The following is a 56,164-nucleotide window of genomic DNA, read 5'->3' as shown; positions in this document are numbered from 1 at the left end:
GCCGGATATCTGCTATCTCGGCGGCATCAGCCGGACGCTGCGCGTGGTGCGCATGGCCGAGGCCGCCGGAATTCCGGTGACGCCGCACGCCGCCAACCTTTCCATGGTGACGCTCTTCACTATGCACCTGCTGCGCGCCATCCCGAATGCCGGCAAATATCTCGAATTCTCCATCGAGGGCGAAGACTATTACCCCTGGCAGGACGGCCTCTTCCGCAAATCGCCCTATGCCATCGTCGACGGCAAGGCGACGGTGACGGAAGAGCCCGGCTGGGGCGTCGAAATCGATCCGGAGTGGCTGGCGCGCGCCGGCTACCAGATGAGCGAGGCGAATTGAGATGAGCACGAACACCCTCGTCGGCGAATATTTTGCGAACGGCACGCTTGCCGGCCTGCCCAAAGGCCATTTCATCGACGGCGCCTTCGTCGCCGCCTCCGGCGGGCGCACGATGGAGACGTTCGATCCCGGCTCCGCCCGCGCCTACCATGCCTTCGCCGCCGGTGACGGCAGCGACGTGGACCGCGCCGTCGCCGCCGCCCGCCGCGCCCAGCGCGCCTGGGGCCGCACCAAGGCGAGCGCCCGCGGCGCGATCCTGCTGCGCGCTGCCGAACTCATCCGGGCGGAGGCCGCGCGGCTTGCCGTGGTGGAAAGCCTCGACAGCGGCAAGGCGCTGCAGGAGGCGGAAGGCGACGTCTCGGGTGCGGCGCGCTGCTTCGAATATTATGCCGGCGCGGCCGACAAGATCCAGGGCGACACCTTTCCGCTCGGCACCGACTATATCGGCTATTCCATCGAGGAGCCGGTCGGCGTCACCGGCCATATCATCCCCTGGAACTACCCGCTCTCGACGGCCGCCCGCAGCATCGCCCCGGCGCTCGCCGCCGGCTGCACTGTCGTCGCCAAGCCGGCCGAACAGACGCCGCTGACGGCGCTGATGCTCGCCGATATTCTCTCCCGCGCCGGGCTTCCGGCCGGTGTCTGCAACGTCGTTACCGGCACCGGTGCGGAGGCCGGCGGGCCGCTGGTGTCGCATCCGGATGTGCGCCACGTCACCTTCACCGGCTCCGTGCCGACGGGCATCCGCGTGATGCAGTCGGCCGCCGCGAACGTCACGAGCGTCGTGCTCGAACTCGGTGGCAAGTCGCCGGTCATCGTCATGGCCGATGCGGACATGGACGCTGCCGTGGAAGGCGTGCTCGGCGCGATCTACGAGAATGCTGGGCAGATCTGCTCGGCGGGTTCGCGCCTCGTCGTCGAGCGCGGGGTGCATGCGGAACTCGTCGAACGCCTCGCCAGGCGCGCGACCGGTCTCAAGCTCGGCCATGGCCTTCGCCGCCCGCAGGTCGGAGCACTCAGCTCGCTTGCCCATCTCGACAAGGTTGCCGGCTATGTCGAGGGCGCGCGCGACCGCGGCGTCACCATCGCCGCCGGCGGCGAGCGGACGACGGACCCGGAAAGCGGCTCCGGCTGGTTCTTCAAACCGACGATCCTCGATGCGGTGCAGTCGGACGATCCCGTCATCCAGGAAGAGATTTTCGGACCGGTGCTCTCGGTACAGGTGGTTGAAAGCGAGGAGGAAGCTGTCGCTGTAGCGAACGGCACGGATTTCGGCCTCGTCGCTGGCATCTACACACGCGATTTCGGCCGCGCCCACCGCATGGCGCGCGATATCGACGCTGGCCAGGTCTACATCAACGAATATTTCGCCGGCGGCATCGAGGTGCCCTTCGGCGGCAACAAACTCTCCGGTTTCGGCCGAGAGAAGGGCTTTGCCGCGTTGCGCAGCTACACGCGCACGAAAAGCCTGACGGCGAAGATAAGCTGAGCGTCATAATGGTCTTACGGCAAGGAGATAATGGACCTTTCGGGCAAGCCAATCTCGTCCTTTGATGCCAGCGGCTCGAAATCGGGAATGAGAGCGTCATCGCCGGGAGTGAGATGGCCCTCAGCAGAAAAGAACGCCGGAAAAAGGCGATTTTCAACAGCCAAACGGAAGAGGAGAACAGCATGAAATCGACATTCGCGCTCGCCGCGACGACGGCGCTCGCCCTGTTCATGGCAGGCACCGCACAGGCCGAAACCCTGCGCCTGCTCACCTGGGGCGGTTATGCACCCGACAACGTCATCAAGCTCTTCGAGGAGGCGAACCCCGACATCACGGTCGAGGTGACGCTCTCCAACAACGAGGAGATGATCGCAAAGCTCCGGGCGACCGGCGGCGCCGGTTACGACCTTGCCCAGCCGAGCCATGACCGCATCTTCGCGGCCCAGCAGGAGTACAACATCTACAAGCCGCTCGACCTCTCGAAGATCGAGACGGCAAACCTTGCGCCCAACCTTCTTGAAGGCGTGAAGGCCAATGCCACCATCGACGGCCAGCTCTATGCCGTGCCGCACCAGTGGGGCACGTCCGGCATCGTTGCGGACGTTTCCAAGGCGCCTGGTGTCAAGGGCTGGGGCGACCTCTGCAATCCCGAATACAAGGGCCGCACCTCGATGCGCCTACGCCGCACGATCCTGCTTGGCACGGCCTTCTCGCTCGGCAAGGATCCGTTCGCGCTCTATGCCGACAAGGCCGCCTACCAGACGATGCTCGACGAGGTGACGGAAAAGCTGATCGCCTGCAAGGACAACGTCAAGACTTACTGGAACGGCGGCGACGACCTGTCGACGCTGCTTCTCTCGGGCGAAGTCGTCGTCTCGGAAGCCTGGGATTCCACGGCCTTCAAGCTCTTCGGCCAGAACAAGAACCTCGTCTACGTGCCGCCGGAAACCGGCGCGCTCGCCTGGATCGACACCTTCGTCATCCCGCGCAAGGGCGAGGCTGACGATGCCGCCTACAAGTGGATCAACTTCGTCATGAAGCCCGAGATCGTCAAGCTGATGTCGGATTCAACGGGCGCCATCGCCGCCGTCAGCAACGGCATCGATCTCCTGCCCGACGACAAGAAGGCCGCCGTCAACGCCGCCTTCGACGAGAAGGACCTCGCCAACCTCAAGTTCTTCGCCAATATCCCGGCGGGGCTCGAGGACATGGAAGGCAAGGCGCTGGAGCGCATCAAGGCCGCGACGTCCAACTGATCGCCTCCCAAGGCAAGTCTGGCCGGCCGGGGATGTCCTTGGCCGGCTGCTTTCCAGATGCCCGCGCACGCGCGCGGCGAGCAACGAGCCCTCCATGCACGATCTTCAATGCGAAAGCCTGGTGAAGCGCTTCGGCGCCTATACCGCCGTCAACAGCGTGTCCTTCAACGTCCCGCGCGGATCCTTCTTCTCGATCCTCGGCCCGTCGGGCTGCGGCAAGACCACGCTGATGCGCATGATCGCCGGCTTCGAGACGCCGACGAGCGGCGATATCCGCATCAAGGGGCAGTCCGTGCTTTCGACGCCGCCGAACAAGCGGCCCGTCAAGATGGTGTTCCAGCATCTCGCGCTCTTCCCGATGATGAATGTCGGCGAGAACATCGCCTACGGCCTGCGCTGCCGCGGCGAGAACAAGGCCGATATTACCCGCAAGGTGGCGGCGGTGCTCGATCGCGTCGGTCTGCCCGGCACGGCGGAAAAGCAGGTCTCCCAGCTCTCCGGCGGCCAGAAGCAGCGCATCGCGATTGCCCGCTGCATGGTGCTGGAGCCGGATGTGCTGCTGCTCGACGAACCGCTCGGCGCGCTCGACCTGAAACTGCGCGAGCGCATGAAGATAGAGCTGAAACAGCTCCAGCACCAGTTCGAGACGACCTTCCTCTACATCACCCACGACCAGTCGGAAGCGCTTTTGATGTCCGACAACGTCGCCGTCATGAACGCCGGCCAGTTCGAGCAGATCGGTGCGCCGCAGGAACTCTACAACAACCCGAAGAGCGGCTTCGTTGCGGGCTTTGTCGGCGACAGCAACCGCTGGCCCGGCCGCGCGCTTTCGCTCGCCGACGGCAAGGTGCGCGTGGCGATCGACGGTGGCGGCGAGGCGATCGCCTTTGCCGGTGACGCGCGCATTGCGGCCGGAAGCCCGGTCGAGCTTTTCGTGCGCCCGGAGGTGATTTCGATCGGCGCGGGCAGCGAGAACACGCTTCAAGGCACCGTCGAAAGCCTGCTCTTCAACGGTGCAAGCAGCCGCATCCTCGTGCGCATGGCGAACGGCCATCTGGTCGAGGTCGGCCAGGCGGTGATGGACGGCTCGGTCAAGGTCGCGCCGGGCGAAACGGTCGGGATCGGCTGGAGCCAGAACCACGGCCGCGCCTTTTCCGTTGCGAGGTGAGAGCAATGGCACGCACGGACATCGGAAAACTCTCCTTCATCCTGCTCTTTGCCCCCTTCGCGCTGTGGATCGCGCTTTTGATCATCCTGCCGCAGCTCGGCATCGGCTATATCTCGCTGCGTGAAAAGGTGGGGCCTGGCGAATACACGTTCGGCTTTGCGAACTACATCGCCTTCCTCTCGGAGCCGATCTACTGGAACACGCTGCTGCGCACGGCCTGGATGTCGATCCTCGTCACCGCCATGGCGCTCGCCGTCGGTTTTCCCGTCGCCTATTACATCGCAAAAATCGCCCAGCGCCGCTCGCGCGCCGCACTCTTCCTGATGTGCCTCATCCCGCTTTGGGTGAGCGACCTCGTGCGCGCCTTCGGCTGGATCGTCATCCTGCGCGAGACCGGCCTTGTCTCCAGCTTCCTGCAGAAGATCGGCCTCGTCAGCGGCCCGGTGGAACTGCTCTACAACGACGCCACCGTCGTCATGGGCCTCGTGTATACGGTCGTGCTCTTCATGATCGTGCCGCTCGTCTCGACGCTCGACGGCATGGACAATTCGCTGATCGAGGCGGGCTACAATCTCGGCGGCAGCCGCTTCACCGTCTTCCGCCGCATCGTCGTGCCCTATGCCATGCCGGGCATCGTCGCCGGCTGCATCATCGTCTTCATGCTGACGGCGGGCAGCTATCTCACGCCCATCCTGCTCGGCGGCAAGAACAGCATGTGGTTCACCGAGCAGATCTACGAACAGTTCGTGACGCGCTACAACTGGGAATCCGGCGCGACCTTCGGCGTGCTGCTGCTCGTCTTCACCTCGTTCGTCGTCTGGTTCGGCCTGCGGCTGACGGGCCAGAGCCTCGCCTCCACCGTCGCAAAGGACTGACCATGAACGTCGCGGCCCCGCAATCGCCCCTGCTGCAATGGCTCTATCGCGGCTACATGCTGGCGTTCCTCGCCTACCTCGCCGCGCCGCTCTTTGCCGCCGGCATGTTCGCCTTCAACGATTCTATGTTCCCAGCATTGCCCTGGAACGGTTTCACGCTCGACTGGTTCTTCAGCAGCACCGAGCCGAAGATCGGCATTTTCCACGACCGGCGCCTTTTGCGCGGTCTCGAAAACTCGCTCTATATCGGCGTGATCGTCTCCGCGCTCGCCGTCGCCGCCGGCACCTGCAACGCCTTCCTCTTCGAGAGAAAGCAGTTTCCGGCCAAGAATTTCTTCTACATCCTGATGATCGTGCCCCTGGTCATTCCCGGCGTCATCCTCGGCATCTCGATCCTCGTCTTCGCCAGCATGATCGCCAACGGCCTCGAAGAAACCTTTGGCATCGAGTGGGATTTTCTGCGCCCCGGCCTGTTCCTCGTCATCCTCGGCCAGTTCTCGTTCCTGACGACCATCACCTCGCTGGTCATCGCCGCGCGCCTTCGAAAATTCGACATCTCGCTGGAGGAAGCCGCGCTCAATCTCGGCGCGACGCGGCTGCGCGTGCTGATGACGGTGACGCTGCCCTATCTGATGCCCGCGCTGTTCTCCGCCTTCGTCGTCGCCTTCCTCGTCTCCTTCGAGAATTTCAACACGACGCTGATGCTGGTCGGCTCCGATGCGCCGCTGACCATCACCATGTACGACCGCATGGTGAAGGTCGGTTCGACGCCGGTGCTGAACGCCGTCTCGTTCTTCCTGATGGTGGGGTCGGGGGCGCTGGCGCTGCTGAGCGTCGTGGTGCAGCGCGGCAAGGCGTGATCCGCCTAACCGGGCAGATGCGCCTCTTGGACGAGCGCCTGCTTGAGCCGCGCGGTCTCCAGGCCGAGCTCGATGAAGCGGTGTGCATGGCGGGCGAGGGCGACATTGTCGTCCCACAGATTGCGCCAGATCGCCGTCTTCAGCGAAAGGTCCTTGTCGACGATCGTCGTGGAGAAGGATTCGAAGGTAACGGAGTCGTCCCAGCCGATGGCGGTGAGCGCATCGAAGATCGCCGTGAAGTCGATCGTGCCGGTGCCGAGATAGCCGCGATGGCTCTCGCCGATATGCAGGTAGCCGATCTTGTCCGCCGCGTGGCGGATGGCAAGGCCCACATCGGCTTCCTCGATGTTCATGTGGAACGTGTCGAGGTGCAGAAGGACATTCGAGGCGCCGGTATCGCGGATGTAGGCCATGCCCTGTGCGGCGGTGTTCAGCATGTTGCTCTCGAAGCGGTTGACGATTTCGAGATTGAGCGTGACGCCGGCTGCCTTGGCCCGCTCCGCTACCTTGGAGAGCGCGGCAACGCTCGTGTCCCAGCCCTTTCTCGATAGGCTGTGCTCCTGCTTGCCGTGGGCGGAGCTGAGGATGCCGGCGAGTTTCGTGCCGCCGAGGTCGCGCACCAGCGCAACGGCCCGGTCGAGGATATCGACGCCATGGGTGACGATTGCCGGATCGGCGCTCGAAATGTCGCCCTCCGGCGGCAGGCCCATGCTGATCGCGACGTCGAGACCGAGTTCCTCAAGCCGGCGGGACAGCCATTTCACGTCGACCTGGCGAGGGTTCAGATAGGAGAACTCGATGAGCTTGTAGCCGAGCTGATGGGTGTTCTCGAGCGCTTTCTCAAGCTCGCCCTGCGAAGAGCCAGCGCTCCAGACGAAGGAATGGACACCAATTTTCGACATAACGGGCCGCTCTCTGAAAGGAATGAAGCAAGGGGCGGCCGGGCACACCGCTTGCGCGAATGCGCCCGGCCTCTGGGAGGTGTGTTTAGCGAGCTGCGGTCCAGCCCTTGTAGTCCTTGATGTTGTCGGCCGTGATGAGCTGCGGGTCGAGCAGCACGACGGGTTCGGCCGGCTTGTTGCCCTTCAGCACCTCAACGCCGAGCTGCAGCGCCTGGCCAGCCATGACATAGGGATCCTGCGAGGCGGAGGCCTTGATCATGGAATTGCCGCTGGCAAGCGAGGTCTCGATGTCGGGCGCGCCGTCGACCGCGGTGAAGAAGAATTCGCTGCGGTTCAGCTGCTTGGCGGCGAGCTCGGCGCCGATCGCGGTCGGGTCGTTGATGGCGAAGACGGCGTCGATCTTGTCGAAGCGGGTCAGCAGCCCCTGCATCACTGCAAGGCCGCCGTCACGCGAGCCCTGGCCGTTCTGGTCGTCGGACAGGATCTTGATGTCGGCATGCTTGCCGAGCGCGCCCTTGCAGCCCTCAACACGCTCGAGGATCGAGGAAGAGGCCGGGCCGTTGATGATGACCACGTCGCCCTTGCCGCCGAGCTTGTCGGCGATGTAGTTGCAGGCCTCTTCACCCGCCTTGACGTTGTTGGTCATGACGGTGACGTCGGCGCCGGGCGCCGACACGTCGAAGGCGGCGACGACGACGCCGGCGGCCTGCGCCTTCTTTACGGCGGGGGCGATGGCCTTCGCATCGACAGCGTTCAGCATGATGATATCGACGCCGGCGGCGATGAAGCTGTCGACCTGGGAGACCTGCTTGTTGAGGTCATAGTCGGCCGAAACGGAGATCACTTCGACATTCGGGTTGATCTCCTTGGCCCGGTCCTCGATGCCCTTGATGGTGGCGACGAAGAACGGGTTGCCGAGCAGGCCGACCGAGATGCCGATCTTGTTGAGGTCCTTGGCGGCTGCGGGCATGGCGATCGCGGCGGCCAGTGCGGTGCCGACGAGCAACTTTGGCATAAGACGCATGTTTTCCTCCTTTGGTGGCGTTTTTCGCCGTTGTTTCCGGTGACGACCGGTTCGTTCAGCCGGGCTCAGGTCCGGCTAATGCCCTTGAGCCTGTAGCGATCGAGGCCGACGGCGACGATGATGACAAGGCCCTTGATGATGTACTGCCAGATGTCGGAAACCCCGACGAGGATGAGGCCGTTGGAGAGCACGGCGATAATGAGCGCACCGATCAGCGTGCCCCAGATGGAGCCGACGCCGCCGACGAAGCTGGTGCCGCCGAGGATGACCGCCGCGATGGCGTCGAGCTCGTAGGCTTGGCCGAGCTGCAGGCCGTTGGCCGCATAGAGCCGGGCGGCCGACATGGCCCCGCCGAGGCCGGAGAGCAGACCCGACATCGAATAGACGAAGAGCAGGACCAGCGGCACCTTGATGCCGGTGAGCCGAGCGGCCTCTGCATTGCCGCCTACGGCATAGATCCAGGTGCCGAGCACGGTGCGCTTGAGGATGAACCAGGAGGCGATGATGGTCGCGATGGCGATAATGGCAAGCCACGGTACGCCGAACAGCGTTCCGTTGCCGATGAAGTCGAAGGGCATGTCCGGGTTGAAGACGGTCGTGTCGCTGCCGAGCAGGCGCGCGACGCCGCGGATCGCCGTTAGCGAGCCAAGCGTCACGATGAATGGCGGCAGTTTCAGCCAGGCGATGATGGCGCCGTTGAGGAAGCCGCAGGCAAGGCCCGCAGCGATCGCCGCCGGAATGCCCAGCATGCCGAGGTCGGGCACCAGCGAGACGATGACCGCGATCATCGCCGAGGCGGCAAGGATCGAGCCGACGGAAAGGTCGATGCCGCCGGTCAGGATGACGAAGGTCATGCCGGCGGCCAGCACTGTGTTGATCGAGGCCTGCTGCATGACGATCGACAGGTTGCCCACCGAGAGGAAGCGCCCGGAGAGCAGATGAAAGCCGATCGCCAGCAGCACGAGCACCGGCAGCATGCCGAGCGCCGTGAGGGTCGATCGCAGTTTCAGCCTGTCCATCCGGGCGTCTTCGGTTTCGCTTGCAGCCATGGTTCCGTCCCGTTCTTTGCGTTTCGCCTCGTTCGTCAGGCGGCTTGGCCGGCTGTGCCGGTCGCCAGCGCCATGATCGCTTCCTGCTCGATCGGCTGTGCCACTTCGCCGGCGATGCGCCCCTCGCGCATCACCAGGACGCGGTCGGCGATGCCGAGAATCTCCGGCAGGTCGCTGGAGATGACGACCACGGCAATGCCGTTTTCGGCGAGCGCGTCGATGATGCGGTAGATTTCCGATTTGGCGCCGACATCGACCCCGCGCGTCGGCTCGTCGAGAATGACCGCCCGAGGCTTCGTCTCCAGGAGGCGTGCTAGAAGCGCCTTCTGCTGGTTGCCGCCCGATAGGGCGCCGACATTGATCTGCGTGCCGGGGGTGCGGATTGACAGGGCCTTGACGGCCGCGATCGCCCGGTCCCGTGCCCTGGCGAAGTTCAGGACGCCGCCGGCCTTCGCATCCTCAGCGATGACGCCGATATTGATGTTGTCGCTGATCGACATGTCGAGGAAGAGGCCCAGTGCCTTGCGGTCCTCCGTAAGATAGGCGATGCCGGCATCGAGCGCGTCGCGCGGCGCGGCGATCGCGAGCGCCTTGCCGTTCAGCGTCACCGTCCCCGTCGTCCGGTGGTCCGCACCGTAGACAAGACGGGCAAGCTCCGTACGGCCCGAACCGACGAGGCCGGCGATACCGAGAACTTCGCCCGCCCGCACCTCGAAGGAGCAGTCGTGCACGCGCACACCGTCGCCGACATTGTCCACCGACAGGACGGCGGGGCGCGCGCCCTCGGCCTGCCGGTGTTCCTTCTTGTAGAACGAGGAAAGGTCGCGGCCGACCATCATGGAAACCAGCGTGTTCGCGGAAAGGCCGGCCCGTTCCAGCGTGCCGACATAGGCCCCGTCGCGCAGCACGCTGACGCGGTCGGAGAGCTGGTAGATCTCCTCCATGCGGTGGCTGATATAGATGATGGCGATGCCATCGGCCTTGAGCCGGGCGATGACGTCGAACAGCCGGTCGGTCTCGCGCGTCGTCAGTGAGGTCGTCGGCTCATCCATGACGATGATGCGCGCCCTGGTCGTCAGCGCCCGTGCGATTTCCACCATCTGCCGCTCGCCGAGCGAGAGTTCCCCGACGCGGTGGGCGGGGGAAAAGCCGATGCCGAGCTGTTTCAGGATGGGCTCGGCCCGCCGGCGCATCTCGGCGCGGTCGGCAAGGCCGAAGCGCGCAGGCTCGTTGCCGAGGAACATGTTCTGCGCCACCGACAGGTTGGGGGCGAGCGAAAGCTCCTGGTAGATGACGGCGATGCCATGGGCCTTGGCCTTCAGCGGATCGCCGAGCGTCACCGGCTCCCCGCCGATCAGCACTGCGCCACCGGGATCGGCCGTATAGGCGCCCGACAGGATCTTCATCAGTGTCGACTTGCCCGCGCCGTTCTCGCCCATCAGCGCATGCACCTCACCGGCATGCACGGTCAGGCTCACATGTGACAGGGCCTTCGATGCGCCGAACGTCTTGCTGATGTCGCGCATCTCCAGAAGGGCAGGGACGTTCGTCCGTTCCGTCATGCGCGCTTGTCCTTTCGGGGCGCGGCGTGCATCGCTTCGACTTGCCGGCGCCATTCCCGTCTGTAGGCGTCGAGTTCGGCAAGGGCGGCCGGCGTGGCGACCGCGCAATCGTTGACGAAGGGGTTGTGGCCACGGTCCTCGAAGACGAGGGCCGCCGCGCCGAAGGCGCTGCCTTCCGGGTTGGCGCTGATGTGCACGGTCTGTGCGGGGCGCAGGGCCGCGAGGATGGCAGCATAGAGCCCTGTTTTTACCAGCCCGCCATCGATAACGATCGTATTGTCGGAGCCGATGAGATCGAGCGAAAGATCGGTCATCAACGCGACATAGAGCAGGGCCGCGGCCGCGCGCTCCTCGCTCTCGACGGTTGGTCCGGAAAAGTGCCCGGCGTGGCCCGGCACTGGGCCACCGGCAGCGAAGGAGGGCAAGGCGAAGGCGCGTTTTGCCATGACGGATGCCAGCGCCTCTTCGCGGACCGGCCGCGTCCAGCCGCCGCTCGCCAGGTCATACTCCCGCCCACCCATGAAGCGGATGGTTGCGATCGGTTGGCGATCGACCGTGACATTCGCCAGCATGTCGCGCGTCTGGTCGAGCTGTTCGAGGGGGCTTGCAGAATTGAAGACGATCACCCAGGTGCCGGTCGAAACCAGCGTGAAATCGGTAAAGCCGAGCGAGCGGTAGAAATAGAGTGCCGCATTGCTGTCGTGCACGCCGTTGTGCACCGCGACCTCCACCGTGCGGCCGTCGCCGAGCGTGACGGCGTGTGTGCCGATCACGGCGCCGGCGCGGGCAAAGCCAGGCATCTTGCCACGCCAGCCCATCTTGTCGACGAGGCTGCTGAAATCGTCCTTCAGCGGTGCCCAGAGATTGGAATGGCAGCCGAGATAGGAGACTTCCGAGACCTTCCGGCCGGAAAACGTCCAGCTCCAGAATTGCGGATAGGCGAGGATTGCATCGGCCTTCTCAAGGAGGCCCGGTTTACGCGCGTCCAGCCAGAGGAGGTGGCGTCCATAGTTGAAGCCGAGGGGCAACGGAGGCGAGAAGGTCTCGCGGAAATCCGGCGCCATGGCGTCGATGCGGGCGGCGATTTCGGTGGGCGGCTCCTGCTCGTAGTCGAGGATGGGGTGGGCAAGCGCGTCGCCGGCGGCCAGCGCGAAGGTGCAGCCGTGACCGGAAAAGATGATGCGGTCGACACCATGGCCGGCGACGATGCGGGCAAGCTCCCCCTTCATCCAGGCAAGAAGCGCCGCATCATCCAGAACGTGTAGGTCAGCCTCGTCCCGCCAGACCGGGCGGGTACGTGCCTCGTCGATGACCTTTCCTTCGCTGGAAATGACGAAGAGCTTGGAATTTGTCTTGCCGAGATCGAAGACGGCGATGGGGGCGATGCTCAACTGGTCCCTCCCGTCCGTGCGATCAGGATGGTGACGCCGGCATCCTCCAGCATCCTGGCGGCGGTGTCCGTCAGGCCGTCATCGGTGATGATCGTGCCGATGCGCGAGAGTGGCAGCGCGACGTTGCGCGGCTGGATGGAGAACTTGCGGCTGTCGGCGAGCAGCACGATCTCGTCGGCGCAGGCCGACAGCTCGCCGATCACCTTGACCAGCAGCGGATGTGATTCCAGCAGCCCCTTGCTGCTGATGCCCTGCGTGCCGAGGAAGAAGCGCGAGGCGAAGAAGGCGGGCGAACCGGCGGCGCTGTCATGGATGATGCCCGGTTCGCGATAGAGTTCGCCGCCGGCAAGAGAGAGCTGGCAGGTGCCGTGCTCACCGAGATGGGCGGCCAGCGGCATGGAATTGGTCCAGATGCGCAGGTTGCGCTGCGCGAGCAATATGCCGAGCTGATAGCAGGTCGAGCCCGCATGCACGATGATGGAATCCCCGTCGCGTACGAGATCGGCCGCCGTTGCGGCGATGGCCCGCTTTGCCTCCACGGCGATGTCGCGGTTTTCGTCATAGGGTTTTGCCGAAAGGCGCCCACTGTCGGCCGCCTCGCTGGCGGAGATCCCGCCATAGACTTTCCGCGCCCGGCCGAGCTCGTGCAGCTTGTCGATGTCGCGGCGGATGGTGGCGGGCGACACGCCGAGATGCTCCTGGAGATCCCGCACCGAAGCGAAGGGCGTCTCGCGCAGAAGATCGATGATGGCCTTGTGGCGCTCGGTGTCGTTCACGGCTGATCCTCCCGGCGTCTCCCTCGCCGATGAACAAAGATAATCACAATAACGCATGTCGATCAAGAATGGTGACGAAAATTCTTCACTGTTGACGATATGCAATCACATAAATACGATCTTGAGAAAAGTTCGCTCAGATTCCGGTGGGCCGGAAAGCGGGTGGTGGACTGTCTAGAGGAGGGGCTGAATGGCTTCGGGCATTCGGGCGGAGGACAAGGCGGCCTTCGAAGCATTTCTCGCGCTCTCGAGGGAGATCGGCAGCGACATCCTGAAAACACAGGGTGCCGGTGGAAACACCTCGTTCAAGTGTGACGGCGTGATGTGGGTGAAGGCTTCCGGTACCTGGCTTGCCCATGCTGGCGAACAGGACATCATGGTGCCGGTCGAGGTTGCGCCGCTGGTGGCGGCGCTCAGGGCGCGGGACCCGAGCGCGGAAAAGGCGACGGATTTCGTTGTAGCGGCGCTCAACGCTTCGGGCCTGCGCCCGTCGATCGAGACGAGCTTTCATGCGGTGCTGCCGCAGACCGTCGTCGCGCATTATCACTGTGTCAACGCTATCGCTCTTTCCGTGCTGGCCGGGCGGGAGCAAATCCTCGCCAAGCGCATGGCCGCGCTGCCCGATCTTGCCTGGGCGACCGTTCCCTACCGCCGCCCCGGCACGCCGCTCGCCTACGAGATCGATCGCGTCGCCGCGAACCGGCCGGACGTGTTGATCCTCTACAACCATGGCATCATCGTTGCCGGGGAGACGGTAGAGGAGGTGCGTACGCGCATCGCCTGCGTGACCGCGGCCCTCTCGGTGGATGAGCGGGCAACGGTGTCGGGGAACGCCGCGCATCTTCAAACCTTGATCGAAGGCGCCCCCTTTCACGTCGCCGAGGATGCCGGAAGCCACAAGACTGCGCTCCACCCCGCCAACATCGCTGTCGCCACGGGCGGTTCGCTCTATCCCGACCATGTCATCTTCCTCGGCACGGAGATCGGTGTGCTCGGCGCGGGCGAGAGCGTGACGGCCTATGCGCGGACGCGGGGCGCGCGCGGGCTCGATATGCCCAAGATGTTGCTTGTGCCCGATCGGGGTGTGCTGCTTGCCGACGCGCTTACCGATGGCGGTCGCGTCATGGCACGCTGCCTGGCGGAAGTTGTGTCGCGCGTGCCGGATGGGGCAGCTATCGTCCATCTTGGTAGCGACCAGGAATATGAACTGACCCATTGGGAGGCCGAACAGTACCGTCAGGCGCTGGACCGCAAGGCGAGCCAGCGGGCATGAGCGCGGCGCCCGGACCCGCCGTCGCGCTCGGCATCGATCTCGGCACGTCCGGCGTGCGCGCCGCGGCCCTTGCCGCCGACGGCACGCGTGTCGACATGGCGTCCTCGCCATTCCCGGATGCCGCGGCCGGCCGCTCGCCCACCGCATGGCGGGCCGGTGTCCGCGCGTGTCTCGGCGAACTTGCCGCGCGCGGCTCGCTTGTCGCCATAACCGGCGTCGCGGTCGACGGCACCTCCGGTACGGTGCTCGCCATCGATGCCGACGGCACGCCGCTTGGCGACGCACTGATGTACAACGATCCCTGTCCCGACCGAGCCATCCTCGATCGGGTCGCGGCTTTTGCGCCGGCGGACAGTCCGGCGCGGGGTGTGACCTCGCCGCTCGCACGGGCCATCCATCTTTCGCGCCAGGCCGGCGTCCACGCCGTCGTGCACCAGGCGGACTGGGTCCTCCTGCAGCTTGGGTTGGCCGCGCCTTCAAGCGACGAGAACAACGCCTTGAAGACGGGCTACGATCTCGCCGCGGAGCGCTGGCCGGACTGGATCGAAGCCTGCGGCATGGATGTCGGCCTCTTGCCGAAGGTGAAACGCGCAGGTGCGCCGCTGGCGACCGTCGGGGCGGCGGGCCGGGCCCTCGGTCTGCCGGATGGCTGCCGCTACCACGCCGGTACGACGGATGGCTGCGCCTCGTTCCTTGCGACGGGCGCCGCATCCGTCGGCGACGGCGTGACCGCACTCGGTTCGACGCTGGTCGTCAAGCTTGCTTCGGCGGAGCCGATCGATGCGGCGGATTACGGTATCTATTCGCATCGCATCCTCGATTTCTGGCTCGCCGGAGGGGCCTCGAATTCCGGCGGTGCGGTCATCCGCAGCCTGTTTGACGACATGCAGGTGAAGGCGATGACCGCGCTGCTGCGGCCGGACAGGCCGACCGGCCTTGCCTACTACCCTTTGCTGCGGCCGGGCGAGCGTTTCCCCGTCAACGATCCTGCCCTTGTGCCGCAGCTGGAGCCGCGCCCGGTCGATGACGTCGTTTTCTTCCAGGCGATCCTCGAGGGTATCGCGGGGATCGAGGCGTCGGGCTATGCGCGGCTGGGCGCGCTCGGCGGCCCCCGCGTACGCTCGGTGCGCTCGGTCGGCGGCGGCGCGACCAATCCGGCCTGGACCCGCATGCGGGAGGCGGTGCTTGGCGTCCCCTTCCTGCCGTCGAATTCGGCGGAAGCCGCTGTCGGCACGGCGGCGCTCGTCCTTGCCGGAAAGGACCGCTGGCCATGAGCCTTGCCCCGCAGATCGACCTTGCGGCGCTGGCCGCCCGCTACGATGCCTTCCTCGTCGATCAGTTCGGCGTGCTCCGGGACGAGGACGGCGCCTATCCCGGGGCCAATGATGCGTTGCTGCGCCTCAAGGCACTGGGCAAGACCGTCATCGTGCTGTCCAATTCCGGCCGCAGCGGCGACTACAATGCGGAGCGGCTCGTCAAGCTCGGCTTCGACCGGGCGGGCTTCGACCGTTTCCTCACCTCCGGCGATGTCGCCTACGACATCCTTGCCGGCGAGACCGCCGGTTCTGCGGTCGGGACGCGATGCCTGACGATTTCCAGCGGGGGCGACCGCAACCTTGCCGACCGTCTCGGTTTCAAGAGCGTCGTTGATGCGGCCTTGGCCGATATCGTGATTGTTTCCGGCAGCGAGGCTGATCGTGTCCCGATGGCGGACTACCGCCGCCGCCTCGCCCCCGCCGCCCGGCGCGGCGTGCCCTGCTACTGCACCAATCCCGACCGGCACAAGCTCGCAAGCGGCGGCACCACGGCGCCCGGCGCCGGCAGCATCGCGCTGGCGTACCAGGACCTCGGTGGGCCGGTGCGCTGGTTCGGAAAACCTCATCCGGCAATCTACCGGCAGGCGCAGGCGCTGCTCGACGGTCTTCCGGCCGACCGGATCGTCTGCATCGGCGACAGCCTGGAACACGACATTGCCGGCGCCGCCGGCGCGGGGCTCGCCTCCTGCCTCGTCCGGACGGGCATCCTCGCCGAAAGCACCGAGGCCGATCTCACCGCCCTTGCCGCCCTCCACGGCGCGCGTCCGGATTTCGTGATGGACCGCTTCGCCATTTGAAGCCGTGCGGGGGCTTGTTACATAAGCCAAGTGTCAGGACTTGCAGGATAGATAGATTCAACCGGTCGCCGCGACACCCGAAACCAGGAGGTGTGAATGGCTACGGGAAGGCTGTGACCGGAACGATTGCTTGAATTATACAGCAGCGGCCTCATCCGGCTAAACTAGGTTGATGTGACAAGCCCGTAATACAGGCGCAGGTGCCTCAAAACCCGACGAGCACCATGTCGAGGGCAAGCATGATTTCGGCGTCCTGCCCCGCAAGGCTGGTGACCGGGTTTCGCAACAATTTACGGGGAATGGCCGCCATGAACTGAGTGACCATGGTGTGGGGTTCATCCCCGATAGCAAATACTGGATTGAGGCGTTTGGCTGGCAGCGGCGCCTGTGCCGAAGGCAACAGCGGCACCACGATCCGCGTGTTCAACTCGTGTAGAACATCCGCCTGAACATCGAGCACATAACCCGTTCCGCCCGGATTGGCATAGACATCAAAGCGGGCCATCAGAACTGTCGATACTGATCCAGGGGCAAGCCGTGCGCCTCGCTCCATGCGTTCGAGCTGGCCAGAGCGTCGGCGTTCTCGCGCTGCCATGCCCGGGCCTTCGCGTCCGCGACGGCGCGTCGCAAACCGGCCTCCGCCGCTTCCGACAGGTTTATTCCAAACGATCTTGCTTCCATCAGCAAAGATGGATCGAGTGTCAGGTTGGTCGGCTTTTTGGTGGTGGATTGGCCTTGCATGTGGTCCTCCGTTATGCGCATCTTATATGCGCACTGCAGGCCCGGCAAGGCTTGCGGCCGTCAATGCCGTCACACGCAAACTGTTCAACCTGAGTTCCAACGCCTGGTTGGAAGCGCAGTGGTATCTGTTTTCCGCTGTCTTCCTGATCGCGGCCGCCTATACGCTGCTGAGCAGCGAGCACGTCAAGGTCGATCTGGTTTACGGCCATATGCCGCGCAAGGTCCAGCTCTGGGTCGAGATCCTCGGCACGCTCTTCTTCCTGTTTCCCTTCTGCCTGATCACCATCTACCTCTCCTGGCCGATCGTGATCTCGAAGTTTCTGAGCGGCGAGGTGTCGAACAACACCGGTGGCCTGCTGCTCTGGCCGGTCTGGGCGCTGATCCCCCTCGGCTTCGGCCTGCTGGCGCTGCAAGGCGTCTCAGAGCTGATCAAGCGCATCGCGATCCTGCGGGGCGACATGCCCGATGCGACGGCCCTTGCCGACGCCGACGCCCAGACGCTCTAACGCCAGGAGCCCGTATCCATGTTTGCTTTCTTCGCGGAAAATCTCGCGCCCATCATGTTCCTGTCGCTGATCGTCGTGCTGCTGATGGGCTATCCCGTCGCCTTTGCACTGGCCTTCGTCGGCTTCGGCTTCGGCTTCATCGGCATCGAAATGGGCCTTTTGCCGATCAACCTCTTCGGCGCCATACCGGACCGGATCTTCGGCCAGATGTCGAACGAAACATTGCTGGCCATTCCCTTCTTCACCTTCATGGGGCTGATCCTGGAGAGAAGCGGCATGGCGGAGGATCTGCTTGATACGATCGGGCAGCTGTTCGGCCCGATCCGTGGCGGGCTTGCCTTCGCGGTAATCTTCGTTGGCGCCATTCTTGCGGCCACCACCGGCGTTGTCGCGGCCTCGGTCATCTCGATGGGGCTGATCTCGCTGCCGATCATGCTGCGTTACGGCTACGACCGGCGCGTGGCAGCCGGTACGATCGCGGCGTCCGGGACCCTGGCGCAAATTATCCCGCCGAGCCTGGTGCTGATCATCCTTGCCGATCAGCTCGGCCGCTCGGTCGGTGACATGTACAAGGGCGCACTGGTGCCCGGCTTGCTGCTGGTCGCGATCTATGCGGGCTATATCATTTTCATGTCCTATCTGCAGCCTTCGAGTGTCCCGGCGCTGCCGCCGGAGGCCCGTACGTTGCGCGGATGGAAGCTCGCCCGCAAGGTGGTCACATCACTGGTGCCGCCGCTCGTGCTGATCTTCCTGGTGCTTGGCACGATTTTCATCGGCCTTGCGACGCCCACCGAAGGCGGCGCCATGGGTGCGGTCGGCGCGCTCATTCTGGCTGCCAGCAACCGCCGACTCGATCTCGCCATGATAAAGTCGGCGCTTTACGCCACCGCAAAACTGTCGTCCTTCGTGATCTTTATCCTGCTCGGCGCACGCGTCTTCTCGCTCACATTCTATGGCGTCGACGGCCATATCTGGGTCGAGCATCTGATGACCTCGATCCCTGGCGGGGAAATCGGCTTTCTTATCGTCGCCAACCTGCTGGTCTTCTTCCTGGCCTTCTTCCTCGATTATTTCGAGCTGGCCTTCATCATCATCCCGCTTCTGGCGCCGGTCGCCGATGCGCTCGGCATCGACCTCATCTGGTTCGGCGTGATGCTGGCGATCAACATGCAGACCTCGTTCATGCACCCGCCCTTCGGCTTCTCGCTGTTCTACCTGCGCTCCGTGGCACCCAACCGGGCCTACAAGGACAGGGTGACTGGTGCGACGATCCAGCCGGTGACCTCGGGCCAGATCTATATGGGCGCGCTGCCGTTCCTCGGGATCCAGCTGTTTATGGTCGCTATCGTTGTGGCGTTCCCGGGCCTCGTCACCCACTACAAGTCCGGCCAGGCGGCGGTCGATCCCGCGGCAATCAAGCTGAACGTGCCGATGCCTGGTGCAGAGGGTGAAAACCCGTTCGGAACGCCGACGCAACCCTTTGGCGCCCCTGAAACGTCCGGCGACAGTTCGACGCCGTCCTTTGGAACGGAGACGCCTGAATTCGGGTCGCCGCAGCCCAGCTTCGGCCAACCCGCACAGTCCAACTGACCCCAACCAACAATCCGGACGCGCATCCGTGCCGGCCGGACCACGCAGCCACCTGAGGAGGAAACGATGACTGATATCTTGAACCGCCGTAATTTTCTGACCAAGGGCGCACTCGGCGGCGCAGCAGCGGTCGCCGGCACGTCACTTGCTGCGCCCGCAATCGCCCAGGACCTTCCCACCCTGAAATGGCGCCTGACCTCTGGATTTCCGAACAACCTCGACACCATTTACGGCGGTGCCGTCGTCATGGCCGAAGCGCTGTCGAAGATGACCGAGGGCAAATTCCAGATCCAGGTCTTCCAGGCGGGTGAACTGGTGCCCGGTCCGCAGGCGATCGACGCGGTGCAGAGCAACACCGTGGAAATCGCCCACACCTGCGGCTACTACTTCACCGGCAAGAATCCGACCTTCGCGATCGGGTCGACGATCCCCTTCGGCCTCAACGCTCGTCAGCAGAACGCCTGGCTCTACCACGGCGGCGGCAACGAACTGTACGACGAGTTCCTGTCGGAATACGGCATCGTCGGCAAGCCGGGCGGTGGCACCGGTGCGCAGATGGGGGGCTGGTTCCGCAATGAAATCAAGTCGGTCGACGACCTCAAGGGGACCAAGATGCGCATTGCCGGCGTCGCTGGCGAAGTCATGTCGCGCCTCGGTGTCGTGCCGCAGCAACTTCCCGGTGGCGACATCTATCCGGCGCTGGAGCGCGGCACGATCGATGCTGCCGAATGGGTCGGCCCCTATGACGACGAACGCCTGGGCTTCTATCAGATCGCGCCTTACTACTACTATCCGGCCTATTGGGAAGGCGGACTGACGATCCACTTCTTCATCAACAAGGCTCAGTACGAGGCATTGCCGGAAGCCTACAAGGTCGCGCTCGACACCGCCTGCAAAGCCGCCAACATCAACATGCAGGCGCTGTACGACGTGAAGAACACGGCGGCGATCCGGTCGCTGGTCGGCAAGGGCGTCAATTTGCGTCCAATGCCACGCGATGTGTTGGACGCGGCCTATAAGGCGACCTTCGAGCTCTACGCCGAATACAGCGAGAAGCATCCGGCTTGGGCGAAGATCTATCCGGCCTGGAAGAAATTCCGGGACGAGTCCTTCGAATGGTTCCGCGTCGCGGAATACAGCTATGACAGTTACCTTTACGCGGCTCAGGCCGCTGGAAAATGATCGTGGATAAAGTTGTGTGGCGCAAACTGCGCCACACAATTTCTGAACTCTACCTGTTTCTGGGTGGCGGACCTATTTAGATTCCTCTGAAGTTTGGATGGGTTTGTTTCGGAGTTGAGTTCTCGGTACGGAGCAGCGGTACGTAATCTATTATCGTCACCGGATAAGCCAGGGCTGCATTTGCCAAAGAACCGCCCCGGCATGTTCCGGGTAGATGATCGGAAATGCTCCATCTTTTTGTTTTTCCGCATTGTCAGATGCCGAGCAATCCCGCTTCGGTTGGAAATGCTCTGGATGCAAGGAAGGCAGGTTCCCATCACGCCGGTTGCATTCGGAAGACGGATGCAGCAAAGCTAGGCGGCCAGGCCGGACCGCCGCGCCTCTGTTGGAAAGAGCCGTTGCATGGAACAGTCCGCCCTCATTGACATCGGCCTACCGATCGCCGTGTTTATCATCATGACCGGCATCGGCATGACGCTTGCTCCGGTCGATTTCCAGCGTGTGGCCACGCAGCCGAAGGCCCTGGTCTGGGGTATCGTCGCCGCGCTCCTGGTGATGCCGCTGGTGGCCCTTGTTCTCGCCACGGTCATGGGCCTGCCGCCGGAAATCGCCGTCGGCCTCGTCGTCGTCGCCGCCTGCCCGATCGGCACCACGTCCAGCCTGTTCTCCTATCTTGCAAGGGGAGACCTGGCCCTGTCGATTGCCCTGAGCGCCGTCGGCAGCCTGGTGGCCATCGCGACGCTGCCGCTTTTCGCCAACTTCGCGATCGAGCGCTTCAGCCAGGGCGATGCCCGGGTTTACCTTCCGGTGTTGCGCACGATCGGGGTGATGATCGCCATCATCCTGTTTCCGGTGATGGTCGGCATGGGCATCCGGCACAAGGCCCCCGGTTTTGCCGCGCGTGCCGAAAAACTGGTCGGCGCATTCGGCCTCCTGGTGCTCGTGGCCCTGATCGTCGGTATCGGCATTTCGGTCTATCAACGATGGGTGGAGATCCTCGTCAGCGCAGGGCCGGCCGTCATCGCCCTCGTTATCTGCGCCGTCGCAGTCGGCCTCCTGGGATCGCGCGCCCTCGGCCTTTCGGCCGCCGAGGCAGTCACGGTGACCCTTTCCATCAGCATTCGAAATGCGGCGATCGGCATGGTCCTTGCGATCACGATGATGCATTCGCCGGAAATCGCCGTGCCGCCCGCCCTGTTCGGCCTTTTGATGTATGCGACCGGCTTCAGCCTCGTCGCCTATGGCCGCAGGACCATAAAAGCCCCGGCCTGAAGGCCGTGCAGCATGCCGGTCCGCCTCACCGCGCCGAGACGCGGTAGTCGTCCGGCGTTACGCCCGTCATGCGCTTGAACATCGCGATGAAGGACGAGGCGTTGCTGTAGCCGAGGGCGGCGGAAATGTGCTCGACGGTGTCGTTCGCCTCCAGCATCGACATGGCCTGCACCACCCGCAGACGCTGCTTCCATTCGGTGAACGGCATGCCGAGATCGCGCAGACAGCGGCGGATGAGGGTCCGCTCTGCCAGTCCTGCCAGCCGCGCATGCTCGGCAAGGGAGCGGTTGTCGGCGGGGTTGTCCTGAAGACGGGCGAGCACGGCTTCAAGCGCCGGGTCTGTCGACCAGGGCAGGTAGGTTCCCACTCGCGGCGCTGCCGCAACGAGATCGATGACGACCTGGAGAAAGCGCAGGTGCTCCGCCGCGCCCGGGTCTGCATCATCGCCGGCGCGCAGATGCTCGAGCATGGCCCTCAGAAGCGGGCTGACTTCGAGAGCGGTGGTTTCCTGCGGCAGGCGTCCGCACAGCGAGGGATCGACATAGAGCGAGCAGTGCACCGCGGCATGCCGGTTCAGCCCCCGGTGCTCGATGTCCGGCGGCAGCCAGACGGCATATTGCGGCGGCGCGAGATAGTGCCCGTCCTTCAGGCTCACCTCCATCATGCCGCTGTAGGAATAGACGAATTCGCCCCAGGGATGGCTGTGCTGCGGGTAGGTGGCATTCTGCGGCATCTGCGCGGAGCGGAAGTAGAGCGGGTGGGGCAGGGCACTGCGAAAGGGCACGTCGCGGAAATGTGCACCGCGGTCCGCCCGGTTGCCTGTCAGGGTCTCGATACCGACTGTCATAAACTCATTATATCCGCCATATCTGCCAAATGCTATCTCAGCCGCATCATCGGAGCACGCATCTTGGACAGCCGCAAATCTATCGACGTCACCGCGGTCGGCATCATGGTCGCCGTCTGCCTCATCTGGGCCTTCCAGCAGATCGGCCTGAAGTCCACGGCCGTCTTTGCCGCGCCGGTCCTGCAGATCGGCCTGCGATCGGGGATCGCCGCCATGCTCGTCTTTGCGCTTGTTTGCGCGCGCCGGCAGCGCCTGGAATTCTGGGGCAGAACGGCCGGGCTGGGCATTCTCGCAGGCCTGCTGTTCGCGGTGGAGTTCTTTCTGGTCGGGGAAGCGCTGAAGCATACGTCTGCCTCCCATGTCGTGGTCTTCCTCTATACCGCGCCGATCTTCGCGGCGCTCGGCCTGCACGGAAAGCTCCCTTCGGAGCGCCTTTCCGCGGTGCAGTGGGGCGGCATAGCCGTGGCGACGGCCGGTATCGCCTTCGCCTTCCTCGCGCCGCAGGGCAGCGGGCAGGGCCCCGCCGATCTCGGCGCCATGCTGTGGGGCGACGGTCTGGCGCTGTTGGCGGGCGCGGCCTGGGGGCTGACGACGGTCCTGATCCGGACGACGCGGCTGAGCACGGCGCCGGCCACCCACGTGCTGTTCTACCAGCTCGCCACCGCCTTCCTTGCCCTGACGGGGGCGGCGGTGCTGGCGGGCGAGGCGGGCATCGTGCCGTCAGGGCCGCTGCTTTTGAACATCGCCTTCCAGGCGGTCGTCGTCTCCTTCCTCAGCTTCCTCACCTGGTTCTGGCTGCTGACCCAGTATCGTGCCTCGCAACTCGGTGTCTTTTCCTTCATGACGCCCGTCTTCGGCGTCCTGCTGGGCGTTCTCCTACTGGGCGAACCGCTGACGCCAGAATTCGCGATCGGCACGGCTGGCGTCGTGGCCGGGATTGTCATCGTCAGCGCCTATCCCTGGCTCGAGACCATGCTGGCCGGCATACGGTCCCGCCGCACGCCGGCAAACCTTGCCGCTGTCCGGCGCCGGAGAGATTGAACGGCCGCCACGGCGCGCTGTTGCGCTTCGGCAATGCAGGGTGCGAAACAGCGCGCCGATGCGCGGGCATGGACGCTACGGCGAGTGTCGACGGTGGTGCCAAAGGGGTGTCGCCGGCGACCGGCCAACAAAAAGAAGTGGCTTGTGTGGTAGAAGCGGCGCCGTCGATCGTCTTATCCGATGAGCACCACAACGAAAGCCCGCCTGCCTATGCCTGATCTCCTGAAGCGTTTTGCGTCCTACTACCGCCCGCACCGTGGCCTGTTCGCGTTGGATTTCTCCTCGGCGGTGGCGGCGGGTCTGCTGGAACTGGCTTTTCCCGTCGCGGTGACGCTGTTCATCGACCGCCTGCTGCCGACCGGCCGGCTCGATCTCGTCGCGCTCGCCGCCGTCGGCCTCTTCCTCATCTATCTCTTCAATGCCGGCCTGCAGGTCATCGTCACCTATTGGGGCCACATGCTCGGTATCCGCATCGAGGCGGAGATGCGCCGCAAGGCTTTCGATCACCTGCAAAAACTCTCCTTCGGCTATTTCGACAACCAGAAGACCGGCCATCTCGTGGCAAGGCTGACGAAGGATCTCGAAGAGATCGGCGAGGTCGCCCATCACGGACCGGAGGATCTCTTTATCGCGGTCATGACGCTGATCGGCGCCTTCGCCCTCATGCTCTGGGTTCATGTGCCGCTCGCCCTCATCACCGCCGTTGTCGTGCCGCTGACCGCCTTCGTCACCGCCCATTACGGTGCGCGCATGACCGCCAACTGGCATGCGCTCTACGGCCGCGTCGCCGACTTCAACGCCCGCATCGAGGAGAATGTCGGCGGCATCCGCGTCGTGCAGGCCTTCGCCAACGAGGACCACGAGCGCCAGCTCTTTGCCGAGAGCAATCGCAACTATCTCGTCACCAAGCTTCAGGCCTACAAGGTGATGGCGGCGTCCCTGTCGCTCTCCTATCTTTCCATGCGCTTCGTGCAGGTGGTGGTGATGCTGGCGGGCGCCTGGTTCGTCACGCGCGGCGAACTGTCGGCCGGCGGCTTCGTCGGCTTCCTGCTGCTGGTCGGCGTGTTCTTCCGGCCGATCGACAAGATCAATTCGATTATCGAGACCTATCCGAAGGGCATTGCCGGCTTCACGCGCTACACGCAGTTCCTCGACACCGAGCCCGACATCACCGATCGGCCCGGCGCGACGGCGGTCAGCCGCCTTCGCGGCGATATCGACTATCGCGGCGTCGGCTTCGGCTATGCTGCCGGGCGGCCGCTCTTTTCCGGGCTCGACCTTTCGGTGAAGGCGGGCGAGACGGTGGCCTTCGTCGGTCCTTCGGGTGCCGGCAAGACGACGATCTGCTCGCTGCTGCCACGCTTCTATGAGGTGACCGGCGGGGTCGTCAGCATCGACGGCACCGACATCAGGGACATGACGCTGAAGTCGCTACGCTCGAACATCGGCATCGTGCAGCAGGACGTCTTCCTGTTCGCCGGCACGGTGCGCGAGAACATCGCTTATGGCCGGCTGGGAGCGGGCGAGGCGGAGATCATCGAGGCTGCCCGGCGCGCGCGCCTCGACGACGTGATCGCCAATCTTCCTGACGGTCTCGACACCGTCATCGGTGAGCGCGGCGTCAAGCTCTCCGGCGGGCAGAAGCAGCGGCTTGCGATCGCTCGCATCTTCCTGAAGAACCCGCCGATCCTGATCCTCGACGAGGGGACTTCGGCGCTGGATACGCAGACGGAGCGCGCGATCCAGCAATCGCTGGCCGAACTTTCGGCCGGACGCACGACGCTGGTCATCGCGCATCGCCTGGCGACCATCGCCAATGCCGACCGCATCCTCGTCGTCGATGACGGCCACATCGTCGAAAGCGGAAGCCATGCGGACCTCATCGCCCGCAGGAACGGACGATACCGGAACCTTCATGTCGCGCAGTCAGCCTAGGCCCGCGCATAGAGACGGAAAGTATCAGGTCGCCTCCACCATAGTTCGTATCGGGCGCCTGACGATGTATGAAGCAAGATTTTCTATGCCTGGTCGGCTCAGTGGCCTGTGTCGTTCCGATGGGCAGGATGTGTCTATAGATAACCGGGTGCGTCCATCGCGACCAGATCGCCAGGGAGCCGACCGGCTGTCGATGGCGCGCGGTCAGAGTTCGCGGCCTATCAGCCGGTCGAGTGACATCCCGCCGCCACCCCTCAGGGCGATATAGAAAAAGGCGGCAAACCACAGGGCGAACAACTGATAGTTCACACCCCGAGGGATCATGACGGTGATGAGGATCACGCCAAACAGTCCGACGAACATTGCCGCAAAAGGACGGGTCAGTAAGCCGATCGCAATCGCAATGCCGCCTAGAAATTCAAGCCAGATGACGAAGGAGGCCCAGATCTCAGCTGGCTCGAAGCCGATTTGCCGGATGATGTCGATATCCATCTGCGCGCCGTCTTCGGTGAATAGCTTTGAGGCGCCGAAGGTGGCAATCATAGCGCCTGCAATCGTGCGCAGCACCGTGTAGCCGAGCGGCGTCAGGTTGCGGTAAAGCGTTGCGAGCGGTTGAATGATCAGCGGAGTCTTTGAATCTTCGAGCATGGTCTCTCATATGTGTTTCGATTGAGGTCCGAGGACTTTGACAAGGGTTCCCATCGACCAATCTGCCGCTCGTCAGTTCCAGTTATCGAGCGTTAGCCGGCGAGGCGGCGAGGCGGTCGTGTACGACCTCGCCATCGACGATGGTCAGCAGAGAGCGGATGGTGTCGATCTCCTCCGCCGGCATGCCGAGGAACGGTTTGTCGAGCACCGCAAGATCTGCCAACTTTGCCTCGGCAAGCACGCCCCGTTGCTGCTCTGCAAAACCGATCCAGGCCGCGTTCCGCGTGTAGAGCTGCAGGGCCTCCTCCCGCGAGAGACGCTGGCGCTCCGGTTTCTGGATGGCGCCGCCCAGCGACCGGCCGGTCACGTGATATTCGATGGCCTGCCAGACGCCGAAGACGCCGATGCGTGTTGAATCCGTACCGCCGGCGACGAGGATGCCCCGATCGAGAGCCCCGCGTGTCGGTGGCGAGCTGGCCGCGACCGCTTCGCCATTCGCCTCCCGGATGGCCGGGCCCTCGAAGTAGGGTCCCATCTGGACCGTGAAGGACAGACCGAGCGCCTTCATTCGGTCCAGCGTACGCTCCGAGCCGGTGTTGAGGTGGGCTATGGCCCAGCGCAGGTCCTTCAGCGGATGGTTTTTGTCGACACCCTCGAAAACGTCGAGGATCGCGCCTGCGGCATCGTCGGTATAGGCATGTATTTCCAGTGGAATATGCCGTTCGGCAGCAAACTCCGCGACGGTCCGGAGCGCATCTCTGGCCTCCTTCGACGGGGCAAAGCCCGGCCCCATCTGCACGCCGTCGTTCATGGCGGCGACGATGGATTCGCCGATGCCGACGAAGCTGACGAGACCTGCCTCATAATGCGGTTGGCGGAACGCCATGACGTCACGAAACCATTGCGCTTCCTCACCCGGCTTCATGGCTGGGATCCGGTAGCCGGCGCGGATGGTGAGCTTGCCTTCGCGCTGCAGAGCGAAGAGCGTTTCATAGCTGGAGGCGGGCCCTGCCGAAGGATCGATGAAGCCGGTCATGCCGGCGCTGTTGAGCGCGGTGAAGAAGGCTTGCAGACTGGCTTTCCTGCGCGGTTCATCCTGCGCCGCAATCTGTGCGAAAAGGGCGTTGTAGGAACCGATATGTCCGAGCAGCTTGCCTGTCGCCTTGCCGTCCGGGCCACGCTCGATGGTAATGCCGGGCGGGACGGCAGGGTCGGCGCTGTCGAGTTTCAGCGCCTCCATGCCCTTGGCATTCACGAGGGCGTAGTCGTAGAGGGACTGGATGTAGACCGGATGGTCCGGAACAGATTGCGTCAGCTCCGTGACGGTCGGAGCTCGCTTCTCGTCGAATTGCTCAGGAAGCCAGGAGCCGACGACGGCAACCCATTCATTCTCGCCACGTCCAAGCGCCGTTTCCCGCAGCGTTTCCAGGGCCGCCGGCAGGCTCGTTTCGCCATACCAGTAGGTTTCGAACGTGTAGGTCTGGCCGCCCCTGATGGCGTGGATATGCGTATCGACAAGGCCGGGGATGACGGTCTTTCCCTCAAGGTCTATGACGCGCGTCCCCTCGGTGGCCAGGGCCTTGATTGCCTCTTCCCCGCCGATGGCCGTGATGCGCTGACCGGTGATCGCCAACGCGCTGGCCCGTGGCCTTTCGGCGTCCATCGTGAGGATGGTGGCGTTGTGGAGAACGAGATCCGGTCCGTTTGCAAAAGCCGCGCCGGCAAGCAGGGTTGAACCGACCGAGGCAAGCGTTGTGGCTGCGAACATAGATTTCATCATCGTCGATATCCTCGATGAATGGCGTGGGGGGACGGTCAAGCATGCTGCTGGAAAGGCGGCGGGTTTCCCCGCCGCCTTGGAGGTCAGCCGCGCTGAGAGTCGAGCTGTTCGTGGTTCTTCTCGACGTCCTGCGCCTTGAGATAGCTCTCGATCAGCAGCTGATAGGCCGGGAAGATCTTGGTGTAGATGTTCGCCCATTCCTGGGCGTCGTCACGGTGCCATGTCTTCTGTAGCTCCGAGGCGACAGCGGCCGTATCCATCGGCACGACGCCGGCTTGCACGACGCGGGCCAGGGTGATCTCCTGCGCCATCTTGGAATAGGTGCCGGAGGCATCGACCACGGCGAACACCTTGTAGCCGTCATAGGCTGCGCTGATCGAAGGGAAGGCCATGCAGACGCTGGTGATCGTGCCGGCGATAATCAGGGTCTTTCGGCCGGTCGCCTTGACGGCGGCCACGAAGTCCGGGTTGTCCCAGGCGTTGATCTCGCCCTTGCGGGCCACATACGTGGCATGCGGGGCGTTCTCGTGGATTTCCGGGATCAGCGGGCCGTTCGGGCCCTGCGGCACGGATGCGGTGGTGATGACCGGCATTTTGGACAGCGTCGCCATCTTGGCGAGCGCTGCGGCATGGTTGCGCAGGACCGGCATCGGCATGTCGGCGACGGTCTGGAACAGGCCGCTCTGGTGGTCGATCAGCAGCATGACGGCGTCGTCGACATCGATGACGGGGCGCTGGCCGTTGAAGTTTGCGGGAGTGCTCATGTCATTTCTCCTTGGTTGCGGTTGCAGGTGGAGGGAGACCGGAGATATCTCCGGCCCGGTTTGCCTCGGGCGAGGGCACCGAGGGCAAGCTTGGGGTCAGGCGGCGATCGTGCCGAACCTGCCGGCGCGGAAATCTGCGAAAGCCTGCTGCAGTTCTTCCGGCGTGTTCATGACGAAGGGACCGCGCATGGCGACCGGCTCGCCGAGCGGCGCACCGCTCAGCACCAGAACCGTTGCATCGCTTTCGGCCTCGAGGCTGAAGGCGCCGCCCTTGCGGTCGAGCAACACGAACTGGCCGCCGCGGGCCACCGACGCGCCATTCACCAGAACGGAGCCGCGCAGCACGACGAGCCCGGCCGTGTGGCTCTCGGGCAGGTCGAGTGAAACGTCCTTGCCCTGGTTCAGCCTGAGGTCCCACAGGTCGATCGGCGAGAAGGTGCGGGCCGGTCCCTTGTGACCTTGATAGGCACCGGCGATCACCCGCAGGCGGCCGGCCTCGTCGGCAAGCATGACGGTTGGAATGTCGCGATCGAGCAGTGACTGGTAGCCGGGCGTGGCATCCTTGTCCTTCGCTGGCAGGTTGACCCAGAGCTGAACCATGTCGAGCGTGCCGCCCTGGCGGGTGAAGGCGGGTGAATGGAATTCCTCGTGCAGGATGCCGGCAGCGGCGGTCATCCACTGCACGTCGCCCGGTCCGATGACGCCGCCCGCACCGGTCGAGTCGCGGTGTTCGACCTCGCCCTCATAGACGATGGTCACGGTCTCGAAGCCGCGGTGCGGATGGGCCCCGACGCCACGCGGCTGGTCAGCGGGCGGGAAGGCGGTCGGGCCGGCGTGATCGAGATGCAGGAACGGGCTGACATGCTCGCCGAGCGTTGCATACGACAGCATCGAGCGGACCGGAAAACCATCACCGACCCAGTGCTGGGCCGGGCTGCTGTAGATGCCGAGGATCTTTCTCATGGGATATGGCTCCTTGGGATTTGCCGTTGGGCAATCTGTTGAGCTCAATATACGGCTGCACCAAATCTGGCAGTAGACGGCAATATCGTGCTAGTATGTCCTGAATTCAGGACAATGGAGCGGAGATGCAAGATCTCAACGACTTCCGTTTTTTCGTTGACGTGGTCGAGCAGAACGGCTTTTCCGCCGCTGCCCGCAAGCTTGGCATGCCGCGTTCACGGCTTAGCCGCCGCATCGGCCTTCTGGAGGAAAGCCTCGGCGTCCGCCTCGTGCAGCGCTCCACGCGGCAGTTCGTGGTGACCGAGATCGGCCAGGAGTTCTATCGTCATTGCTTGGCGATGGTCGTCGAGGCGGAGGCCGCCCAGGAGGTGATCGAGCGCATGCGTGCCGAACCGCGCGGCACGGTGAAGGTCAGCTGCCCGTCCTCGGTCATCTATTTCCAGGTGGGTGAGATGATCGCCCGCTTCATGGCCAGGCACCCTCAGGTCCATGTGCATCTTGAAAGTACCAACCGGCGTGTGGATGTCATCAAGGAGGGGTTCGACATCGCCATTCGCGTGCGTTTCCCGCCCCTCGGCGACAGCGATCTCGTGGTCCGCAAGCTCGCCGAGAGCACCCAGCGGCTTGTCGCAAGTCCCAGCCTCGTGGAGGGGTGTTTCTCCCGGCCGCTGGTTCCGGCGGATCTTACGACCATGCCGAGCCTATCCTGGGGACCTTCCACCGGCGGACACGAGTGGCGACTGGAAGGGCCACAAGGCGCAACAGCGACCGTGCCGCACGATCCGCGCCTGGTGACGGAAGACATGGTGGCGCTCCGCCAGTCCGCGCTGTCCGGCATCGGCGTGTGCCAGTTCCCGACCATGGTCGTGCAGGAGGACCTGGCGGCCGGCCGGCTCATCGACATCCTGCCGCAATGGGCGCCGCGCAGCGGCATCATCCACGCCGCCTTCCCCTCCCGCCGTGGATTGCTCCCCTCCGTGCGGGCCTTGATGGACTATCTCGCGGGCGAATATGCGGCCCTGGTCAAGGCCGAGCAGGAGAGCTAGGCCCGTTGAACGTCCTTCTGCCGGAAGATGCCGTCAGGAATCGTCCGGCAAGTGGTCGAAGGCTTCCTGTGCCCGGGTGATTTCTGCTTCTTTTTCAATCGCCAAGCGACTGAGCCCGTCGCGTTCCATGCCTTTCAGCGTCAGCGTGAGCATGCGTTGCGAGATGGTGCCGATGGCCGGATGTTTCCACTTGTCCGGTAGTCATACCTCGATTGTCTCAAGGGTCGCCGGTGAAAGGTAGCTGCCGCCGATGTCGGACAGGCCGATCCGGGCAGAAGCGACCCGCGCATTGGAGGTCAGACCAACAGCGAGAAGACCAAGCGTCGCCCTCGGGCCTGTGCCAATGATGAATGTGCGCGGTTTGAAATGGATGGCGGCCGCAGCGATCGTTGCCACCAGATGCATGCCCTATCCCGCCCGGATAGCAAGCTGACGATGACTGCAGCGGGCGGAACGCGCAATGCGAGCGCCTTCATGTTTGTTTTCCGATGGCATCTGGGTCTGGAACTGGTGTGCCGGGCGGACAGGATGGTCGGCGCAGAGGAACCAAAGCCGGGTTCCGCAGTCAACCTTTGTCGGCGAGCGTAAATGAATGGGCCCTGTTTCTGGCGTCGCAGCGGTGATGAAACTCTTGTAAATTAAAAAATACATGTGTATTGGTCTCGGCATGGGCTTTGGGAGCAAGCCTCGATACGAAGCCCATGTTCCATCATTCGGCGGGAGGAAGTTGCGCCCGCTCCAAGGGAGGTCACTATGAAAAAACTTGCCATGCTGCTGGCGTGCGCCGCCGCATTTGCCTTGCCCGTCGCGGCCTCGGCGCAGGATGCCGCCGGAACCGTCAAGAAGGACAGCTACCGCTTCGTCGTCGTGCCGAAGGTCGTGCATCCGTGGTTCGACAAGGTGAACGAGGGCGCGCAGGCCGCCGCGGCCGCGATCAAGGCGCAGACCGGTTCCAACGTCGAGGTCATCTACTCGGCGCCGCAGTCCGCTGACGTCGTGCAGCAGAACCAAATCATCGACAGCGCGCTTGCGACCCAGCCCGATGGCCTGGCGCTCGACCTGCTCGATCCGTCCGGCAACCGCGCCTCGCTCGAAGAAGCGCAGAACCAGAAGATCCCGCTGGTGATCTTCGATTCGATCCCGCCGGAAGGCATGGCCATCCCCTATATCGGCTCCGATTTCTGTGAGCAGGCCAAGATCGCGGCCCGCCGCCTGGTCGAGGTTCTCGGCGGCGAAGGCGAAGTCGCCATCATGCAGGGCGTGCCGACCGCGCCGAACCACTCGATCCGCGCCGAATGCCACCGCCAGGTCTTCGCCGAACATCCGGGCATCAAGGTCGTTGCCGAAGGCATCGACAATGACAGCATCGAGACGGCGCAGCAGCAGGCGGCCGCCATCATGCAGGCGAACCCGAACCTCAAGGGCTGGGTCGCATCCGACGCCGCCGGCCCGATCGGCATCGGCCAGGCGATCGTCGAAGCCGGCAAGCAGGGCCAGGTCACCCTCGTCGGCCTCGACAACCTGCCGGAAATGCTCGACATGATCCGCGACGGCGTGGCCGACAGCTCGTCCGCCTCGCAGCCGGAGCTCCAGGGCTACTGGTCGGTCATGCTGCTCTGGGCGCAGGCGACGGGCGCCAAGGTGCCGGGTTACCTCGACACCGGCAACGCCTTCCTTACCAAGGAAAATGTGGGCGGCTGATCCGGCGCGACCGGACTGACGCGAGGCGCGGGGCACTTCCCCCGCGCCTTTTCCATCTCATTCCTGTACGCAGGTGCCCCATGGCTTATCTCGAAACCCGCGGCCTTGGCCGGGACTTTCCCGGCGTGACCGCCCTCGACGGGGTCGATCTGACGATCGAACTCGGCCGCACGCATATTCTCGCCGGCGAGAACGGTGCGGGCAAATCCACCCTCGTGAAGATCCTCACCGGCACCGACCGGCCGTCCCGTGGCCAGGTGCTGATCGATGGCCGCGATCCGGCAGAGGATGCGAGCCTCTACAAGAACGTCGCCTATGTGCCGCAGGAGCTCAATCTCTTCCCGCAGATGAGCGTTGCGGAAAACCTCTTCATGCCGTTCGACAGGACGGGGCATGGCGGCCTTCTCGTCAATCGCAATGCGCTCGTCGAGGAAGCCAGGACCTATCTCGAACGCTTCGGCATCGAGGCCGATCCGCGCGACCTGGTCGCCAATATTTCCGTCTCCGACCAGCAGCTCTTGCAGATCGCCCGCGCCTGCACCAATGCCGCCATGAAGGTGCTTATCCTCGACGAACCGACGTCGTCGCTGACGCGCGTCGAGGTGGACCGCGTCTTCAAGGTCATCCGCGGCCTGCTCGACCGCGACCACGCCATCGTCTTCATCAGCCACAAGATGGACGAGGTCTTCGCCATCGGCGACGACTACACGGTGCTGCGCAACGGCGAGAAGATCGAAAGCGGCCGGATTGCCGACATTGCCGAGGCGGACCTGATCCGCGCCATGTCCGGCCGGGACCTTTCCTTCGACGAACATTTCCGCCCGAAAGGGCCGGTCACCGACACGATCATGCAGGTGCGCGGCCTTTCCGGCGCACGCTTCCACGATGTCGATTTCGAATTGCGGCGCGGCGAGATCCTCGGCTTTGCCGGGCTTGTCGGCGCCGGCCGCTCGGAAGTCATGCAGACGATCTTCGGCTTTCTGAAGGCCAAGGCCGGCAGCGTGACGGTCGACGGCAAGCCGTGGACGCTCAACGACACCTCCGCCTCGGTCGACGGCGGCATGCTCTACCTCTCGGAAGAGCGCAAGCACCACGGCATCTTCCCGCTGCTGTCGCTGCGCGAAAACATCGGCATCTCCATCCTCTCGCTGACGAAAGGTGCCTTCGGTATCAGCGGCGGGCGCGAGCGCGAGGCGGTGCAGAAGATCATCGACGACTACGGCATCCGCACATCCGGCATGGGCAAGCGCATCTCGCAGCTTTCCGGCGGCAACCAGCAGAAGGCCATCATCGGCCGGGCGATGGCGACGCGGCCGCGCGTGCTGATCTTCGACGAACCCACCAAGGGCATCGACATCCGCACCAAGACCGAGATCTACAAAATCATGAAGGGTCTGGCGGAGGAGGGCGTCGGCGTCATCCTCGTCTCATCCGAACTCGACGAACTCAAGAAATGCGCAAGCCGCATCGTGACCATGCATCACGGCCGCATCACCGGCGCGTTCGACACCACCAACACCAGCAACGAAACCCTCGTAGGCGCCATCTTCGGCACGGAGGCGAAAGTCCATGCAAACTAGTTCCACGCAAACCAGGCCCATTCAGGCCAGGCCTTGGGCGATCCTGTCGCGCAGCCCGCTTGCCGGCGTCTTCGTCGCGCTCGCCGTGATCTTCACGCTTTCCGCGCTGATCTCGCCCTATTTCCTCACGCCCTACAACCTTTCGGTCATCGCGCGCGGGCTCGCCTTCGTCGGCCTGATCACCATTGCGCAATCCATGCTGATGGTGCTGGGGGAGCTCGACCTGTCGCTCGGCGTGGTCGGCGGGCTTTGCGGCGTCATCTCCGGCATCCTCATGGTGCGGCTCGGCTTCGAGCCCTATTCGGCCATGCTGCTGGCGATCCTTCTCGGGGCCTGCCTCGGCCTCATCAACGGCTTGCTGGTGACGGTGCTGCGGCTGCATTCGCTGGTGCTCACCATCGGCACGGCCGGCATTTTCGGCGGCGCCAATCTGGTTTTGACGCGCGGCGTCGCGATCACCGGCATTCCGAAGGACGTGCACTATCTCGGCCGCGGCGACCTTCTCGGCGTTCCCGTGCCCTTCATCATCATGCTCGTGGCTTTGGCTGTCGCCACCTTCGTCATGTTGAAGACGCCCTTCGGCCGCTACATGTATGCGATCGGCAACAACCAGGCCGGTGCCCGCATGCTCGGCATCAAGGTCGACAAGGTGCGCCTTCTCGTCTTCACCGCCGCCGGCGCCATTGCAGCCCTTGCCGGCGTGCTGATGGTCGCCCGCCTCGGCACTGCCCAGCCGTCGATCGGCGAGACCTGGGTCCTGGCGCCGATCGCCGCCTCCGTCATCGGCGGCGTCGCCACCACCGGCGGCATCGGCAGCCCGATCGGGGCGATCTTCGGTGCGGGCATCATCGCCATCATCGAGAACATCATCGTGCTCTTCGGCGTCTCGCCCTATTGGCAGGGCATCGTCTCGGGTGCGATCGTCGTGCTCGCCATTTCCTTCGACGCCGTTTCCCGCCGCTATCTCCGCCGTGACGCTTGAAGCCGACGGCCGCATCGATCTGACGAAAGAAAGCAGAATGAACCAGGAAGTCAAAACGAAGAAGCTGATCAACGCGCCGGAAAACATCATCGCGGAGATGATTGAAGGCATGGTCGGCGCGCATCCGGACATGTTGCGCGTCGAGGGTGCGACGGGGCGGGCGGTCGTCGCCGTCGATGGCCCGCGCGATGGCAAGGTGGGCATCGTCGTGGGCGGCGGCTCGGGCCATGAGCCGGCCTTTGCCGGCTATGTCGGGCGCGGCCTTGCCGATGCGGCCGCCGTCGGCAACATCTTCGCGTCTCCCTCGCCATCGCACATCGTCGAGGCGGCGCGTGCCGTGGATGGCGGCGTCGGCGTCGTCATGCTCTACGGCAACTATACGGGCGACGTGCTGAACTTCACCATGGCGGCGGAGGAGCTGGAACAGGCCGGCATCGCCGTGCGCCATGTCGCGGTCGCCGACGATGTCGCCTCCGCCCCGATCGAGCGCAAATCCGAGCGCCGCGGCATTGCCGGCGACTTCTTCGTCTTCAAGGTGGCCGGTGCCGCCGCCGATCTCGGCGAGCCGCTGGCGCGCGTCGAGGCGCTGGCGCAGGCCGCCAATGACGCGACCCGCTCGATGGGCGTGGCGCTCAGCCCCTGCTCGCTGCCGCAGACCGGCAAGCCGAACTTCACCATCGGCGACGACGAGATGGAAATCGGCATGGGCCTGCATGGCGAGCCCGGCATCCGCCGCCAGAAGCTCGCGCCGGTGGATGAGGTGAGCGACGAACTCGTCGAGGCGGTGCTGAAGGAGCTGGAACTCAAAGCGGGCGAGCGCGTCGCTGTTCTCGTCAACGGCCTGGGCGCCACGTCGCAGATCGAGCTCTACCTCATCTTCCGCCGCGTCAAGCAGCGGCTCGATGCTCTTGGCATCGAGATCCACGCCTCGTGGGTCGGTGAATATGCCACCTCGCTGGAAATGGCCGGCGCCTCGGTGACGCTGATGAAGCTCGACGATACCTTGCAGGCGCTGCTCGACCATCCCTGCCGCACGCCGGCCCTCGTTGTCGGCGCCTTCGAGAAGACCGACGACATCGCGATCCGCAGCCGCAAGGCGGTGAAGCTTGCCGAAAGCGGCGCCGCCGTGCAGGAAAAGCCCCGCGAACTGCTGACCGAGGGCGACGTGACGCCGGCGATCTTCAAGACGATGATGCATGCCGTCGGCGACGAGATCATCGCGGAGAAGAACTGGCTTTCCGAACTCGACGGCGTGATCGGCGACGGCGACCATGGCGTGACGATGGAAATCGGCTGGAAGGCGGTGCAGCGCGCGCTGGAGGATACGCAGGACGACGAGACGATCGAAGGCATCTGCAAGCGCATGGCCAAGGCCTTCCTCGATGCCGTCGGCGCCTCCTCCGGCCCGCTCTACGCCACCGCGTTCCTGCGTGCCGGCACGGCGGTCAGCCACCGTCTCAACCTCGACGGCGCGGGCATGGCGGAGTGGCTGAGCGCCGCCTGCCAGGGTATTCGCGACCGCGGCCGCGCCGAACAGGGCGACAAGACGATGATCGACGCCTGGGTGCCGGCGGTCGAGGCGGGCTTTCGTGTTGCCAAGGACGGCGGCTCCACGCTGAACGTGCTGGTTGCCGCGCGTGACGGCGGCGAGGCCGGCATGAAGGCGACGGCGGCGCTCGAATCCCGGCGCGGCCGCTCGGCGAAACTCGGCGAACGCTCCGTCGGCCATATCGACCCCGGTGCCGCCTCGACCTACGTGACGCTGCGCGCCATGGCGGCCGCGCTCCAGAAGGCGCTCGCCTGATCCAGGACAATCAGCGCGGGCCTTGCAGCAAGGCCCGCGCAACACCCTCATTGGTGACGAGCCGGTTGACGTAACCGGCGCGCAGGATCGCCCGGATGATCGGGATCTTGCGGATACCACCGGACACCAGCACGGAAATGGGCTTGAGCTTCAGCTTGTCCGGCGGCAGCGCGATGATCGAGTCGTTGAGGAAATGATCGATCGCTTGGCCGCGCGCATCGAGGAACCAGCCCATGAACTCGCCGACGGCGCCGCGCTTCAGCACCGTATCGAGATTGTCCTTCACGACACGGATCTGGGTGAGTGACGTATCCTGCGCCAAGGCCCCGCAGGAGACGATGCCGATATCGGCGATCTCGGTGCGCGCCAGCACGTCCGTCAATTCGTCGTTGAGCAGCAGCGCATTGCGGCTTTCGGGATTGGCGCAGTAGATCGGCGCCGTCAGGTAGTGACATTCGACGCCGAGCGCGCGGGCAAAGGCCGTCGCGACCTCGAACGTGTTGGTGGCCGAGCCGCTGGTGACGCCGCCGGTGAGCCCGACGACCCAGCTTTCGGATTTCGGCCGGGCGCGCAGGCTGCGCACGGCAAAGCTCAGCGTGCGCCCGGAGCCGATGCCGACCCCCATGCCGCGCCCCTCGATCAGTTCGCTCGCCAGCGAACCGGCCGCCTCGCCGATGACCCGCTTCTGCTCCAGATAATCGTCGAGATCCGGCACCACCAGCGCATCGACCAGGCCGTAGCGGGCGGAGACCTTTTCGGCGAGTTCGATACAGTCGGTCAAAGACAGGCTGACATTGACCTGCACGCTGCCGGATTCACGCACCTGGCCGATGATCTTGTTGACCTTCAGCCGCGTGATGTTCATGCGCTGGGCGATTTCCTGCTGGGTTTGCCCGCCGATGAAATAGAGCCAGGCGACGCGCGCGCGCTCCAGTTCCTCATCGAAATGTCCCCAGTCTTCGTTCATGCGGCACGGTTTCCTTGATGTGTCTGATTTATGCGTCAACGCTGGCTGCCGTCCAACGTCGAGAGCCCTGAATACCGTGCGCATTCACTGTTGGCTTCAGCCATCTTCGATATTCCAATGCGTCGTTGTGGCGTTGATAAAGCCCCTCAACATTTTCCATGGGCGCGATTGGTTGCAAACTGAATAGCCCGGGGCTCCATAGATATCGCCACGTCACTCTTTTGGGGCTTTGCGGACTCGACAGATGATAGCATTCCGTTTCTGACGTGTTTGCGTTTTAGGTTGTAGTACATCTCGATGTAATCGAACATGTCCTGCCTGCCCTCGTTCCTTGAGCGCTTGACCCTTCAGCCTCTCCGCTCCCGCTTCATCGGATTGAAGAAGCTCTCAGTCACCATCTGCCACGACGAATGGGCGCACGTTCCAACCTTTCAATGGCTTAGCTATGGCATGCAGCTCGGTAGTGGCCTTCGTTGCCAGGGTCTCGGAGATGCCACGAACTCAAGCACGGTTAGATCATGCCCGCGATCTTCAATCCCGCTCAAAATGGCGGCTGACAACATGTGAGTCGCCTTTGGGCGACCTTCCATGTGCAGCGCGCAGCGGCACTTCTTGTCGAACTGCCGCCGGAAGCCGTGGGCGTGCGCGAAGCATGGTTGAGGGGTTAAGAGCTTGAGTGCGTCTGCGAAGCTTGGAGCCGTTCGCTGCTCTCGGCTGTGGCTGGCTCGATCATCGGAGCCGCGGAGGCAACGTGGTCTTCCGCAATGCTCAAATCCAGTTTTCCCCAGATCGACGGTTTTTGGTTGCTGGGCTTCAGCTTCCGGGATTGCTTGATTTCAACGGTGAACGGTTTTGTCTGCTGACGCATTCTTCCTCCTGATGGCGAATCGCTGTGCAACTCTAGCGCGGCGATCTTGTCTCGCAAGCGGACCTTGCAAAGGTCGGCGATCTGTCTTCGGGCTTCATGATAGCGGTGGAGACTGATCCCGCTTCGCGGTCGCTTCCTTGATGGTTCGGTTCATCCGTTCGACCTGGTCGTTGGTCCATGGATGATTGGGCTTTGTCAGCTGCGGTCGTATGGATGCCCACGCCATCTGGCAGTCGGACTGGAGCACTTCTTCGGCAGATCGGCGAACCGATGCCATTGTCGGTAGGTATGTATGGATGCAGTAGGGCACGACGGCGACGATTTCATCGAGGAATAGCCGGGCTGCGGCGCCGGTGGCGCGTGGCACCAATCTCGCGAAGACGAATTTGCAGGTCCGATCGGTACCCGCAAAGATACAAAGCTTGTCCTCGGTGCTCGTGGCAAGCCCGGGTGTCCGCCCACCATGCGGGCGGCAGCGTTGCGGGTGCCTTGATATCACGCAAGCGATCGCGCTGACCGGGGCCAACCGCCTTTCTCAAAGCGCACGAAGAGGAGTGCCATCAGGCATGCAAGCTGTCGGCTGCGCGTTCACCGCTCCGCGAGCTGAAGGACGACTTCGACCTCTTCGTCGAACATCCCGCCAGTGGGAGAAAAGCCGAGCTTCTCATAAAATGCCTGCGGGCTGCCAGGCCCAAGGCTGTAGCTCGTGTAGAGCTCCCGAACACCCTGTGACCGAAGGCGCGTGGCGATCTTGGAGATTGCCTGCTTCCCAAAGCCCTGGCCTTGAAAAGGCCTGGCGATCATGAAACGCCATAGATACGGGCCAGGGCAGTCGATCCCGTCATCCCAATCCGATCCATCATGCACCATGACGAAACCGATCAGGACGTCATCCGCATAAACGCCGCGGAACCAGGCCGATTGCGAACAGAATCCCTCGGCAATCGAGGTCCCGTTATCCGCGACAAAATCCCTCTGTTCTTCCGAAAGGGTTTCGCTCAGCTCACAAATTTCAGAGACATTCGCAGACGTTACCCGGCGAAACGTCACCTCTGCGTTGTTCGGAGGGAGTGTCATGTTTTTTCTTTCTCAATTTATTTTATTAATATCTAAAAAATAACTACACCTGAGTGTCGGCTCAGAAAGAATAGCTCGATGCTTCCATTATCCAGATTCAGGCATGTAACGTTGCGATAAAACATTGCGCCTATGCCCGCAACAAACTGCTGAGGGTTTTCTGCGTTATTGCCATCGCCACGCCCAATCGCACGACGGCTTTTGATGTCACCACGCCCTCCGCTGGCATATTTATGGACGGATTCCCACCAATAGCTCGGCGGCGGCCGAAATCGCGTCCTGTTGCCAGGGGCGCAGGTCCTGGCCCCGGTAGTTCAGGAAGACCGGCAGGAACGGGTCATCGATGTGGGTCCTGATGCCCGAGAGCTGCTCCATCACGGCGAGGCCGCAATAGGGCACGTAGGCGGCGGAGTAGCCGCCCTCGTGCGACATGACAAGGCGCCCGCCACACAAATCTCCGGCGGCCTCCATGAGCATCCGCGTCATCGCGCGATAGGTGTCGCTATGCAGCATCATGCGGCCAAGCGGGTCGGCGCCCGACGCGTCGAATCCCGACGGCACGACGATGAGGTCGGGCCTGTAGGCCGTCAATGCTGGAAGCACCACCTGTTCAAAGGCGGCGATGTAGGCACCGTGGCCGCAGCCGGCCGGGAGCGGAACGTTGAGATTGTAGCCGTAGCCCGCGCCCGCGCCGCGTTCTTCCCGGTCACCGCTGTCATGGGGATAGAGCCGCTCTTGGTGGAGCGAGATGGTCAGCACGTTGGGATCGGTCCAGAACGCCGCCTGCGTGCCGTTGCCGTGGTGAACGTCCCAGTCCACCGTCGCCACGCGCTCGAACCGGTGCTTCTTGCGGCTCTTCAGGATGGCAACCGGAACGTTGCCGAACAGGCAGAAGCCCATGCCGTTGTCGCTTTCGGCATGGTGCCCCGGCGGGCGGACCAGCGCATAGCCATTTTGGAGTTCGCCGGAGAGGACTTTGTCCATCAGCGCAAACGTGCCGCCGGCCGCAAGGCAGGCAATCTCGTAGCTGCCGCGACCGAAGGGCGTGAGATAACTCGCGTCGCCGCCGCGGTCGTCGCTGAGCGCCTTGATGCGGCGAATGTAGTCGCGCGTGTGGAAGAGGGCGAGGTCGTCCTCGTCGACCGGTACCGATTTGACGCTGGCGAGCTGGTCGGTAAGCCCGGAAACCTCCATGAGATTCCGGAAGCGCCGCTTCGTTTCGGCATTCTCCGCATGTTCCCCGGGTTCGACGGTCAGGCTCGCGGGAAAGAATTGTGCGGCCGCGCCCGTATCGTGCCAGAGATATAGTTCGTGGAAATTCCAGCCGGTCTTCATTGTCTGCTCCCCGTTCATGCGCCGACCGTCACCCACACGCCCTTGCTCTGCGTGTAGGAGAGGATCGCATCCATGCATTTGTCGCGTCCGTTGCCGCTTTCCTTCCAGCCGCCGAAGGGCAACTGCATGTCGCCGTTCATGTAGCTGTTGACGTAGACCATGCCGGCCTCGACATCGCGTGCAAAGCGGTGCGCCTTGCCGAGATCGCTCGTCCAGATGCCGGCTGCCAAGCCGAAGGGGCTGTCGTTGGCGATGGTGACCGCCTCGTCGTAGCCCGATACGGGAATGATGCTGGCGACCGGGCCGAAGATCTCCTCGCGGGCGATCGTCATGGTGTTGTCGACGCCGGTGAAGATGGTCGGAGCGACATAGGCGCCGTGCTCCAGCCCGTCGGGCGCGCCGCCGCCGAGAATGCACTGCGCCCCGCCGCGGCGGCCGATGTCGATATAGTTCAGCACGCGCTGCTGCTGCTCGCGGGTGACGAGAGGCCCCATGGTCGTTGCCTCGTCCAGCGGATCGCCGGGCATGTAGCCGGTTCTTGCCTGCACGGTGAGCGCATCGACGAAGTCCGGGACGGCCGATTTCTCCACGATGATGCGTGAGCCCGCACAGCACACTTCGCCCTGGTTCCCGAAGATGCCCATGGCAGCCCACCAGGCAGCCGTTTCAAGGTTTTCGGCGTCCGCAAGAACGACGTGCGGAGATTTGCCGCCGCATTCCGTGGCGACTTTCTTCATGTTGGATTGGCCGGCATAGACCAGCATCAACTTGCCGACCTCGGCTGAACCGGTGAAGGCGATCTTATCGACGCCGTCGTGCAAGGCCAGCGCTTTGCCGGCCTCTGCCCCGAAACCGTTGACCACATTGAGCACGCCGGCCGGTCCGCCGGCTTCCACAAAGAGCCTCGCGAGCAGCAGCGCAGAGAGGGGGGACTGTTCGGCCGGCTTCAGCACCACCGAATTGCCGGCAGAAAGTGCGGGTGCTATCTTCCACGCCGTCATCAGCAATGGATAATTCCATGGCACGATGCAACCGACCACACCGAGCGGCTGGCGGATGACGTAGGACAGCACGTCGCTGGACGTCGAACCGACGCTGCCTTCGATCTTGTCGATACACTCGGCGGTAAACCGCAGGCAGGTAAGCGCCAGCGGGATGTCGACCGTCAGCATTTCCCGGATCGGCTTGCCCATGTCGAGCGTATCGAGCAGCGCGAATTCCTCGGCATGCTTTTCGATAAGCTCGGCAAACCGCAACATGACGGCCATGCGGGCACGCGGCGCCATGCGCGACCAAGCGCCCGACCGGAACGCCCTGCGCGCGGAGGAGACGGCGAGGTCGATATCGGCTGCCGCGCCGCGCGATACCTCCGCGATGACGCTGTCATTGGCCGGATTGACCGTCTCGAATTTCGAGCCGGACACGGCTTCGCGGAAGTCGCCGTCGATGAAGAGCCTGCCTTCGAAGGAAAGCTTTGCGGCCCTGTCGTGCCAACGACCCGTGGATGGGGCGATGTTCATGGATGCGTCTCCTTAGCCGGCGAGGATCATCTGGGCGGCACGCTCGGCGATCATGATCGTCGGCGCATTGAGATTGCCCGAAACCATCTTCGGGATGACCGATGCGTCGGCAACGCGCAGGCCTTCGAGGCCGCGAACCTTGAGCGTCGCGGGATCGGTAACGGCCATCGCATCGACGCCCATGCGGCAGGAAGAGGAGGGGTGGTAGAGCGTCGTCATGTGGCCGCGGACATAGTTGGCGATTTCGGCGTCCGTCCTGCACTCCGCACTCGGACTGATCTCGTAGTCGACAAGCGCGCGGATCGGCGACTGCTCCATGATATGGCGATTGATCTTGATGCCCTCCACCAGGGTGGCAAGGTCGAGGCCTTCCGGGTCGCTCACAAAGTATCTGGGGTCGATCGCGGGATGCTCTATCGGATTGGATGAGCGCAGCCTGATTTCGCCGCGGCTGTTCGGGCGCTGAAGCGTGGAGTGTGTGGTGATGCCCGACTGTCCGCCGAGGAAGCGGGCGTAGTCGCGATGTGGGCTCATCGCACCGTAGAGCTGGAGGTCGGGTTCGACGCCGGGCCTGCTGCACACATGGCCGCCGGAGGCGACCCAGGGCGAGGTGCGGATGCCGGTGCGCCGGTCGCGCCATTCCTCGAAACTGTCGGCGATCACCTCGTCGGTCCAGGCGCCGATGCCGAGGGCTTCCTTGGTGTAGAAGGTGATCGGGATGTTGAGGTGGTCCTGCAGGTCCTTGCCGACGCCGGGAAGGTTGTGGATGGGATCGACACCCACCGCCTTCAGGTCGTCCGCCGGGCCGACCCCCGACAGCATGAGGAGCTGGCAAGAGCCGACTGCCCCCGAAGACAGAACGACTTCGCTGCCGGCATGGGCCGTGTGCGGAACGCCGTCGATCAGGTAGTTGACACCCGTGGCGCGGCCATTCTCGATGATGATTTTTGTCACGAGAACGCCGGTCTTCACCGTCAGGTTGGGCCGCTCGAGCGCGGGCCGCAGGTAGGCCTTCCCGGTTCCCCAGCGCTCGCCGTTCTTGATGGTGAACTGGAAGAGACCAACCCCTTCCTGGGTTTCACCGTTGTAGTCGGGATTGTAGGGATAGCCCGCTGCTTCCGCGGCCTCGATCCAGATCCGTTCGTATTTGTCGACATAGGGCACATTGCCGATGTGCAGGAGGCCGTCGTTGCCGTGATAGGGGCTCTCCTTGATGTCGGCGTTGGCCTCGGAATGGAGGAACACCGGAAGCACGTTGTTCCAGCCCCAGCCGGCGCAGCCCATCGCTTCCCAGGCATCATAGTCCGAAGGCAGTCCCCGGATATAGATCATCGCATTGAGCGCACCGGAGCCGCCCACCATCTTGCCGCGCGGCCAGAAGATGCGGCGCCCGCGGCAGCCGGCCTGCGGCTCGGTGTAGTAACCCCAATCGGCGCCCGTGTTGAACATGGTCACCCAGTCGGACGGGATATCGGAGGCGAGGGGGGCGGCGCGTCCGGCCTCGAGGACGAGGACCTTGCGGTCCGGATCGGCGCTCAGCCGGTTTGCAAGCACGCAGCCGGCCGAACCTGCGCCGATGATGATCGTGTCGTACATGGGACCCCCTCACTTCCCGGCGGTTGCCGGCTTTTCCTGGAAATTGACGCTGGAGACGGCCGCGGCGTTGCGGTGGCGCAGCCAGAAGACGAGATCGCCGAGCCGACCGACGAGGCCTTTCGGCATGAGCAGGATCGACAGAGCGATGATGAGGCCGAGGCCGAGCGTGCGGAACTCACCCGCCTCGCGCATCAGCTCGTCGGCCGCCACGAGCACGATCGTGCCGACGAGCGGCCCCCAGAAGGTGCCGACACCGCCGACGACGGTGATCGCGATGATGAACATCAGCTGCGACATGGAGAGGATGCCGGGACCGATCGCCTGGAAATGCGCGGCGTAGAAGCCGCCGGCAAGGCCCGTGAAGAAGGCCGAGATACCGAACACGAGAAGCTGCGCCTGGAACCGGTTGACACCGCGCGCCACCGCATAGCCGGGATTGTCCTTCAGCGCGCGAAACGCAAGCCCTATCGGGCTTTTGACGATGATGTATGTGACGATCATCGTGATCGCAAAGAGGGTTGCGACGATCGCATAGTTGCCGACGAGCCATTGGCCCTTGAGAAGCGCCCGCGTGCCGAGATCGCCGAAGCGGGCAAAGCCGACAGCGCCACCGGTGAACTGCCGGCAGATGGAGCCCACCATCGTGAAGCATTCGGTGTCCGTGACAATCAGCAGATACATGGTCTGGGCGATGGCGAGCGTGAGCAGCGCGACATAGACGCCGGTCAGGCGAAGGCACGCGAGACCGACGATCAGCGAGAAGACAACGGCAGAAAGCGCGCCCGGCAGCAAGGCCGTCCAGACGTTCCATCCGAAATAGAAGCAGATCATCGCGGTCGCGTAGCCACCGAAGGCGAACATGGCCATCTGTGCCAGCGAGAAGACGCCGGCAAAGCCGAAAAGCAGGTTCCACTGCGAGGCAATGGTGGCGTAGAACAGGGCCAGCACGATCTGGCCGAGCACGTAGCGGCTGTCGATCATGAAAGGAAGCGCAATCGCGGCCGCGATGAGCAGCAGGCTGACGAGAAGGTCGAGACGCGCGCTGCCGGCCATGCCCTTGAAGCTTGAAGTCTGGGTCACGGCGTCACCTCACATTCGACGGATTTGGACACGGCCGAAAAGGCCGGCGGGCCGCCATATCAGGACAGCGATGACCACGAAGAGCAGCGTTGGAAAACCCCAGCGCGCGCCGGCGACGTATTGGACGAAGGCCTCGAGCAGCGCGAGACCAAAGGCGGCGGCCACCGCGCCCGGCAAATTGCCGAGCCCTGCGACCACGCACATGATGAAGGCTTTCAGCATGGGGTCGTTCCCGAGCGGCGGCGAAAGCTGGGTCATGGAACTCACCATCACGCCGCAGATGCCGGCGATCGCGCCCGACAGGACGAGGACCTGGAAGTAGACGCGGTTGACGGCAACGCCCATGAGTTGCGCTGCCTCGCGGTTCTGGGCTGTCGCACGGATGGCGCGACCCATGCGCGTCTTGCCGAGAAGAAGCGCTATGACGGCCATGAGCGCTATGACGACGAAGACGATGAGCATGTTCTGATAGGGAAGGCTCACTGGACCGAGCACGAGTGATCCCGTTGCCGAGATCGGCTGTTTCAACGGCTGGCCACCATAGGTCAGAAGAATAGCGTTTTCGAGCGCAATGCCGATGCCGACGGTTGCGATCATCACATTGGATTCGAACGTCGCCTTGTCGTTCTTCAGCAGGTTGCGCACGATCAGGACGTAGAGCAATCCGCCTGCGACGGCGCCGACAAGAATGGCGCCGGCAAAGCCGGCGATGACCGGTAGGCCGAGGACGGTGCAGAGCGTGAAGGCGGAATAGCCGCCAAGCGTCAACATGGCGGCATGCGCCATGTTGAGCATGCCCATGGAGCCCCAGACGAGGGAGAGGCCGACGGTTGCAAGCGCATAGAGAGCCCCTGTCGTAAGGCCTGCGATGAGAATGGCGGTCAGGATGTCGAGCATGATCGTCAGCCCCCCAGATACGTTGCGAGGAGTTCGTCGCGGGCAAGCAGTTCAGCAGGTGGGCCCGACCACACAATCATACCGTCATCCAGAAGGTGGAGATGGTTTGCGAGGTCGGCGACGCGGGCCGGATTCTCCTCCACGAGCAGGATCGTGCGGCCGCCTCTGGAGAGTTCCGTTATCACGCCATAGATCTGCTCGATGATCAGGGGGGCGAGACCCAACGACGGTTCGTCGATCAGGAGGATCTGCCCGCCCATCATGAGGCCACGGCCGATGCCAACCATGCGCCGTTCTCCCCCCGAGAGGGACGATGCGATCTGGTCGCGCCTGTCCGAAAGCTTGGGCAGGAGTGTATAGACTTCGTCCAGCCGGCGATCGATTTCCGCCTTGGAGGGAGCGAGATAGGCCCCCATGAGCAGGTTTTCCAGGACGCTCATTTCAGGAAACAGCATGTCGCCCTGTGGAACGTGGGCCACACCGAGCGCGGCGATGGCATGCGGTTTGGCAAGCGTCGGCGCGCCATTGATGCGGACCGCGCCCGATGTCAGCGGCACGAGGCCGGAGATGGTCTTGAGCAGCGTCGATTTGCCGTGGCCGTTTGGCCCGACGACCGTGACGAAGTCGCCGGCGGCGACATCGAAGGATATGCCCTTCAGCACCTCCAGTCCGCTATAGCCGGAGACCACGTTGGAAAGACTGAGGACGGGCGGTTTCGTGAACGCACTCACGGCTGGACCTCGCCTTCGGAAAAATAGGTCTTGAGGCGCTTGCGCGTTCCCTCTCCGAGATAGGTTTCGACCACGACCGGGTCTTCAGCGACTGCTTGCGGCGGTCCTTCGAAGATTTTCTTGCCATGATGCATGATGAGGACACGGCTGGAGAGCGCGAGCAGGAAGCGCATGACGTGTTCGATGAGAACGACGGTCATGCCGTTCGCCTTCAGCCGTTCCACCAAACGGATGATGTGGTCGATCTCGCTTGTATTGAGCCCGCCGACCGGCTCGTCCAGAAAAAGCAATTTGGGTCTGGTTGCGATCGCACCGGCAATCATCAGCAGTTTGCGGTCGAGCACGGGAAGCTGCGCCACCGTCGCATCTGCCTTGTCCGCAAGACCAACGAAAGCCAGTGCTTCTTCCGTCTGGTCGCGTACGTCCCTGCCGAGCCTCAGCCCCGGCAGCGTCCTTCGGCTACGGCCGAAATAGGCGGCGACGTCGATGTTCTCGCGTACCGTCAGGCTGTCGAATGCCGCGTTGAGCTGGAATGTGCGCGCAATGCCATGCTGACATATCCTGTCGGCGCCAAGTCCCGAAATATCGTGGCCGTCGAAGATCATCCTTCCTTCGGTCGCTGGCGTTACGCCTGTCACCACGTCGAAAAAGGTGGTCTTGCCTGCGCCGTTCGGCCCGCCGATGCCGACGATCTCGCCACGGCTGACGGTCAGCGACATACCATCCACCGCCGAAAGCGAACCGTAGCGCTTCACGACGTTTTCGCATTCCAGCAAGATTGTCCCGCTGCTTTCCATCATCCCGCTCCTTCCGCCATCGGTATCGGCCACTTTCGCGGCCGATACCCAGATTCAGCGCTGCACCTGCAGGAGCCTATTTGATCCAGGGTGGCAGGACGAACGCATCGGTGGCGTAGAGCGCCGGCGCGATGAGCTTGGGGTCGGTCGTGTGGTCCTGATGCTGCAGGAACTGATGCGGCATGCCCAGCGAAGGATCGGCCGTCTGCGTCGGGTAGCAGTAGGCCGACTGTCCGGCGGTATCGGCCCGATAGGTCCCGTTGACGCCGCGATAGACATTGCGTCGCATGACGGCCGCCACCTTGCCCACTTGCTCCTTGTTGAAGGGCTCGCCCGGACCGCCGGCAATGGCGGCGGCAATCGCCCACATCCACAGGCCGTCATAGGTCTGCGATCCCGTGATGTAGGCGGAGCTCGGGCCGAACTTCGCGCGATAGGACTCGCGGAAGGGCTTCGAGAATTCGTCCGGAAGGCAGCCGACGACCGTTGAATAGATGACGCCGTTGATGCTCTCGCCGCCGATCTCGCGAAAGGCGGGAAGCGACGGGCCGTATTGCATGTAGACGAGGCTGTTCGTGGGCTGGGAAAGGAACTGCACCATGAACTGCGCAAGATCCTGCGGCAGGAAGTGCGTCACGATGATGGCGGCCGGCGGGTCCTGCCGCAGCTTTGCCAGCGTGGGGCCCCACTGGTTGGTCGGGAACGGCACGGTTTCGAACAGGCTCACCTCGAAACCGTAGTCCTTGGCCTTGTCGCGGATCGCATTGGCGATCACGATGGAATACTCGTTGGCCGAGGGAATGATGGCAATCTTCTTGTTCGGCGCCGTCCACTTGCCGCCTTCCGAAAGAGTCTTCAGGAAGTTCAGGCAGCCCGGTCCATACCAGAATTCCGGAGGGTCACCCTGGAAGGAACCGTAATACCGCTCGGGATCGGTCTTGAACTTCTCGTTGTGCGAAATGAGCGTGTTGTAGTGCATCATGATGACGTCGTTGTCGGCTGCGACGTCCATTTCGATCATGTTGGTGCCGAGGTTGTAGCCGTTGATGATCACCGGCGTGTTGAAGCGATCGACCAGCCGCTGCATGGATTGGGATACGAGGTCGGCGCCCATCTCCTTGGTGTCTTCGATGTGAATCTCGACGGGCCGGCCCAGAATGCCGCCGGCGGCGTTGATCTCCTCGGCGGCAAGGTCGAGCCCGTTCTTGAACTCGATGCCGTCCGCCGCTGCGATGCCGGACATCGGCAGCGCCGAGCCCACTGCGATCGGGGACGTATCCTGCGCCCGGGCGGACCTGTTCATATCGGCAAGGAGCATGCCGCCGGCCGCACCGGCTCCCAAGGCTCCCTGAAGCATTGCACGTCTATTCATCATAACGGTTACCCCTTTTATAGTTGGTTGTGTTCGTCATGCGTGGTCGGTGCTTACCTGGAAAACATCACCTCCAGGCCGGCCGCGGCGGAAAGGACGGCAGCGTCTTCGCCGCGTGCTCCGATGATCTGGAAACCGACAGGCAGGCCGGCGGAGGTGAAGCCGCACGGTATGACGCAGGCCGGTTGCTGGCTCAGGTTGATGGGAAAGCTGAAACCGGCCCATTCCGTCCAGCGGCTGAAGGCGCTTCCCGCCGGCACTTCGAGCCCCGCGTCGAAGGCAGGCAATGCCGTCCCGGGCGAAACCACAAAATCGTATTCGGCAAGCAGGCGATCCATCGCTGCGCCGTATTCGCCGCGCCGGACCTGTGCGAGAACCAGTTCCGTCGAGCTATACGCCGCGCCGGCACGAGCGATTTCGAGAAAGCCTGGATCGATCAACCCACGTTCCGCCTCGGGGATCGAGGAAAGGCGCGCCGCAGCACCGGTGAACCAATGATGATGGAAGAGGTCCAGAAGGCCTTCCGCGGGCAGCGCAATCGGCTCCACGATAGCCCCCGCGGAGGACAATCTCGAGACCGCGGCATCGACCACCGCGGCGACCTCGGGATCGAGTGTCCCGCTGGCTGGTTTCGACCAGTATCCGATGCGTTTTCCGGCGAGGCTCGCAGCTTCTCCAGGCTCGAGGCTCGCCAGCTTGCCGACGCCCTGAGCCCAGTCGCGGATGTCCCTGCCGGACATCGCCCTTAGCATGGCTGCCGCGTCGAGGGCGCTTCGCGTCATTGGCCCCACATGGGCGACGGTGCCGAAGGCGCTTGCCGGATGGGCCGGAACCCGGCCGAAGGTCGGCTTGTGGCCCACGATACCGGTAAAGGACGCAGGAATGCGGATCGAGCCGCCGCCGTCTGTTCCGAGATGAAAAACCCCCGCCCCGACTGCAGCGGCTACGGCTGCGCCACCGGATGATCCGCCGGGCGTCTTTTCCGTGTTCCACGGATTGCGCGTCACGCCGAAAAGTGCGCTGTCCGTGATGGCTTTCCAACCGAATTCCGGCGTGGTGGTCTGTGCGATGAAGATCGCGCCGGCCTTGCGCAAACGGGCCACGGACGGCGCGTCATCGCCATGGGGGCGTGCCGGTGTCGTGGTGCTGCCGTAGCGCACACTCCAGCCTTCGACCCACACGATATCCTTGAGCGTTGTCGGGATGCCATCGATATCCGAAAGGGGCGCCCCCTTCGCCCAGCGCTTCTCGGCTGCGTCGGCGGCTGCAAGTGCACCATCATGATCGATGAATGTGAAGGCGTTGAGCCTGGCATTCACGTTCTCGGCGCGTTCTATGGTTGCCCTGGCGACCTCGACCGGCGAAAGCGTGCGATTGCGATAGGCTGCCGCAAGCGCTGCGGCGTCCATACGGCATAGCTCCGCCGCCCCTTCGAGAGGGTTTTGAAAAGGCATTCTATCGTTCCCTTGATTTCGTATATCCCTGCATCTTGCGGCAGGTTTGTTCGTTGAGGGCAGAATGAACCTTTCCTTCGCACGCACAAAATGTATTCTTTCGCATAACTTCATACATTTTCTGGAGCATTCGGTTCGATGAACCTGACGATCCGGCAGCTGCGCTATGTCTGCGAAGTCGCAAGCCTTGGCAGTGTACAGGCTGCGTCAAAGGTCCTGCATATCTCGCAATCCTCCATTCTTGCGGCGATCACACTCGCCGAAGGGGAGATGGGTGCACGCATCTTCGAGCGGCGGCCGGCACGCGGAGTGCAGGTCACGCCGGCCGGCGAGCGCTTCATCAGCGCGGCCCGGATCATGCTTTCGGCTGCGACGGAGTTCGACAGGGCAATCGGCGACCTCGCCGACCGTGTGCCGAAGGTCTTGCGCATCGGCTGTTTCGAACCGTTCGGTGCCCTGTTCATGCCGGAAATGCTGCGCATGTACATCGACAATGTCGGCGATGTCGAAATCGACCTTCTCGAAGTGGACCAGGTGCAGCTGCAAACCTGGCTGGGCGAGGGGCTGATCGATCTGGCTGTTCTCTACGATATCGGCACTATCACGACAGGGACGATGACACGGATTTGCAAGGTTCCGGCCCACGCCGTCCTGCATGTCGATGACCCGCTGGCGGCCAAGGATGCCGTCTGGCTATCGGAGATTGCGACGCGTCCATTCGTGTTGCTCGACATGCCCCAGACGGCGACATATCTGCTGACGCTGTTCGATATCCTGGCGAAGCGGCCGGATGTCCGCTTTCATACCCGCTCCTATGAAACGGTCCGCTCCGCGGTTGCGTCTGGTTTTGGTATGTCGATCCTCAACATGCGCCCCATAGGCCGGGCAACGTCGGACGGCCAGGGCATCGTGAGGCGTCCGATCCTCGACGAACTCCCGCCGCCATCGGTCATCGTCCTGGATCTCTATGGAAACGCGAAGCCTCTGTTCGTGCGGCTGTTCATCGAAATCATCCGCCGGTTTTTTCGCGAGGTCGGCCCGTCCGGGTTTTCCGTTTGCATTGAGAAGAGGCATTCCGCCTTGATCTTTGGCTGATAGCGGCGAGCTGGACGATGGCCGCGGCATGCATCATCGGCAATTGTACAGGACCTGATCTGCGCTTGCAGTGGTTGCCTGCATCGCCTCGGCAAGGATAGATTGAGGGGGTACGATACGATCTGAACTTAACTTTGTTTGGTCGTGTTTAGCCCCCAGCCGCGTTGCACCGTCAATACGTCGTCCTTCCGCCGGAGAGATCGAAGGTCGCGGCGGTTGTGAAGCTGTTCTCCTTGGAGAGCAGCCAGGCGACCATGGAGGCCGCCTCGTCGACGTCCAGGAAGCGGCCCCGCGGTATGCGCGAGCGCATATATTCGATGAACTCCGGCGTCAGCTGTTCGAGGATACGGGTCTGGGCGGTCGCCGGCGTGATGCAATTGACGGCGATGTCGTAGCCGGCAAGCTCCTTGCCGAGCGACTTGGTAAGGCCCATCACGGCAGCCTTCGAAGCCGAGTAGGCAGCGGCATTCGGATTGCCTTCCTTGCCGGCAACCGAGGCGATGTTGACGATACGGCCGTAGTTGCGTTCCTTCATGCCGGGCACAAGCGCCCGGTTGACGTAGAAGGTCCCATTGACGTTGATGTCGATTATCTTTTTCCACATGGCGATGTCGTAGATATCGAGCGGCGCTGCGGCCCCGGCAATGCCGGCGGAGTTGACGAGAAGCGAGGCGGGGGCTGCGATCTCTTCGGTGCGCGCCCGCGCGCCGTCGACCTGCTCCCAGTCGGAGATATCGACGATAACTGTTGTGGCGGCGCTGCCGAGGGTCTTGCGGGCCGAGGCCAGCAGAGCCTCATCGACATCCCAGAGCGTGACGGTGGCGCCCGATGCAACGATACGGCGTGCCATGGCAAAGCCAAGGCCCTGCGCGCCGCCTGTTACCACCGCATGCTGGCCTGACAAATCGATCTGGTTCATGGCTTTCCTCCGCTATCGGGCTCTTTTCTCCGGCACCGTTGCGCTGCCTTGATCTTCGCTATTATATTAGTGTAACAACGCAAGCAAGGGTGACCGGTGATTTTCGCGCGGTCTTGCGAGGAGGGTTTCATGCGGGCGGGCGAAGCGAGGACAGTTGGCAGGACAGGGCTTAAGGTGACGGTTCTCGGCATCGGTACGGCGGCCATGGGAGGGCTCTATGCGCCGGTTTCGGCGGATGCGTCTCTGGCGGCCCTCAAAGCGGCCTGGCAGGCCGGTATCCGTCATTTCGACAGTGCACCGATGTACGGTCTCGGTCGCGCCGAACATTTGCTCGGCCATTTTCTGCGGGAAAAGACGGACACTGCGGCAACGTTCACGGTCAGCACCAAGGTCGGCCGGCTCATGGCGCGTGAAAGGCCGGGCCGCGATCTGCCGCCCGCGCCACCGAAAAACCCGCTCGATTCCGGTTGGCACAACGGCCTGCCGTTCAGAGAGGTCTTCGACTACTCCTACGATGCCATCATGCGCAGTTTCGATGACAGCGCCCAGCGCACGGGGCTTGAGCGGCTGGACCTCCTTTTCGTGCACGATATCGGCACCGTTACCCATGGCGTGGCGCAGGCCACCCACTGGATGGCGCTGACGAAGGGCGGGGGCTTTCGGGCGCTGGAGGAGCTGCGAGCCGCCGGCCTCATCCGTGGCTTCGGTCTCGGGGTCAACGAGGCCGATATCGTGCTGGACGCAATGAACGAGGCTGCGCTCGACTGCACGCTCTTGGCCGGCCGTCACACGCTGCTGGAGCAGAACGCGCTCACCCTGCTCGACAAGGCACAGGAGGTCGGCATGGGCATCATGATCGGCGGCGTCTTCAATTCGGGCATTCTTGCCGGCGGTCCCGGTGGCCATCGAAAGTTCAACTACCAGGACGTGCCCGAGGCTGTGGGGATACGGGTGAAAGCCCTCTCGGAGATCTGTGAGCGTTTCGGTGTGCCGCTCTCGGCGGCGGCCATTCAGTATCCGCTGCGCCATCCCGCCGTCACGACGGTGCTGATCGGTCCACGCGACGCAGAGCAGGTCCGACAAAACATCGGCTGGTTCGAGCAGGATGTACCGGGGGAGCTCTGGAAAGCCCTGCAGCACGAAGGTCTTGTTGCCTGATCGGGAAGGCTTTACGCCCCTTTTTTGCAGGGGGCGTGTGTGCCTTACATCGTCGCACCGATGTTCCAGGGCACGAATTCGAGATCGCCATATCCGAGTTGCTCGGACTTCGTGAGTTCGCCGGATGCCGTGCGCAGGATGAGATCGAATATCTGCCGGCCCTTTTCCTCCAGCGAAACGCCGCTTAACACGTCGCCGCAGTCGATATCGATGTCTTCGATCATCTGCTCGTAGATGTGGGAGTTGGAGGCGAGCTTGATCGACGGCGTCGGTTTGCAGCCGAAGGCTGAGCCGCGGCCCGTGGTGAAGCAGAGGATGTTGGCCCCGCCCGCCACCTGCCCGGTCGCCGAGACCGGATCGTAGCCCGGCGTGTCCATGAAGACGAGGCCGGTCGTATCGACAGGATCGGCATATTCGAACACGGCGCGCAGGTTCGTCGAGCCACCCTTTGCCGCCGCGCCGAGTGATTTTTCAAGGATCGTCGTCAGGCCGCCGAGCTTGTTGCCGGGCGAGGGATTGTTGTTCATTTCCATATTGTGGCGGGCAGTGTAGTCCTCCCACCAATGGATCCTTTCGACGAGTTTCTCGCCGACTGCGCGGCTTTCTGCGCGCCGGGTCAAGAGATGCTCGGCGCCATAGATTTCCGGTGTTTCCGACAAGATGGCCGTGCCACCCTGCTCGACAAGCAGGTCGACGGCCGCGCCGAGCGCCGGGTTCGCCGTAATGCCCGAGTAGCCGTCCGATCCGCCGCATTGCAGTGCAAGAACCAACTCCGATGCGGGCGCAGCGGTTCGCTTGTGCGCGTTCACGGCCGGCAGCATCTCGTAGATCGCATGCACGCCCGCTTCCACCGTCTTGCGCGTGCCGCCGGCCTCCTGGATCGTCAGGGTGCGAAAGGTGATGTTTTCCTCGACGCCAAAGGTTTTCATCCAGCGCGGAATCTGGAAAACCTCGCAGCCAAGACCAACCATCAGCACACCGCCCACATTCGGATTGGTCGCAAAACCCCATTGAGTCTTCTTGAGCATGTCATGGGCTTCGCCATTGACGTCCAGGCCACAGCCCGTGCCGTGCACGAGCGAGATGACGCCATCGATGTTCGGATAGTTCCTGAGCACGCCCGATTTGTTGACTTCCTCGGCGATGAAGCGGGCAGCACTCGCCGAACAGTTCACGGATGTCAGGACGGCGACGTAGTTTCGCGTGCCGACCTTTCCATTGGCGCGGCGATAGCCGAGGAAGGTGGCTCGCGCCGCTTCCGGCAGCACATGTGTCTCCTTCCGGTTTTCGCCGAACATGTAGTTCCGCTCAAAGGTATCGACATAGACATTGTGTTCGTGAACCCAGTCGCCGGGTGCGATCGCATCCTTCGCAAAGCCGATGACCTGACCGTATTTGATGATCGGCTGATCCTTGCCGATCGCTGTCATCGCCATTTTGTGGCCGCGGGGGATGCGGGTCGTTGCCACCGCGCTCCCCGCAAGGTCGCCCGGATTGAACGGGTCGGTCACCAGGACGATGTTGTCGGCGGCGGAAAGCTGGATGAAACGGGCCATGATATGCTCGGGCGGGTGACGCAGGCGCGCTCCGCGATAGAGTTCGTGATATTTGAATACTAATATAATAGCAGCGATGCGGTCAAGCATGGCAATGCCCTGGGAGCTGCATCGAAACCTCGCGGTGCGAGATGGAGGGGATTTACGTTCCTGGGACGTCAGTCGTGATGGAAGACTTCGACCATGTCCGCCCACCACTCTCCGTCCTTGCGGGTGGCAAACGGCTGCTGCAGCGGATCGCAGATCTCCCACCATTTCTGCATGGCCGGCGAGCGTGCCATCTCGGCGGCATCCACCTTGAAGTCGGCGCCGTGATATTCCCAGTAGGCAAAGAGCAGATTTTCCGGCTCGCGCAGAAAGATCGAATAGTTGCGGATGTTGGCCGCGCTGATGACTGTCAGCACCTCCGGCCAGACGGCTGCGTGCAGCGCCCTGTATTCGTCGATGACGTCAGGCTTTAGCCCGATGCACAGGCCCATGCGCTGCATGCTGCACTCCTTGAAGAGAGGTGAGGGCGGGGCGGCTGAACCCTTCAGCCGAATGCGTTGTTTGCGACGGCAACTTCCAGCGTGTTGCGCAGGGACGTATTGAGGTGCTCGCGCATGGCGGTGGCCGCTGCCTCGCTGTCATGGCGCTGCAGCGCCTTCAGGATCGCCTGATGCTGCAAAATGGTCTGGTCGCCGTAGCCGGGCTTGGGAATGGCGAGGTAGCGGCCACGATCCATCTGCGCCTTGGAAATGTCGACTGCGCGCCAGAGCATGTGAAAGCCGTTCACTTCTGCGATGGTGCGATGAAAGATGTCATCGAGCTGGATGGCATCGCTGAAGCGACCGCGGGCGATCGCCGTCTTGTGGGCGGCGATGTTGTCCTCCAATGCCTCTGCCTGAGCCGGGGTCAGTTTCTCGGCGGCGCGGCGCGCGCTTTCCATTTCCAGCGCATTGCGAATGACGTAGGCTTCCTCGATGTCGCGGATGCTGATGCGCGCGACGAAGGTGCCGGTCTGGGCGAAGACGTTGACGAGGCCCTCGTCGCTGATGCGCTTGACGGCTTCGCGCACGGGTGTTCGGGAGACGCCAAGCGACTGGGCGATCGCCATCTCGTTGATCGATTCCCCTGGTTTCATCTGGCCGCTGACGATCAAGCTGCGGACCTTGTGATAGATCTGGTCGCGCAGCGGAAGGGAGCGGTTGAGATTGGATGCGTCGATGTCCATGGCCACCGTGACTTGTGAGAACGATTGAAGCGATATTTCAGATTAGCAGCTTGCGAGCGAGGGGCGCCAGTC

At 63.5% G+C, this 56,164-nt stretch carries 52 protein-coding genes and 2 pseudogenes (1 of these 54 running past the window's edge); 23 read left to right on the top strand and 31 right to left on the bottom strand.

The window, feature by feature from the left end:
• The 6 genes from AKG11_RS25285 to AKG11_RS25260 form a co-directional block, all read left to right on the top strand.
• Nucleotides 1–337: the end of a mandelate racemase/muconate lactonizing enzyme family protein gene (locus AKG11_RS25285; protein WP_050745920.1), read on the top strand. 767 nt of this gene lie to the left of the window's left edge; 337 of the gene's 1,104 nt are visible here — the last part of the coding sequence; its start codon lies beyond the left edge, outside the window; its stop codon occupies nt 335–337.
• A 1-nt stretch (nt 338) separates the two neighbouring features.
• The gene (locus AKG11_RS25280; RefSeq protein WP_050745919.1) at nt 339–1,826 is read left to right on the top strand and encodes an aldehyde dehydrogenase family protein; all 1,488 of its coding nucleotides are present in this window, start codon (nt 339–341) and stop codon (nt 1,824–1,826) included.
• Nucleotides 1,827–2,008: 182 nt separating this feature from the next.
• Nucleotides 2,009–3,082 carry an extracellular solute-binding protein gene (locus tag AKG11_RS25275; RefSeq protein ID WP_050745959.1) on the top strand — a complete coding sequence of 358 codons (1,074 nt, stop codon included), beginning with the start codon at nt 2,009–2,011 and terminating at the stop codon, nt 3,080–3,082.
• Nucleotides 3,083–3,176: 94 nt separating this feature from the next.
• Complete coding sequence (locus tag AKG11_RS25270) at nt 3,177–4,250, top strand: ABC transporter ATP-binding protein (RefSeq protein WP_050745918.1); 1,074 nt, start codon at nt 3,177–3,179, stop codon at nt 4,248–4,250.
• 5 nt (nt 4,251–4,255) lie between these two features.
• Nucleotides 4,256–5,125, top strand: coding sequence for an ABC transporter permease (locus AKG11_RS25265; RefSeq protein WP_050745917.1), 870 nt, complete (start codon nt 4,256–4,258; stop codon nt 5,123–5,125).
• A 2-nt stretch (nt 5,126–5,127) separates the two neighbouring features.
• Complete coding sequence (locus AKG11_RS25260) at nt 5,128–5,985, top strand: ABC transporter permease (protein WP_050745916.1); 858 nt, start codon at nt 5,128–5,130, stop codon at nt 5,983–5,985.
• Nucleotides 5,986–5,990: 5 nt separating this feature from the next.
• On the opposite strand, the gene AKG11_RS25255 is transcribed toward AKG11_RS25260, so the two are convergent.
• The 6 genes from AKG11_RS25255 to AKG11_RS25230 form a co-directional block, all read right to left on the bottom strand.
• Entirely contained in the window at nt 5,991–6,887 is an 897-nt protein-coding gene (locus AKG11_RS25255; protein WP_050745915.1) for a sugar phosphate isomerase/epimerase family protein, read from the bottom strand.
• 85 nt (nt 6,888–6,972) lie between these two features.
• Nucleotides 6,973–7,911: an ABC transporter substrate-binding protein gene (locus AKG11_RS25250; protein WP_023513128.1), complete on the bottom strand. Its 939-nt coding sequence runs from the start codon at nt 7,909–7,911 to the stop codon at nt 6,973–6,975.
• Between the two features lie 65 nt (nt 7,912–7,976).
• The gene (locus tag AKG11_RS25245) at nt 7,977–8,960 is read right to left on the bottom strand and encodes an ABC transporter permease subunit (RefSeq protein WP_050745914.1); all 984 of its coding nucleotides are present in this window, start codon (nt 8,958–8,960) and stop codon (nt 7,977–7,979) included.
• Nucleotides 8,961–8,995: 35 nt separating this feature from the next.
• Nucleotides 8,996–10,522 (bottom strand): sugar ABC transporter ATP-binding protein, encoded by a 1,527-nt coding sequence (locus AKG11_RS25240; RefSeq protein WP_050745913.1) that lies wholly within the window; start codon nt 10,520–10,522, stop codon nt 8,996–8,998.
• The gene (locus AKG11_RS25235) at nt 10,519–11,913 is read right to left on the bottom strand and encodes an FGGY-family carbohydrate kinase (protein ID WP_050745912.1); all 1,395 of its coding nucleotides are present in this window, start codon (nt 11,911–11,913) and stop codon (nt 10,519–10,521) included. Before AKG11_RS25235 ends, AKG11_RS25240 begins: the two co-directional genes overlap by 4 nt.
• Nucleotides 11,910–12,689: a DeoR/GlpR family DNA-binding transcription regulator gene (locus AKG11_RS25230; protein ID WP_050745911.1), complete on the bottom strand. Its 780-nt coding sequence runs from the start codon at nt 12,687–12,689 to the stop codon at nt 11,910–11,912. The genes AKG11_RS25235 and AKG11_RS25230 overlap by 4 nt, the downstream gene beginning before the upstream one ends.
• A gap of 190 nt (nt 12,690–12,879) precedes the next feature.
• Between AKG11_RS25230 and AKG11_RS25225 the strand changes: the two genes are divergently transcribed.
• From AKG11_RS25225 to AKG11_RS25215, 3 genes are read left to right on the top strand one after another with little or no spacing between them, the layout of a single operon-like run.
• Entirely contained in the window at nt 12,880–13,962 is a 1,083-nt protein-coding gene (locus AKG11_RS25225) for a class II aldolase/adducin family protein (protein WP_050745910.1), read from the top strand.
• A complete protein-coding gene (locus AKG11_RS25220) occupies nt 13,959–15,236 on the top strand; it encodes an FGGY-family carbohydrate kinase (protein WP_050745909.1) in 1,278 nt (425 codons plus the stop codon). The genes AKG11_RS25225 and AKG11_RS25220 overlap by 4 nt, the downstream gene beginning before the upstream one ends.
• On the top strand, nt 15,233–16,075 hold the full coding sequence (locus AKG11_RS25215) for a TIGR01459 family HAD-type hydrolase (protein WP_050745908.1): 843 nt from the start codon (nt 15,233–15,235) through the stop codon (nt 16,073–16,075). The genes AKG11_RS25220 and AKG11_RS25215 overlap by 4 nt, the downstream gene beginning before the upstream one ends.
• A gap of 205 nt (nt 16,076–16,280) precedes the next feature.
• On the opposite strand, the gene AKG11_RS25210 is transcribed toward AKG11_RS25215, so the two are convergent.
• Both AKG11_RS25210 and AKG11_RS25205 read right to left on the bottom strand, forming a co-directional pair.
• Nucleotides 16,281–16,580 (bottom strand): CcdB family protein, encoded by a 300-nt coding sequence (locus AKG11_RS25210; protein ID WP_050745907.1) that lies wholly within the window; start codon nt 16,578–16,580, stop codon nt 16,281–16,283.
• Nucleotides 16,580–16,816 (bottom strand): type II toxin-antitoxin system CcdA family antitoxin, encoded by a 237-nt coding sequence (locus tag AKG11_RS25205; RefSeq protein ID WP_050745958.1) that lies wholly within the window; start codon nt 16,814–16,816, stop codon nt 16,580–16,582. Before AKG11_RS25205 ends, AKG11_RS25210 begins: the two co-directional genes overlap by 1 nt.
• A 50-nt stretch (nt 16,817–16,866) precedes the next feature.
• Between AKG11_RS25205 and AKG11_RS25200 the strand changes: the two are divergent.
• From AKG11_RS25200 to AKG11_RS25185, 4 genes and pseudogenes are all read left to right on the top strand, one after another.
• Nucleotides 16,867–17,322, top strand: a pseudogene (locus tag AKG11_RS25200) (TRAP transporter small permease subunit); the annotation flags it as partial.
• Nucleotides 17,323–17,340: 18 nt separating this feature from the next.
• Nucleotides 17,341–18,912: a TRAP transporter large permease gene (locus tag AKG11_RS25195; protein ID WP_050745906.1), complete on the top strand. Its 1,572-nt coding sequence runs from the start codon at nt 17,341–17,343 to the stop codon at nt 18,910–18,912.
• 66 nt (nt 18,913–18,978) lie between these two features.
• Nucleotides 18,979–20,094: a TRAP transporter substrate-binding protein gene (locus AKG11_RS25190; protein WP_050745905.1), complete on the top strand. Its 1,116-nt coding sequence runs from the start codon at nt 18,979–18,981 to the stop codon at nt 20,092–20,094.
• Between the two features lie 402 nt (nt 20,095–20,496).
• Complete coding sequence (locus AKG11_RS25185; protein ID WP_050745904.1) at nt 20,497–21,366, top strand: bile acid:sodium symporter family protein; 870 nt, start codon at nt 20,497–20,499, stop codon at nt 21,364–21,366.
• Between the two features lie 25 nt (nt 21,367–21,391).
• Here AKG11_RS25185 and AKG11_RS25180 read toward each other — a convergent pair whose 3' ends face one another.
• Nucleotides 21,392–22,213, bottom strand: coding sequence for an AraC family transcriptional regulator (locus AKG11_RS25180; RefSeq protein WP_082342643.1), 822 nt, complete (start codon nt 22,211–22,213; stop codon nt 21,392–21,394).
• A gap of 63 nt (nt 22,214–22,276) precedes the next feature.
• Here AKG11_RS25180 and AKG11_RS25175 point away from each other — a divergent pair, with 63 nt between their 5' ends.
• Genes AKG11_RS25175 through AKG11_RS25170 form a run of 3 tightly spaced genes read left to right on the top strand, consistent with a single transcriptional unit; the run spans nt 22,277 to nt 25,189 of the window.
• Nucleotides 22,277–23,254, top strand: coding sequence for a DMT family transporter (locus tag AKG11_RS25175; protein WP_050745903.1), 978 nt, complete (start codon nt 22,277–22,279; stop codon nt 23,252–23,254).
• On the top strand, nt 23,251–23,472 hold the full coding sequence (locus AKG11_RS34690; protein ID WP_156334135.1) for a hypothetical protein: 222 nt from the start codon (nt 23,251–23,253) through the stop codon (nt 23,470–23,472). The genes AKG11_RS25175 and AKG11_RS34690 overlap by 4 nt, the downstream gene beginning before the upstream one ends.
• The gene (locus tag AKG11_RS25170; RefSeq protein WP_050745902.1) at nt 23,465–25,189 is read left to right on the top strand and encodes an ABC transporter ATP-binding protein; all 1,725 of its coding nucleotides are present in this window, start codon (nt 23,465–23,467) and stop codon (nt 25,187–25,189) included. The genes AKG11_RS34690 and AKG11_RS25170 overlap by 8 nt, the downstream gene beginning before the upstream one ends.
• 204 nt (nt 25,190–25,393) lie before the next feature.
• On the opposite strand, the gene AKG11_RS25165 is transcribed toward AKG11_RS25170, so the two are convergent.
• The 4 genes from AKG11_RS25165 to AKG11_RS25150 all read right to left on the bottom strand — a co-directional run bounded on the left by AKG11_RS25165 (nt 25,394) and on the right by AKG11_RS25150 (nt 29,344).
• Nucleotides 25,394–25,837, bottom strand: a complete 444-nt coding sequence (locus AKG11_RS25165; RefSeq protein WP_050745901.1) for a DoxX family protein — start codon at nt 25,835–25,837, stop codon at nt 25,394–25,396.
• An 82-nt stretch (nt 25,838–25,919) separates the two neighbouring features.
• A complete protein-coding gene (locus tag AKG11_RS25160; RefSeq protein WP_197284017.1) occupies nt 25,920–27,617 on the bottom strand; it encodes an amidohydrolase in 1,698 nt (565 codons plus the stop codon).
• Nucleotides 27,618–27,700: 83 nt separating this feature from the next.
• Nucleotides 27,701–28,381 (bottom strand): hydrolase, encoded by a 681-nt coding sequence (locus tag AKG11_RS25155; protein ID WP_023516653.1) that lies wholly within the window; start codon nt 28,379–28,381, stop codon nt 27,701–27,703.
• Between the two features lie 96 nt (nt 28,382–28,477).
• Nucleotides 28,478–29,344, bottom strand: coding sequence for a pirin family protein (locus tag AKG11_RS25150; protein ID WP_050745900.1), 867 nt, complete (start codon nt 29,342–29,344; stop codon nt 28,478–28,480).
• Between the two features lie 125 nt (nt 29,345–29,469).
• Between AKG11_RS25150 and AKG11_RS25145 the strand changes: the two genes are divergently transcribed.
• Nucleotides 29,470–30,390 carry a LysR family transcriptional regulator gene (locus tag AKG11_RS25145; RefSeq protein ID WP_050745899.1) on the top strand — a complete coding sequence of 307 codons (921 nt, stop codon included), beginning with the start codon at nt 29,470–29,472 and terminating at the stop codon, nt 30,388–30,390.
• A gap of 201 nt (nt 30,391–30,591) precedes the next feature.
• Here the strand turns inward: AKG11_RS25145 and AKG11_RS25140 are convergent, their stop codons facing one another.
• Entirely contained in the window at nt 30,592–30,795 is a 204-nt protein-coding gene (locus AKG11_RS25140; RefSeq protein ID WP_050745898.1) for a hypothetical protein, read from the bottom strand.
• Between the two features lie 348 nt (nt 30,796–31,143).
• Between AKG11_RS25140 and AKG11_RS25135 the strand changes: the two genes are divergently transcribed.
• From AKG11_RS25135 to dhaL, 4 genes are all read left to right on the top strand, one after another.
• Nucleotides 31,144–32,091, top strand: coding sequence for a substrate-binding domain-containing protein (locus AKG11_RS25135; RefSeq protein ID WP_050745897.1), 948 nt, complete (start codon nt 31,144–31,146; stop codon nt 32,089–32,091).
• An 80-nt stretch (nt 32,092–32,171) separates the two neighbouring features.
• Nucleotides 32,172–33,671: a sugar ABC transporter ATP-binding protein gene (locus tag AKG11_RS25130; protein WP_050745896.1), complete on the top strand. Its 1,500-nt coding sequence runs from the start codon at nt 32,172–32,174 to the stop codon at nt 33,669–33,671.
• A complete protein-coding gene (locus AKG11_RS25125) occupies nt 33,661–34,653 on the top strand; it encodes an ABC transporter permease (protein WP_050745895.1) in 993 nt (330 codons plus the stop codon). The genes AKG11_RS25130 and AKG11_RS25125 overlap by 11 nt, the downstream gene beginning before the upstream one ends.
• A 37-nt stretch (nt 34,654–34,690) precedes the next feature.
• Nucleotides 34,691–36,457: a dihydroxyacetone kinase subunit DhaL gene (dhaL, locus tag AKG11_RS25120; RefSeq protein WP_050745954.1), complete on the top strand. Its 1,767-nt coding sequence runs from the start codon at nt 34,691–34,693 to the stop codon at nt 36,455–36,457.
• Nucleotides 36,458–36,467: 10 nt separating this feature from the next.
• On the opposite strand, the gene AKG11_RS25115 is transcribed toward dhaL, so the two are convergent.
• From AKG11_RS25115 to AKG11_RS25060, 13 genes and pseudogenes are all read right to left on the bottom strand, one after another.
• Nucleotides 36,468–37,424 carry a sugar-binding transcriptional regulator gene (locus AKG11_RS25115; RefSeq protein ID WP_050745894.1) on the bottom strand — a complete coding sequence of 319 codons (957 nt, stop codon included), beginning with the start codon at nt 37,422–37,424 and terminating at the stop codon, nt 36,468–36,470.
• A 146-nt stretch (nt 37,425–37,570) separates the two neighbouring features.
• Nucleotides 37,571–37,819, bottom strand: a pseudogene (locus AKG11_RS35465) (IS3 family transposase); the annotation flags it as partial.
• 269 nt (nt 37,820–38,088) lie between these two features.
• On the bottom strand, nt 38,089–38,292 hold the full coding sequence (locus AKG11_RS25110) for a hypothetical protein (RefSeq protein WP_024270761.1): 204 nt from the start codon (nt 38,290–38,292) through the stop codon (nt 38,089–38,091).
• Nucleotides 38,293–38,880: 588 nt separating this feature from the next.
• Complete coding sequence (locus tag AKG11_RS25105; protein WP_050745893.1) at nt 38,881–39,369, bottom strand: GNAT family N-acetyltransferase; 489 nt, start codon at nt 39,367–39,369, stop codon at nt 38,881–38,883.
• 231 nt (nt 39,370–39,600) lie between these two features.
• Entirely contained in the window at nt 39,601–40,704 is a 1,104-nt protein-coding gene (locus tag AKG11_RS25100) for a class II histone deacetylase (protein WP_050745892.1), read from the bottom strand.
• A 14-nt stretch (nt 40,705–40,718) separates the two neighbouring features.
• On the bottom strand, nt 40,719–42,224 hold the full coding sequence (locus tag AKG11_RS25095) for an aldehyde dehydrogenase (RefSeq protein WP_050745891.1): 1,506 nt from the start codon (nt 42,222–42,224) through the stop codon (nt 40,719–40,721).
• 12 nt (nt 42,225–42,236) lie between these two features.
• A complete protein-coding gene (locus tag AKG11_RS25090; RefSeq protein ID WP_050745890.1) occupies nt 42,237–43,820 on the bottom strand; it encodes a GMC family oxidoreductase in 1,584 nt (527 codons plus the stop codon).
• A gap of 9 nt (nt 43,821–43,829) precedes the next feature.
• Nucleotides 43,830–44,900 (bottom strand): branched-chain amino acid ABC transporter permease, encoded by a 1,071-nt coding sequence (locus tag AKG11_RS25085; RefSeq protein WP_050745889.1) that lies wholly within the window; start codon nt 44,898–44,900, stop codon nt 43,830–43,832.
• A gap of 9 nt (nt 44,901–44,909) precedes the next feature.
• Nucleotides 44,910–45,797 (bottom strand): branched-chain amino acid ABC transporter permease, encoded by an 888-nt coding sequence (locus AKG11_RS25080; protein ID WP_023516055.1) that lies wholly within the window; start codon nt 45,795–45,797, stop codon nt 44,910–44,912.
• Nucleotides 45,798–45,802: 5 nt separating this feature from the next.
• A complete protein-coding gene (locus AKG11_RS25075) occupies nt 45,803–46,528 on the bottom strand; it encodes an ABC transporter ATP-binding protein (RefSeq protein ID WP_050745888.1) in 726 nt (241 codons plus the stop codon).
• On the bottom strand, nt 46,525–47,328 hold the full coding sequence (locus AKG11_RS25070) for an ABC transporter ATP-binding protein (protein ID WP_050745887.1): 804 nt from the start codon (nt 47,326–47,328) through the stop codon (nt 46,525–46,527). Before AKG11_RS25070 ends, AKG11_RS25075 begins: the two co-directional genes overlap by 4 nt.
• Nucleotides 47,329–47,401: 73 nt before the next feature.
• Nucleotides 47,402–48,700, bottom strand: a complete 1,299-nt coding sequence (locus AKG11_RS25065; RefSeq protein ID WP_050745886.1) for an ABC transporter substrate-binding protein — start codon at nt 48,698–48,700, stop codon at nt 47,402–47,404.
• A gap of 50 nt (nt 48,701–48,750) precedes the next feature.
• Nucleotides 48,751–50,106 carry an amidase gene (locus AKG11_RS25060; RefSeq protein ID WP_245290193.1) on the bottom strand — a complete coding sequence of 452 codons (1,356 nt, stop codon included), beginning with the start codon at nt 50,104–50,106 and terminating at the stop codon, nt 48,751–48,753.
• 183 nt (nt 50,107–50,289) lie between these two features.
• Here AKG11_RS25060 and AKG11_RS25055 point away from each other — a divergent pair, with 183 nt between their 5' ends.
• Complete coding sequence (locus tag AKG11_RS25055; protein WP_050745884.1) at nt 50,290–51,246, top strand: LysR family transcriptional regulator; 957 nt, start codon at nt 50,290–50,292, stop codon at nt 51,244–51,246.
• A 172-nt stretch (nt 51,247–51,418) separates the two neighbouring features.
• Here the strand turns inward: AKG11_RS25055 and AKG11_RS25050 are convergent, their stop codons facing one another.
• Nucleotides 51,419–52,165, bottom strand: a complete 747-nt coding sequence (locus tag AKG11_RS25050) for an SDR family NAD(P)-dependent oxidoreductase (protein WP_050745883.1) — start codon at nt 52,163–52,165, stop codon at nt 51,419–51,421.
• Nucleotides 52,166–52,294: 129 nt separating this feature from the next.
• Between AKG11_RS25050 and AKG11_RS25045 the strand changes: the two genes are divergently transcribed.
• Complete coding sequence (locus AKG11_RS25045) at nt 52,295–53,323, top strand: aldo/keto reductase (RefSeq protein WP_050745882.1); 1,029 nt, start codon at nt 52,295–52,297, stop codon at nt 53,321–53,323.
• A gap of 44 nt (nt 53,324–53,367) precedes the next feature.
• Here the strand turns inward: AKG11_RS25045 and AKG11_RS25040 are convergent, their stop codons facing one another.
• The 3 genes from AKG11_RS25040 to AKG11_RS25030 form a co-directional block, all read right to left on the bottom strand.
• A complete protein-coding gene (locus AKG11_RS25040; protein WP_050745881.1) occupies nt 53,368–54,879 on the bottom strand; it encodes a UxaA family hydrolase in 1,512 nt (503 codons plus the stop codon).
• Between the two features lie 158 nt (nt 54,880–55,037).
• The gene (locus AKG11_RS25035) at nt 55,038–55,367 is read right to left on the bottom strand and encodes an L-rhamnose mutarotase (protein WP_050745880.1); all 330 of its coding nucleotides are present in this window, start codon (nt 55,365–55,367) and stop codon (nt 55,038–55,040) included.
• A gap of 44 nt (nt 55,368–55,411) precedes the next feature.
• Nucleotides 55,412–56,092, bottom strand: coding sequence for a GntR family transcriptional regulator (locus tag AKG11_RS25030; protein WP_024270769.1), 681 nt, complete (start codon nt 56,090–56,092; stop codon nt 55,412–55,414).
• Between the last annotated feature and the right edge of the window lie 72 nt (nt 56,093–56,164).

This window comes from Shinella sp. SUS2 (genome assembly GCF_001262505.1).
Lineage (GTDB): Bacteria > Pseudomonadota > Alphaproteobacteria > Rhizobiales > Rhizobiaceae > Shinella.
The sequence above is the reverse complement of the archived record's forward strand: the minus strand, read 5'-3'. Positions and strand labels throughout refer to the sequence as shown.

What these genes read in the sequence shown, in the direction of transcription:
- AKG11_RS25150 (WP_050745900.1), bottom strand. Translation starts at nt 29,344, where the DNA reads ATGAGAAAGATCCTCGGCATCTACAGCAGCCCGGCCCAGCACTGGGTC.
- AKG11_RS25095 (WP_050745891.1), bottom strand. Translation starts at nt 42,224, where the DNA reads ATGAACATCGCCCCATCCACGGGTCGTTGGCACGACAGGGCCGCAAAG.
- AKG11_RS25100 (WP_050745892.1), bottom strand. Translation starts at nt 40,704, where the DNA reads ATGAAGACCGGCTGGAATTTCCACGAACTATATCTCTGGCACGATACG.
- AKG11_RS25155 (WP_023516653.1), bottom strand. Translation starts at nt 28,381, where the DNA reads ATGAGCACTCCCGCAAACTTCAACGGCCAGCGCCCCGTCATCGATGTC.
- AKG11_RS25065 (WP_050745886.1), bottom strand. Translation starts at nt 48,700, where the DNA reads ATGATGAATAGACGTGCAATGCTTCAGGGAGCCTTGGGAGCCGGTGCG.
- AKG11_RS25220 (WP_050745909.1), top strand. Translation starts at nt 13,959, where the DNA reads ATGAGCGCGGCGCCCGGACCCGCCGTCGCGCTCGGCATCGATCTCGGC.
- AKG11_RS25205 (WP_050745958.1), bottom strand. Translation starts at nt 16,816, where the DNA reads ATGCAAGGCCAATCCACCACCAAAAAGCCGACCAACCTGACACTCGAT.
- AKG11_RS25215 (WP_050745908.1), top strand. Translation starts at nt 15,233, where the DNA reads ATGAGCCTTGCCCCGCAGATCGACCTTGCGGCGCTGGCCGCCCGCTAC.
- AKG11_RS25265 (WP_050745917.1), top strand. Translation starts at nt 4,256, where the DNA reads ATGGCACGCACGGACATCGGAAAACTCTCCTTCATCCTGCTCTTTGCC.
- AKG11_RS25035 (WP_050745880.1), bottom strand. Translation starts at nt 55,367, where the DNA reads ATGCAGCGCATGGGCCTGTGCATCGGGCTAAAGCCTGACGTCATCGAC.
- AKG11_RS25080 (WP_023516055.1), bottom strand. Translation starts at nt 45,797, where the DNA reads ATGCTCGACATCCTGACCGCCATTCTCATCGCAGGCCTTACGACAGGG.
- AKG11_RS25275 (WP_050745959.1), top strand. Translation starts at nt 2,009, where the DNA reads ATGAAATCGACATTCGCGCTCGCCGCGACGACGGCGCTCGCCCTGTTC.
- AKG11_RS25255 (WP_050745915.1), bottom strand. Translation starts at nt 6,887, where the DNA reads ATGTCGAAAATTGGTGTCCATTCCTTCGTCTGGAGCGCTGGCTCTTCG.
- AKG11_RS25270 (WP_050745918.1), top strand. Translation starts at nt 3,177, where the DNA reads ATGCACGATCTTCAATGCGAAAGCCTGGTGAAGCGCTTCGGCGCCTAT.
- AKG11_RS25050 (WP_050745883.1), bottom strand. Translation starts at nt 52,165, where the DNA reads ATGAACCAGATCGATTTGTCAGGCCAGCATGCGGTGGTAACAGGCGGC.
- AKG11_RS25250 (WP_023513128.1), bottom strand. Translation starts at nt 7,911, where the DNA reads ATGCGTCTTATGCCAAAGTTGCTCGTCGGCACCGCACTGGCCGCCGCG.
- AKG11_RS25090 (WP_050745890.1), bottom strand. Translation starts at nt 43,820, where the DNA reads ATGTACGACACGATCATCATCGGCGCAGGTTCGGCCGGCTGCGTGCTT.
- dhaL (WP_050745954.1), top strand. Translation starts at nt 34,691, where the DNA reads ATGAACCAGGAAGTCAAAACGAAGAAGCTGATCAACGCGCCGGAAAAC.
- AKG11_RS25225 (WP_050745910.1), top strand. Translation starts at nt 12,880, where the DNA reads ATGGCTTCGGGCATTCGGGCGGAGGACAAGGCGGCCTTCGAAGCATTT.
- AKG11_RS25045 (WP_050745882.1), top strand. Translation starts at nt 52,295, where the DNA reads ATGCGGGCGGGCGAAGCGAGGACAGTTGGCAGGACAGGGCTTAAGGTG.
- AKG11_RS25180 (WP_082342643.1), bottom strand. Translation starts at nt 22,213, where the DNA reads ATGACAGTCGGTATCGAGACCCTGACAGGCAACCGGGCGGACCGCGGT.
- AKG11_RS25165 (WP_050745901.1), bottom strand. Translation starts at nt 25,837, where the DNA reads ATGCTCGAAGATTCAAAGACTCCGCTGATCATTCAACCGCTCGCAACG.
- AKG11_RS25115 (WP_050745894.1), bottom strand. Translation starts at nt 37,424, where the DNA reads ATGAACGAAGACTGGGGACATTTCGATGAGGAACTGGAGCGCGCGCGC.
- AKG11_RS25185 (WP_050745904.1), top strand. Translation starts at nt 20,497, where the DNA reads ATGGAACAGTCCGCCCTCATTGACATCGGCCTACCGATCGCCGTGTTT.
- AKG11_RS25140 (WP_050745898.1), bottom strand. Translation starts at nt 30,795, where the DNA reads ATGCATCTGGTGGCAACGATCGCTGCGGCCGCCATCCATTTCAAACCG.
- AKG11_RS25105 (WP_050745893.1), bottom strand. Translation starts at nt 39,369, where the DNA reads ATGACACTCCCTCCGAACAACGCAGAGGTGACGTTTCGCCGGGTAACG.
- AKG11_RS25055 (WP_050745884.1), top strand. Translation starts at nt 50,290, where the DNA reads ATGAACCTGACGATCCGGCAGCTGCGCTATGTCTGCGAAGTCGCAAGC.
- AKG11_RS25245 (WP_050745914.1), bottom strand. Translation starts at nt 8,960, where the DNA reads ATGGCTGCAAGCGAAACCGAAGACGCCCGGATGGACAGGCTGAAACTG.
- AKG11_RS25130 (WP_050745896.1), top strand. Translation starts at nt 32,172, where the DNA reads ATGGCTTATCTCGAAACCCGCGGCCTTGGCCGGGACTTTCCCGGCGTG.
- AKG11_RS25170 (WP_050745902.1), top strand. Translation starts at nt 23,465, where the DNA reads ATGCCTGATCTCCTGAAGCGTTTTGCGTCCTACTACCGCCCGCACCGT.
- AKG11_RS25110 (WP_024270761.1), bottom strand. Translation starts at nt 38,292, where the DNA reads ATGCGTCAGCAGACAAAACCGTTCACCGTTGAAATCAAGCAATCCCGG.
- AKG11_RS25135 (WP_050745897.1), top strand. Translation starts at nt 31,144, where the DNA reads ATGAAAAAACTTGCCATGCTGCTGGCGTGCGCCGCCGCATTTGCCTTG.
- AKG11_RS25210 (WP_050745907.1), bottom strand. Translation starts at nt 16,580, where the DNA reads ATGGCCCGCTTTGATGTCTATGCCAATCCGGGCGGAACGGGTTATGTG.
- AKG11_RS25190 (WP_050745905.1), top strand. Translation starts at nt 18,979, where the DNA reads ATGACTGATATCTTGAACCGCCGTAATTTTCTGACCAAGGGCGCACTC.
- AKG11_RS25030 (WP_024270769.1), bottom strand. Translation starts at nt 56,092, where the DNA reads ATGGACATCGACGCATCCAATCTCAACCGCTCCCTTCCGCTGCGCGAC.
- AKG11_RS25145 (WP_050745899.1), top strand. Translation starts at nt 29,470, where the DNA reads ATGCAAGATCTCAACGACTTCCGTTTTTTCGTTGACGTGGTCGAGCAG.
- AKG11_RS25240 (WP_050745913.1), bottom strand. Translation starts at nt 10,522, where the DNA reads ATGACGGAACGGACGAACGTCCCTGCCCTTCTGGAGATGCGCGACATC.
- AKG11_RS25195 (WP_050745906.1), top strand. Translation starts at nt 17,341, where the DNA reads ATGTTTGCTTTCTTCGCGGAAAATCTCGCGCCCATCATGTTCCTGTCG.
- AKG11_RS25070 (WP_050745887.1), bottom strand. Translation starts at nt 47,328, where the DNA reads ATGATGGAAAGCAGCGGGACAATCTTGCTGGAATGCGAAAACGTCGTG.
- AKG11_RS25125 (WP_050745895.1), top strand. Translation starts at nt 33,661, where the DNA reads ATGCAAACTAGTTCCACGCAAACCAGGCCCATTCAGGCCAGGCCTTGG.
- AKG11_RS25160 (WP_197284017.1), bottom strand. Translation starts at nt 27,617, where the DNA reads ATGATGAAATCTATGTTCGCAGCCACAACGCTTGCCTCGGTCGGTTCA.
- AKG11_RS25040 (WP_050745881.1), bottom strand. Translation starts at nt 54,879, where the DNA reads ATGGCCCGTTTCATCCAGCTTTCCGCCGCCGACAACATCGTCCTGGTG.
- AKG11_RS25280 (WP_050745919.1), top strand. Translation starts at nt 339, where the DNA reads ATGAGCACGAACACCCTCGTCGGCGAATATTTTGCGAACGGCACGCTT.
- AKG11_RS25060 (WP_245290193.1), bottom strand. Translation starts at nt 50,106, where the DNA reads ATGGACGCCGCAGCGCTTGCGGCAGCCTATCGCAATCGCACGCTTTCG.
- AKG11_RS25260 (WP_050745916.1), top strand. Translation starts at nt 5,128, where the DNA reads ATGAACGTCGCGGCCCCGCAATCGCCCCTGCTGCAATGGCTCTATCGC.